Origin of the sequence: Bradyrhizobium sp. IAR9, from assembly GCF_013408065.1 — a bacterium.
In the GTDB taxonomy this organism is placed as follows: Bacteria; Pseudomonadota; Alphaproteobacteria; order Rhizobiales; family Xanthobacteraceae; genus Bradyrhizobium.
Genome location: NZ_JACBZW010000009.1, coordinates 113,194 through 169,832, shown reverse-complemented (window position 1 = coordinate 169,832; position 56,639 = coordinate 113,194). Strand labels below are relative to the sequence as shown.

General features: G+C 65.6%; 48 protein-coding genes and 1 pseudogene (2 of these 49 only partly in view). 28 read left to right on the top strand and 21 right to left on the bottom strand.

Features of this window, described 5'->3' with window-relative positions; translation table 11 throughout:
• The 17 genes from GGD67_RS23660 to ligA all read left to right on the top strand — a co-directional run.
• Window positions 1–318, top strand: partial view of a penicillin-binding protein 2 gene (locus GGD67_RS23660; protein ID WP_179736193.1) — the final stretch only. 1,425 nt of this gene lie to the left of the window's left edge; only the last 318 of its 1,743 coding nucleotides appear in the window; its start codon lies beyond the left edge, outside the window; the stop codon is at window positions 316–318.
• A gap of 79 nt (window positions 319–397) precedes the next feature.
• Window positions 398–1,855 (top strand): UDP-N-acetylmuramoyl-L-alanyl-D-glutamate--2,6-diaminopimelate ligase, encoded by a 1,458-nt coding sequence (locus GGD67_RS23655; protein WP_179736191.1) that lies wholly within the window; start codon window positions 398–400, stop codon window positions 1,853–1,855.
• The gene (gene murF / locus GGD67_RS23650) at window positions 1,852–3,231 is read left to right on the top strand and encodes a UDP-N-acetylmuramoyl-tripeptide--D-alanyl-D-alanine ligase (protein WP_179736189.1); all 1,380 of its coding nucleotides are present in this window, start codon (window positions 1,852–1,854) and stop codon (window positions 3,229–3,231) included. Before GGD67_RS23655 ends, murF begins: the two co-directional genes overlap by 4 nt.
• A 176-nt stretch (window positions 3,232–3,407) precedes the next feature.
• Entirely contained in the window at window positions 3,408–4,511 is a 1,104-nt protein-coding gene (gene mraY, locus GGD67_RS23645) for a phospho-N-acetylmuramoyl-pentapeptide-transferase (RefSeq protein WP_018318673.1), read from the top strand.
• A 7-nt stretch (window positions 4,512–4,518) separates the two neighbouring features.
• Window positions 4,519–5,919 carry a UDP-N-acetylmuramoyl-L-alanine--D-glutamate ligase gene (gene murD, locus GGD67_RS23640; protein WP_179736188.1) on the top strand — a complete coding sequence of 467 codons (1,401 nt, stop codon included), beginning with the start codon at window positions 4,519–4,521 and terminating at the stop codon, window positions 5,917–5,919.
• Between the two features lie 238 nt (window positions 5,920–6,157).
• Window positions 6,158–7,309: a putative lipid II flippase FtsW gene (ftsW, locus tag GGD67_RS23635; RefSeq protein WP_018318676.1), complete on the top strand. Its 1,152-nt coding sequence runs from the start codon at window positions 6,158–6,160 to the stop codon at window positions 7,307–7,309.
• A gap of 187 nt (window positions 7,310–7,496) precedes the next feature.
• A complete protein-coding gene (gene murG / locus GGD67_RS23630) occupies window positions 7,497–8,597 on the top strand; it encodes an undecaprenyldiphospho-muramoylpentapeptide beta-N-acetylglucosaminyltransferase (protein WP_092253460.1) in 1,101 nt (366 codons plus the stop codon).
• Between the two features lie 124 nt (window positions 8,598–8,721).
• Window positions 8,722–10,125, top strand: a complete 1,404-nt coding sequence (gene murC / locus GGD67_RS23625; RefSeq protein WP_179736186.1) for a UDP-N-acetylmuramate--L-alanine ligase — start codon at window positions 8,722–8,724, stop codon at window positions 10,123–10,125.
• A gap of 193 nt (window positions 10,126–10,318) precedes the next feature.
• Complete coding sequence (murB, locus tag GGD67_RS23620; protein ID WP_179736184.1) at window positions 10,319–11,239, top strand: UDP-N-acetylmuramate dehydrogenase; 921 nt, start codon at window positions 10,319–10,321, stop codon at window positions 11,237–11,239.
• 96 nt (window positions 11,240–11,335) lie between these two features.
• Window positions 11,336–12,322, top strand: coding sequence for a D-alanine--D-alanine ligase (locus GGD67_RS23615; protein WP_179736182.1), 987 nt, complete (start codon window positions 11,336–11,338; stop codon window positions 12,320–12,322).
• A 349-nt stretch (window positions 12,323–12,671) separates the two neighbouring features.
• Window positions 12,672–13,694, top strand: coding sequence for a cell division protein FtsQ/DivIB (locus GGD67_RS23610; RefSeq protein ID WP_018318681.1), 1,023 nt, complete (start codon window positions 12,672–12,674; stop codon window positions 13,692–13,694).
• Entirely contained in the window at window positions 13,691–15,013 is a 1,323-nt protein-coding gene (ftsA, locus tag GGD67_RS23605; protein WP_018318682.1) for a cell division protein FtsA, read from the top strand. Before GGD67_RS23610 ends, ftsA begins: the two co-directional genes overlap by 4 nt.
• An 87-nt stretch (window positions 15,014–15,100) precedes the next feature.
• Window positions 15,101–16,900, top strand: coding sequence for a cell division protein FtsZ (gene ftsZ, locus GGD67_RS23600; RefSeq protein ID WP_179736180.1), 1,800 nt, complete (start codon window positions 15,101–15,103; stop codon window positions 16,898–16,900).
• Between the two features lie 363 nt (window positions 16,901–17,263).
• On the top strand, window positions 17,264–18,226 hold the full coding sequence (gene lpxC, locus GGD67_RS23595; RefSeq protein ID WP_018318684.1) for a UDP-3-O-acyl-N-acetylglucosamine deacetylase: 963 nt from the start codon (window positions 17,264–17,266) through the stop codon (window positions 18,224–18,226).
• Between the two features lie 245 nt (window positions 18,227–18,471).
• Window positions 18,472–19,362 carry an outer membrane protein assembly factor BamD gene (locus tag GGD67_RS23590; protein WP_026202056.1) on the top strand — a complete coding sequence of 297 codons (891 nt, stop codon included), beginning with the start codon at window positions 18,472–18,474 and terminating at the stop codon, window positions 19,360–19,362.
• A 13-nt stretch (window positions 19,363–19,375) separates the two neighbouring features.
• Window positions 19,376–21,049, top strand: a complete 1,674-nt coding sequence (gene recN, locus GGD67_RS23585; protein ID WP_018318686.1) for a DNA repair protein RecN — start codon at window positions 19,376–19,378, stop codon at window positions 21,047–21,049.
• Window positions 21,050–21,246: 197 nt separating this feature from the next.
• Window positions 21,247–23,400, top strand: a complete 2,154-nt coding sequence (ligA, locus tag GGD67_RS23580) for an NAD-dependent DNA ligase LigA (protein ID WP_179736178.1) — start codon at window positions 21,247–21,249, stop codon at window positions 23,398–23,400.
• A 182-nt stretch (window positions 23,401–23,582) separates the two neighbouring features.
• Here ligA and GGD67_RS23575 read toward each other — a convergent pair.
• Together GGD67_RS23575 and GGD67_RS23570 are read right to left on the bottom strand one after the other, a co-directional pair.
• Window positions 23,583–24,856: pseudogene (locus tag GGD67_RS23575) on the bottom strand (multidrug effflux MFS transporter).
• 189 nt (window positions 24,857–25,045) lie between these two features.
• A complete protein-coding gene (locus tag GGD67_RS23570; protein ID WP_179736176.1) occupies window positions 25,046–26,875 on the bottom strand; it encodes an aminopeptidase P family protein in 1,830 nt (609 codons plus the stop codon).
• Between the two features lie 186 nt (window positions 26,876–27,061).
• Here GGD67_RS23570 and GGD67_RS23565 point away from each other — a divergent pair, with 186 nt between their 5' ends.
• Window positions 27,062–27,241, top strand: coding sequence for a hypothetical protein (locus GGD67_RS23565; protein ID WP_018322541.1), 180 nt, complete (start codon window positions 27,062–27,064; stop codon window positions 27,239–27,241).
• A 125-nt stretch (window positions 27,242–27,366) separates the two neighbouring features.
• On the opposite strand, the gene GGD67_RS23560 is transcribed toward GGD67_RS23565, so the two are convergent.
• Window positions 27,367–28,254 (bottom strand): 50S ribosomal protein L11 methyltransferase, encoded by an 888-nt coding sequence (locus GGD67_RS23560; protein ID WP_179736174.1) that lies wholly within the window; start codon window positions 28,252–28,254, stop codon window positions 27,367–27,369.
• A gap of 162 nt (window positions 28,255–28,416) precedes the next feature.
• On the opposite strand from GGD67_RS23560, the gene GGD67_RS23555 reads away from it, so the two are divergent.
• Entirely contained in the window at window positions 28,417–28,572 is a 156-nt protein-coding gene (locus GGD67_RS23555; RefSeq protein ID WP_018322539.1) for a Flp family type IVb pilin, read from the top strand.
• A gap of 272 nt (window positions 28,573–28,844) precedes the next feature.
• On the opposite strand, the gene GGD67_RS23550 is transcribed toward GGD67_RS23555, so the two are convergent.
• Window positions 28,845–30,455, bottom strand: a complete 1,611-nt coding sequence (locus tag GGD67_RS23550) for an NAD(P)/FAD-dependent oxidoreductase (protein WP_179736172.1) — start codon at window positions 30,453–30,455, stop codon at window positions 28,845–28,847.
• 228 nt (window positions 30,456–30,683) lie between these two features.
• On the opposite strand from GGD67_RS23550, the gene GGD67_RS23545 reads away from it, so the two are divergent.
• Window positions 30,684–32,963 carry a fused MFS/spermidine synthase gene (locus GGD67_RS23545; RefSeq protein WP_179736170.1) on the top strand — a complete coding sequence of 760 codons (2,280 nt, stop codon included), beginning with the start codon at window positions 30,684–30,686 and terminating at the stop codon, window positions 32,961–32,963.
• Window positions 32,964–33,048: 85 nt separating this feature from the next.
• Here the strand turns inward: GGD67_RS23545 and GGD67_RS23540 are convergent, their stop codons facing one another.
• Window positions 33,049–34,032, bottom strand: coding sequence for a glycerophosphodiester phosphodiesterase (locus tag GGD67_RS23540; protein ID WP_179736168.1), 984 nt, complete (start codon window positions 34,030–34,032; stop codon window positions 33,049–33,051).
• A gap of 68 nt (window positions 34,033–34,100) precedes the next feature.
• Window positions 34,101–34,895, bottom strand: coding sequence for a L,D-transpeptidase (locus GGD67_RS23535; protein ID WP_026202764.1), 795 nt, complete (start codon window positions 34,893–34,895; stop codon window positions 34,101–34,103).
• Between the two features lie 304 nt (window positions 34,896–35,199).
• Between GGD67_RS23535 and GGD67_RS23530 the strand changes: the two genes are divergently transcribed.
• Entirely contained in the window at window positions 35,200–35,526 is a 327-nt protein-coding gene (locus GGD67_RS23530; protein WP_179736166.1) for a hypothetical protein, read from the top strand.
• A gap of 7 nt (window positions 35,527–35,533) precedes the next feature.
• Here GGD67_RS23530 and GGD67_RS23525 read toward each other — a convergent pair whose 3' ends face one another.
• Together GGD67_RS23525 and GGD67_RS23520 are read right to left on the bottom strand one after the other, a co-directional pair.
• Entirely contained in the window at window positions 35,534–36,295 is a 762-nt protein-coding gene (locus GGD67_RS23525) for an ABC transporter permease (protein WP_018322533.1), read from the bottom strand.
• A complete protein-coding gene (locus tag GGD67_RS23520) occupies window positions 36,292–37,215 on the bottom strand; it encodes an ABC transporter ATP-binding protein (RefSeq protein ID WP_092253425.1) in 924 nt (307 codons plus the stop codon). The genes GGD67_RS23525 and GGD67_RS23520 overlap by 4 nt, the downstream gene beginning before the upstream one ends.
• 276 nt (window positions 37,216–37,491) lie before the next feature.
• Between GGD67_RS23520 and GGD67_RS23515 the strand changes: the two genes are divergently transcribed.
• On the top strand, window positions 37,492–38,211 hold the full coding sequence (locus tag GGD67_RS23515) for a hypothetical protein (RefSeq protein WP_018322531.1): 720 nt from the start codon (window positions 37,492–37,494) through the stop codon (window positions 38,209–38,211).
• A gap of 28 nt (window positions 38,212–38,239) precedes the next feature.
• Here GGD67_RS23515 and GGD67_RS23510 read toward each other — a convergent pair whose 3' ends face one another.
• Window positions 38,240–39,418 carry a cytochrome P450 gene (locus tag GGD67_RS23510; protein WP_179736164.1) on the bottom strand — a complete coding sequence of 393 codons (1,179 nt, stop codon included), beginning with the start codon at window positions 39,416–39,418 and terminating at the stop codon, window positions 38,240–38,242.
• Window positions 39,419–39,432: 14 nt separating this feature from the next.
• Window positions 39,433–40,641, bottom strand: a complete 1,209-nt coding sequence (locus GGD67_RS23505; protein ID WP_179736162.1) for an ABC transporter substrate-binding protein — start codon at window positions 40,639–40,641, stop codon at window positions 39,433–39,435.
• Between the two features lie 100 nt (window positions 40,642–40,741).
• Here GGD67_RS23505 and GGD67_RS23500 point away from each other — a divergent pair, with 100 nt between their 5' ends.
• Together GGD67_RS23500 and GGD67_RS23495 are read left to right on the top strand one after the other, a co-directional pair.
• A complete protein-coding gene (locus GGD67_RS23500; RefSeq protein ID WP_092253421.1) occupies window positions 40,742–41,236 on the top strand; it encodes a MarR family winged helix-turn-helix transcriptional regulator in 495 nt (164 codons plus the stop codon).
• Window positions 41,237–41,416: 180 nt separating this feature from the next.
• The gene (locus tag GGD67_RS23495) at window positions 41,417–42,358 is read left to right on the top strand and encodes a LysM peptidoglycan-binding domain-containing protein (RefSeq protein WP_179736160.1); all 942 of its coding nucleotides are present in this window, start codon (window positions 41,417–41,419) and stop codon (window positions 42,356–42,358) included.
• 211 nt (window positions 42,359–42,569) lie between these two features.
• Here GGD67_RS23495 and GGD67_RS23490 read toward each other — a convergent pair whose 3' ends face one another.
• A complete protein-coding gene (locus GGD67_RS23490) occupies window positions 42,570–43,643 on the bottom strand; it encodes a tartrate dehydrogenase (protein ID WP_179736158.1) in 1,074 nt (357 codons plus the stop codon).
• A 143-nt stretch (window positions 43,644–43,786) separates the two neighbouring features.
• Here GGD67_RS23490 and GGD67_RS23485 point away from each other — a divergent pair, with 143 nt between their 5' ends.
• Both GGD67_RS23485 and GGD67_RS23480 read left to right on the top strand, forming a co-directional pair.
• On the top strand, window positions 43,787–44,704 hold the full coding sequence (locus GGD67_RS23485) for a LysR substrate-binding domain-containing protein (RefSeq protein WP_179736156.1): 918 nt from the start codon (window positions 43,787–43,789) through the stop codon (window positions 44,702–44,704).
• Window positions 44,705–44,741: 37 nt separating this feature from the next.
• Window positions 44,742–45,566 (top strand): aspartate dehydrogenase, encoded by an 825-nt coding sequence (locus tag GGD67_RS23480; protein ID WP_179736154.1) that lies wholly within the window; start codon window positions 44,742–44,744, stop codon window positions 45,564–45,566.
• Window positions 45,567–45,769: 203 nt separating this feature from the next.
• Here GGD67_RS23480 and GGD67_RS23475 read toward each other — a convergent pair whose 3' ends face one another.
• The 9 genes from GGD67_RS23475 to GGD67_RS23435 all read right to left on the bottom strand — a co-directional run bounded on the left by GGD67_RS23475 (window position 45,770) and on the right by GGD67_RS23435 (window position 54,203).
• Entirely contained in the window at window positions 45,770–47,074 is a 1,305-nt protein-coding gene (locus GGD67_RS23475) for a sorbosone dehydrogenase family protein (RefSeq protein WP_179736152.1), read from the bottom strand.
• 143 nt (window positions 47,075–47,217) lie between these two features.
• Window positions 47,218–47,427: a hypothetical protein gene (locus tag GGD67_RS23470; RefSeq protein ID WP_092253409.1), complete on the bottom strand. Its 210-nt coding sequence runs from the start codon at window positions 47,425–47,427 to the stop codon at window positions 47,218–47,220.
• Window positions 47,428–47,721: 294 nt separating this feature from the next.
• Window positions 47,722–48,348 (bottom strand): isoprenylcysteine carboxylmethyltransferase family protein, encoded by a 627-nt coding sequence (locus GGD67_RS23465; protein ID WP_018319663.1) that lies wholly within the window; start codon window positions 48,346–48,348, stop codon window positions 47,722–47,724.
• A gap of 27 nt (window positions 48,349–48,375) precedes the next feature.
• Window positions 48,376–49,407, bottom strand: a complete 1,032-nt coding sequence (locus GGD67_RS23460; protein ID WP_179736150.1) for an NAD-dependent epimerase/dehydratase family protein — start codon at window positions 49,405–49,407, stop codon at window positions 48,376–48,378.
• A gap of 28 nt (window positions 49,408–49,435) precedes the next feature.
• Window positions 49,436–49,954 (bottom strand): DUF962 domain-containing protein, encoded by a 519-nt coding sequence (locus tag GGD67_RS23455; protein WP_179736148.1) that lies wholly within the window; start codon window positions 49,952–49,954, stop codon window positions 49,436–49,438.
• A gap of 172 nt (window positions 49,955–50,126) precedes the next feature.
• A complete protein-coding gene (locus GGD67_RS23450; protein ID WP_179736146.1) occupies window positions 50,127–50,795 on the bottom strand; it encodes an OmpA family protein in 669 nt (222 codons plus the stop codon).
• Entirely contained in the window at window positions 50,795–51,211 is a 417-nt protein-coding gene (locus GGD67_RS23445) for a hypothetical protein (protein WP_028145495.1), read from the bottom strand. Before GGD67_RS23445 ends, GGD67_RS23450 begins: the two co-directional genes overlap by 1 nt.
• 88 nt (window positions 51,212–51,299) lie before the next feature.
• Complete coding sequence (locus GGD67_RS23440) at window positions 51,300–51,587, bottom strand: type II toxin-antitoxin system HicB family antitoxin (protein WP_018319668.1); 288 nt, start codon at window positions 51,585–51,587, stop codon at window positions 51,300–51,302.
• Window positions 51,588–51,596: 9 nt separating this feature from the next.
• Window positions 51,597–54,203, bottom strand: a complete 2,607-nt coding sequence (locus GGD67_RS23435) for an ATP-dependent helicase (RefSeq protein ID WP_179736144.1) — start codon at window positions 54,201–54,203, stop codon at window positions 51,597–51,599.
• Between the two features lie 237 nt (window positions 54,204–54,440).
• Between GGD67_RS23435 and GGD67_RS23430 the strand changes: the two genes are divergently transcribed.
• Complete coding sequence (locus GGD67_RS23430) at window positions 54,441–54,614, top strand: DUF1328 domain-containing protein (RefSeq protein ID WP_018319670.1); 174 nt, start codon at window positions 54,441–54,443, stop codon at window positions 54,612–54,614.
• 16 nt (window positions 54,615–54,630) lie between these two features.
• Here GGD67_RS23430 and GGD67_RS23425 read toward each other — a convergent pair whose 3' ends face one another.
• Window positions 54,631–55,137: a thioesterase family protein gene (locus tag GGD67_RS23425; RefSeq protein ID WP_179736142.1), complete on the bottom strand. Its 507-nt coding sequence runs from the start codon at window positions 55,135–55,137 to the stop codon at window positions 54,631–54,633.
• A gap of 84 nt (window positions 55,138–55,221) precedes the next feature.
• Between GGD67_RS23425 and GGD67_RS23420 the strand changes: the two genes are divergently transcribed.
• A protein-coding gene (locus GGD67_RS23420) for an FAD-binding oxidoreductase (RefSeq protein ID WP_179736140.1) crosses the window boundary here: on the top strand, window positions 55,222–56,639 show its 5' portion. It continues 7 nt past the right edge of the window; the window shows 1,418 of its 1,425 coding nt (coding positions 1–1,418); its start codon is at window positions 55,222–55,224; the stop codon falls past the right edge of the window.

The window sequence follows — 56,639 nt, the reverse complement described above, 5'->3', positions numbered from 1 at the left end:
GACGTCAAGGGCTATTATGTCGGCGGCAAGACCGGCACGTCCGAGAAGGTCATCAACGGCCGCTATGCCAAGAAGCGCGTGCTCAACTCGTTCACCGCCATCATGCCCTGCGATGATCCGAAATATCAGATCCTGATCATGCTGGACGAGCCGCAGGCGATTCCCGAAACCAAGGGCTTCATCACCTCGGGCTGGAACGCGGTGCCGACCGGCGGCAAGGTGATCGAGCGGATCGCGCCGCTTCTGGGCGTCGAACCGCGGTTCGACCTGCCGCCGTCCGAGCGCCTTATTCTTGCAGCATCCAGGACAACCCAGTAATCAATCGGGTGGGCCGTAGCCGCTGCTGAGTCGGGGATTTCCCTCAAGATTCGGCTTTCGGTACGGCGACTGGAAGACCATGAAGCTGCGCGACCTCTTAGGCAATGATGCCGCGATCGAGCCCGCAATCGCGGCGCTCGAGGCGACGGGCCTTGCGCTCGACAGCCGCGTGGTCAAGGCCGGCGATCTCTTCTTCGCACTCGCGGGCAGCAAGACCGACGGAGCGCGCTTCATCGATGCCGCGGTGGCCGCAGGCGCCGTGGCTGTCGTCGGCGACCACGCGCCGGCTGCCTGCAAGGTGCCGTTCATCACTGTCGCCAATCCGCGCCGCGCGCTGGCGCTGGCAGCTGCAAAATTCTTCCCGTCGCAGCCCGCGACCATCGCCGCGGTGACCGGCACCAGCGGTAAGACCTCGGTCGCAGCGTTTACGCGCCAGATCTGGGAGCGGCTGGGGCACGCTTCCGCCAGCATCGGTACCATCGGCCTCGTCTCGCCCAAGCGCACCGTCTATGGCTCGCTGACCACGCCGGATCCGATTGCGCTGCACCGGCAACTCGACGAGATCGCGCGCGAGGGCGTGACGCACCTCGCCTTCGAAGCGTCCTCGCACGGGCTCGATCAGTACCGGCTCGACGGCGTGCGCGTCTCGGCCGGCGGCTTCACCAATCTGTCGCGCGACCACATGGATTATCATCCGACCGTCGCGCATTATCTTGCAGCGAAACTCCGCCTGTTCCGGGAACTCGTTTCTCCGGGCGGCGCGGCGGTGATCTCGGCCGATCACGATTGCTCGGCGGAAGCGATCGATGCTGCGAAGGCACGCGGCCTGCGCGTGATGGCAGTCGGCCGCAACGGCGACGGGGCAGGCGATGGTATCCATCTTGCCGACGCCAAGGTCGAAGGATTTTCGCAGAAGCTGACGGTCGAGCATCGCGGCAAGCGCCATGCCGTCCGGCTGCCGCTGGTCGGCGAATTCCAGATCGAGAACGCGCTGGTATCGGCCGGACTTGCGATCGGGACCGGCAGCGATGCCGCCAATGTGTTCGCAAGCCTCGAACATCTCGAAGGCGCCAAGGGCCGGCTCGAGCGCGTCGGCGAGCGCAATGGCGCGCCGATCTTCGTCGACTACGCGCACAAGCCCGATGCGCTCGCCAAGGCGCTGCAGGCGCTGCGGCCCTATGCGAAGCGCAGGCTGGTTGTCGTGTTCGGCGCCGGCGGCGATCGCGATGCCGGCAAGCGTCCGATCATGGGCGAGATCGCGGCCGACAATGCCGACGGCGTCATCATCACCGACGACAATCCGCGCAGCGAGAAGCCCGAAACCATTCGCGCCGAAATCCTCGCAACCGCAAAGGGCGCCCGCGAGATCGGCGACCGTGCCGCGGCAATCCGAACCGCGATCGAGGAATTACAGGAAGGCGATGCACTGCTCGTCGCCGGCAAGGGACACGAGACCGGGCAGATCGTCGGCGGCCAGGTGCTGCCCTTCAGTGATCACGAGGCGGTCGCCGCCGCATTAGCGTCGAGGGTTGCATGAGCGCGCCGATATGGACGGTTGCCGAAGTCGCGCGCGCGCTGGGCGCTGCCGGATCATTTCCGGATACGCCGATTGATTTCGTCACCCAGGACAGCCGGCTGGTGAAGCCGGGCAGCCTGTTCGTTGCGCTGAGCGGCACGCCGAGCGGCGGCTTCGTCTCGGCCTTCGCCAGCGCGCGCGACGGCTGGGAGTTCGCGGACAAGGCCGAGGCTTCCGGCGCGGTCGCGATGATCGTGCCGCACGAGATCGCGGGCATTCGCATCCCCCAGATCGTCGTCAAGGACACGCTGATCGACGGCCTCTGGGGCCTCGCGCGCGCCGCCCGCGCCCGCTTCCGCGGGCCTGTGATCGGGCTCACCGGCAGCGCGGGCAAGACCAGCACCAAGGAATTTCTGGCGGCCTATCCGAACGCCTATGCCAGCCCGTCCAGCTTCAACAATTTCTGGGGCGTGCCGCTGACGCTGTGCAATGCCAGGCTAGATGCCAGCCTCTGGGTCGTCGAGATGGGCATGAACCAGCAAGGCGAGATCGCGCGGCTCAGCGAACTGACGCGGCCCACCGTCGCACTCGTCGTCAACGTCCAGCCCGTGCATCTGGAAAAGCTCGGCTCGCTCGAAGCCATCCGCCGCGAGAAGGTGTCGATCGCGCTCGGCCTGCCCGAGGACGGGGTGCTGGTGCTGCCGGCCGGGCTGAAGGCATCCGAATGGAAGGGCAAGGTGGTGCGCTTCGGCGAGCATGCCGAGGTGCACGAGGTCACGCACGCGCCGCATGGCGAGAGCTGGCAGGTCGTGGCCATGATCGGCAAGAAGCAGATCGCCTTCAGCCTGACGCCGGGCGCGCCGCACCGCGTGCAGAATGCGCTGGCCGCGCTCGCCGCCATCCGCGCCGCGAGCCTCGATGCGGCGACGCTGGCGATCAAGCTCGATCGGGTCGGCATCATGACCGGCCGCGGCGTCGAGCAGGCGGTCGGCGGTATCACCGTGATCGACGACAGTTTCAACGGCAATCCGGCCAGCGTCGCCGCGGCGCTGCAAAGCCTCCAGGCGCGCAATGTGACCGGCGGCCGTCGCGTTGCCGTGCTCGGTGACATGCTGGAGCTGGGCGATGATGCACCAGGCTATCACACCGGCCTTGCCAAGCATCTCGACGGGATCGACGGGATCTACTGCGTCGGCCCTCTGATGCGCCATCTCTATGATGTGCTCCCGGCCGGCAAGGGCCTCGGCTGGCACGACGATCCCGCCACCTTGAAGCCGAGTGAGGTCGCGAACCTGCTGAAGGCAGGCGACGTCGTGGTTGTCAAGGGCAGCAAGAAGATGTTCTGGGTCAACAAGTTTGTGCCGGGCCTGGTGGCCGCCTTGCAGGCAAAGGCGTAAACTGCTTGGAAGGCGCTGTTGCCGAACCCCACCCTTTGCGGCGCGAAGCCGTCCGGTTTCCCGGAGGTCGCGCGACCATGATGAAGACCAGCGAATGCGCGTAAGGCACGTTGAGGCCAAGCTCAAGAAGATCAAGGCCAAGACCGCGTGCGCAAAGGCGCCATAGGACCGTCTGAATGTTTTACTGGCTGATCGAGCTCTCCAACACATTTCCGGGCTTCGGTGCCGTTCGCACCTTCCTGAACGTATTCCGCTACATCACCTTCCGCACTGGCGGCGCGGTCGTCACCGGCGCGCTGTTCGTGTTCCTGTTCGGGCCCTGGATTATCGATCACTTACGCATCCGCCAGGGCAAGGGCCAGCCGATCCGGACCGACGGTCCGCAATCGCATCTCGCCAAGAAGGGCACGCCTACGATGGGCGGGCTGATGATCCTGTCCGGCCTCACGGTCGGCACGGTGCTGTGGGCCAATCCGCTCAACCCCTATGTCTGGATCGTGCTGGCGGTGACGCTCGGCTTCGGCTTCGTCGGCTTCTATGACGACTACCTCAAGGTGACCAAGCAGACCACGACCGGGTTCGGCAGCAAGCTTCGCCTGCTGATCGAGGCGGCGATCGCGCTGGTGGCCTGCTACGCGCTGGTGCGGCTGAACCGCGATCCCGCATCGACCGCGCTGACGATCCCGTTCCTGAAGGACACCGTGCTGCACTTCGGCTGGTTCTTCGTCATCTTCGGTGCCTTCGTCATCGTCGGCTCCGGCAACGCGGTGAACCTCACCGACGGGCTCGACGGCCTCGCCATCGTTCCCGTGATGATCGCGACCGCGAGCTTTGCGATGATCGCCTATCTCGCCGGCAACGCGGTGTTCGCCGAATATCTGCAGATCAAATATGTCGCCGGCACCGGCGAGCTCGCGGTGCTCTGTGGTGCGTTATTGGGCGCCGGCCTCGGCTTCCTCTGGTTCAACGCGCCGCCGGCCTCGATCTTCATGGGCGACACCGGCTCGCTCGCGCTCGGCGGCATGCTCGGCGCCATCGCGGTCGCGGTGAAGCACGAGATCGTGCTGGCGGTGATCGGCGGCCTGTTCGTGCTGGAGGCGGTCTCCGTCATCGTGCAGGTGGTGTCGTTCAAGCTCACGGGCAAGCGCATCTTCCGGATGGCGCCGATCCATCACCATTTCGAGCAGCTTGGCTGGACCGAGCCGCAGATCGTGATCCGCTTCTGGATCATCTCGGTGATGCTGGCGCTGGCCGGTCTCTCCACGCTGAAGCTGCGGTGATCGATCGATGATCCCCGTCACGTCCTTCGCCGGCAAGACGGTCGCGGTGTTCGGCCTCGGCGGCTCGGGGCTTGCCTCCTGCCACGCCTTGAAGGCCGGCGGTGCCGAGGTAATCGCCGCCGACGACAATGCCGAGAATGTCGCCAAGGCCGCGCAGGCCGGCTTCATCACTGCCGATCTGCGCAACGTGTCCTGGGCGAATTTTACCGCGCTGGTGCTCGCGCCCGGCGTGCCCCTGACCCATCCAGTGCCGCACTGGAGCGTGCTGAAGGCGCGCGAGGCGGGCTGTGAGGTGATCGGCGACATCGAGCTCTTCTGCCGCGAGCGGCGCCGCCACGCGCCGGATGCGCCGTTCGTCGCCATCACCGGCACCAACGGCAAGTCGACCACGACGGCGCTGATCGCACATCTGACCAAGGTCGCCGGTTACGACACCCAGATGGGCGGCAATATCGGCATCGCGATCCTGTCGCTGGAGCCGCCACGCATGGGCCGCGTCCACGTCATCGAGATGTCGTCCTACCAGATCGACCTCACGCCCTCGCTCGATCCCTCGGTCGGCATCCTGCTCAATGTCAGCGAGGACCACATCGATCGCCACGGCACCATCGCGCACTACGCCGCGGTGAAGGAGCGTTTGGTTGCCGGCGTGCAAGCCGGCGGCACCGCGATCGTCGGCGTCGATGACGGCTTTTGCCGCGACATCGCCGACCGGCTCGACCGCGCCGGCAAGACCGTGGTGCGGATCTCCGTCAAGAATCCGCTGGCCTCAGGCATCCATGTCGAGCACGGCAATATCGTGCGCACCGCGGGCGGCGCCCGCAGCGAAATCGCCGCGCTCGGCGGCATCGGCTCGCTGCGCGGCCAGCACAACGCGCAGAACGCAGCCTGCGCCGCCGCTGCTGCGCTCGCGATGGGCGTCAGCCTCGATGTTCTGCAAAGCGGGCTGCGCAGCTTTCCAGGCCTTGCGCACCGCATGGAGCAGGTCGGCCGCCGCGGCAACGTGCTGTTCGTCAACGATTCCAAGGGCACCAATGCGGATGCCACGGCGCACGCACTGTCGTCCTTTGCCGACATTTTCTGGATCGCCGGCGGCAAGCCCAAGGCCGGCGGCATCACTGGCCTGACCGGCTATTTCCCGCGCATCCGCAAGGCCTATCTGATCGGCGAGGCCGCGCAGGAGTTTTCGGGAACGCTGGGCACGCAAGTGGCGCACGAGATCAGCCAGACCCTCGACGTCGCGGTCGAGAACGCCGCGCGCGACGCGGAAGCCTCAGGCCTCACCGACGCCGTCGTTCTGCTCTCGCCGGCCTGCGCCTCCTTCGACCAGTACCGCAATTTCGAGATCCGCGGCACAAAGTTCCGCGAGCTGGTGCAGGCGCTGCCGGGCGTGAAGCCGGTGGTGTGAGGCGCGCCGGCACGTCGTTCTCCGCTGTCGTCACCCGCGAAAGCGGGTGACCCAGTATTCCAGAGGCCCATCGAGAAGACGTCGACCGCCGCGGCGTACTGGATGCCCCGCCTTCGCGGGGCATGACGAGCATGTGTGGTGGTGCTGCGCACTATCTCCAATGTTATCGACTTCCTTAACCCTGCGGTAACCAACCTCGGCGACCAATGGACGGACCTCTGTCCGAAAGCGGCCGCCCATGCTCTCCCGTGAAGAACGCACCCCCTTTTCCGAGTGGTGGTGGACCGTCGACAAGCCGCTGATGGGCGCCATTTTGGCGCTGATGCTGACCGGGGTGATCCTGTCGCTGGCGGCAAGTCCGCCGGTTGCGACCCGCATCGGGCTCGATCCCTTCCACTTCTTCAGCCGTCACGTGCTGTTCCTGCTCCCGTCCTGCCTGGTGCTGCTCGGGGTGTCCTTCCTGTCGCCGCGCGCAATCCGCCGCTCGGCGCTGATCATCTTCGCGGCGAGCATCATCCTGATCGTGCTCACGCTTGCGATCGGCCCGGAGGTGAAGGGTTCGCGGCGCTGGATCACGCTGCTCGGCGTCAACATCCAGGCCTCCGAAATCGCAAAGCCGTCGTTCGTCGTGATCGCCGCCTGGCTGTTCGCGGAATCGACCAAGCGGCCGGAGATGCCGGCGACCTCGATGGCGCTGGTGCTGCTTATGATGCTGGTCGCGCTGCTGGTGATGGAGCCGGACTTCGGTCAGACCATGCTGATCCTGATGGTGTGGGGCTCGCTGTTCTTCATCGCGGGCATGCGCATGATCTGGGTGTTTGGCCTGGCGGGCCTCGGTGCGGCCGGCCTGTTCAGCGCCTATCTCTTTGTTCCTCACGTGGCCGGACGCATCAAGCGCTTCATGAACCCGGCCTCGGGCGACACCTTCCAGGTCGATACCGCCATGGAAGCCTTCTACAATGGCGGCTGGTTCGGGCTCGGGCCGGGCGAGGGCATCGCCAAGCGCAGCCTGCCGGACAGTCACACCGACTTCGTGTTCGCGGTCGCGGCCGAAGAGTTCGGCATCATCCTGTGCCTGGCGATGCTGACGCTGTTCGCCTTCGTCGTGATCCGCACGCTGTCGCGCGCTTATGCCAATGAGGACATGTTCTCGCGCTTTGCCGCCTCGGGTCTTGCGATCCTGTTCGGCGTGCAGGCCGCGATCAACATGTCGGTGAACCTGCAACTGATCCCCGCCAAGGGCATGACGCTGCCGTTCATCTCCTATGGCGGCTCCTCGATCGTGTCGCTCGCCTATGGTGTCGGCATGATGCTGGCCCTGACGCGGCTTCGCCCACGCACAGAGGTCGAGGCCAGCGGCCATGCCGACGCGATGCGGAGTTACGCGTAGCTGCGCTCGTGTCCCGGACAAGCGCAGCGCAGAGCCGGGACCCAGAATGCCGCACCCATATCGCAGGATTGGGCCCCGGTCAGCAGCGCACCACGCTGTGAAGGGCGGCGTGCTGCGCTGCGCCCGGGGCACGAGCATCGTGGGCCGGCTCGCAATGACTGAAAACTCCCTGTAAAACTCCCCGACCATGGACAATTCCCCCCTGATTCTTCTCGCCGCGGGCGGCACTGGCGGCCATCTGTTTCCGGCCGAGGCACTCGGCGTCGAACTGATCCGGCGCGGCTTTCGCGTCCGCCTCGTCACGGATGAGCGCGCGCTACGTTACAGCGGGCTGTTCAGCAAGGACATGATCGACGTTGTTTCGAGCGAGACCGCGCGGGGCCGCAATCCGTTGCAGCTCGCCTATGCCGGGCTCACGCTCGCTGCCGGCACGCTCTCTGCGTATAGTCTGATCAAGCGGTTGAAGCCCGTTGCCGTCGTCGGCTTCGGCGGCTATCCGACGCTGCCGCCGCTGGTCGCTGCCAAATTCGCCGGCGTACCCGGCATTATTCACGACGCCAACGCGGTGCTCGGCCGCGCCAACCGGTTCCTCTCGGGCCGCGTACGCGCGATCGCGACGTCGCTGCCCGGCGTGCTCGACCGCGATCCGGCGCTATCAGGCAAGACCACGACGGTCGGCACTCCGATGCGCCCGGCGGTGCTCGCCGCGGCTGCCGTGCCTTACGCTGCGCCCGAGGTGAACGGCCCGCTGCGGCTGCTCGTCGTCGGCGGCAGTCAGGGCGCGCGCATCATGGCCGACATCGTGCCTGGTGCGATCGAGCGGCTCGAGCCTGCGCTGTGGAGCCGGCTCATGCTGACCCAGCAGGTGCGGGACGAGGACATGGCACGCGTGCGCGCCGTCTATGACAAGCTCAAGATCAAGGTGGAGCTGGCGCCGTTCTTCACCGATTTGCCGGCACGGCTCGCTTCAAACCATCTCGTGGTATCGCGCTCCGGCGCCGGCACGGTGGCCGAGCTCGCAGCGATCGGCCGGCCCTCGATCCTGGTGCCGCTGCCGGGCTCGATCGACCAGGACCAGTTCGCCAATGCCGGCGTGCTGGTCAAGGTCGATGGCGCGATCCGCATCCCGCAGACCGAGTTCACCTCCGACCGGTTGGCGTCCGAAATCTCCGCCTTCGCCGCCGAGCCTGCGCGCCTTGCCGCCATGGCGCAGGCCGCCCGCGGCGCCGGTCGGCTCGACGCCGCCGAGCGACTGGCTGATCTGGTGGTCAAGGTCGCGGGAATCTGACGCGAAAAAGCCCTTGTCTTCGCCTTCTAAAGCGGGGCATCCAGTAGGAAAGGCGCGCGGCTGATTTGGCCGTGACCTTCGCCAGATGCCGCCTGCGCAAGGCGGCGAGGTCAGGGAACACAGCATGAGACTGCCGCGCGAGATCGGACCCATCCACTTCGTCGGGATCGGCGGGATCGGCATGAGCGGCATCGCCGAGGTGCTGGTCAATCTCGGCTATGCCGTGCAGGGCTCGGACGCTTCCGACAATTACAATCTCGACCGCCTCCGCAAGAAGGGCGCAAAAGTCTCGGTCGGCCACAAGGCCGAGAATGTCGACGGCGCCGAGGTCGTGGTCGTGTCCACCGCGATCAAGCGCGACAATCCGGAACTGATGGCGGCGCGCGAACGTCGCATTCCCGTGGTGCGCCGCGCCGAGATGCTGGCCGAGCTGATGCGGCTGAAGAGCTGCGTCGCCATCGCCGGCACCCACGGCAAAACCACCACGACCACGATGGTCGCAACGCTGCTCGATGCCGGCGGGCTCGATCCCACCGTGATCAACGGCGGCATCATCAACGCCTATGGCTCCAACGCGCGCCTTGGCGCGGGCGACTGGATGGTGGTGGAGGCCGACGAGAGCGACGGCACCTTCCTGAAGCTGCCGACCGATGTCGCCATCGTCACCAATGTCGACCCTGAGCATCTCGATCACTTCAAGACCTTCGAGGCCGTGCAGGACGCCTTCCGTCATTTCGTCGAGAACCTGCCGTTCTACGGCTTTGCGGTGATGTGCATCGATCATCCCATTGTGCAGAGCCTCGTCGGCAAGATCGAGGACCGCCGCATCATCACCTATGGCGAGAATCCGCAGGCCGATGCGCGGCTCGTCGATCTGACCCCGATGGGCGGCGGATCGAAGTTCAAGGTCGCGTTCCGCGATCGCAAGACCGGAGCCGTGCACGAGATTTCCGATTTGATGCTGCCGATGCCGGGACGTCACAACGCCTCCAACGCGACGGCGGCGATTGCTGTCGCGCGCGAGCTCGGCGTGTCCGACGAAGCAATCCGCAAGGCGATCGCCGGCTTCGGCGGTGTCAAGCGCCGCTTCACCAAGACCGGCGAATGGAACGGCGTCACCGTGATCGATGATTACGGCCACCATCCGGTCGAGATCGCGGCGGTGCTGAAGGCGGCGCGGGAATCCACCAACGGCAAGATCATCGCCGTGGTGCAGCCGCATCGCTACACCCGCCTGCAATCGCTGTTCGAGGAATTCTGCACCTGCTTCAACGATGCCGATGCGGTCGTTGTCGCCGACGTCTATGCCGCCGGCGAAGCGCCGATCGAAGGCATCGACCGCGATCATTTCGTCACGGGCCTGCGCGCCCACGGCCATCGCGAGGTGGTCCCGCTGCCGAATGCCGGCGAGCTGGCCAATATCGTCCACGGCATCGCCAAGAGCGGCGGTCTCGTCGTGTGTCTGGGAGCGGGCAACATCACGCAATGGGCATATGCCTTGCCGGATCAGTTGAAGGCGCTGGGGTGAGAATGCCGATGGGAGGCTTGCAGGCAGCCGCACGGCAAACTGCGCTCCCTCCCCCCTTGTGGGGGAGGGCGGGGGAGAGGGGTAGCCACAAACTCCGATCTCGCTTGGGGCTACCCCCCTCCCTGGCCCTCCCCCACAAGGGGGGAGGGAATGGAGAAAGCTTGCGTCCCTCACACGAGGTGAGTGTTCACGCATGACCTTCCCCGACATCACTCCCGCTCTCAAAGCCGCGATGCCGGAGCTGCGCGGGCGGCTGCTGGCCAACCAGTCGCTGGCCGAGCTGACCTGGTTTCGCGTCGGCGGCCCTGCCCAGGTGCTGTTCACGCCGGCGGATGAGGACGATCTCGCTTACTTCCTCGCGCATCTTTCTCCCGACGTTCCGGTCTATGTCGTCGGTGTCGGCTCCAATCTGATCGTGCGCGACGGCGGCATTGCGGGTGTCGTAATCCGGCTGGCGCCGCGCGCCTTCGGCGAGGCCAGCGCCAGCGGCGATATCGTCACTGCCGGTGCAGCCACGCTCGACAAGCGCGTGGCGGAAGTGGCTGCATCCGCCAATGTCGGCAGGCTCGAATTCTATTTCGGTATCCCCGGCACCATCGGCGGCGCGTTGCGCATGAATGCCGGCGCCAACGGCGGCGAGACCAAGGACGTATTGATCGAGGCGCGCGGCGTCGGGCGAGACGGCAGCAAGCACGTGTTCTCCAACGCCGACATGAAGTTCGTCTACCGCAACAGCGGCGTCGATCCCTCCATCATCTTCACCTCCGCGCGCTTTCGCGGCGAGATCAGGGATAGTGAGGCGATCCGCGCGCGCATGGCGGAGGTGCAGACCCATCGCGAGACCGCGCAGCCGATCCGCGAGAAGACCGGCGGCTCGACCTTCAAGAATCCGCCCGGCCATTCCGCCTGGAAGCTGGTGGATGCCGCCGGCTGCCGCGGCTTTCGCGTCGGCGGCGCGCAGGTCTCCGAGATGCACTGCAATTTCCTGATCAACACGGGCGATGCCACCGCGCACGACATCGAGACGCTGGGCGAGACCGTGCGCGAACGCGTGAAGGCAAATTCCGGAATTGAGCTACACTGGGAAATCAAGCGGATTGGGGTTTCCCCCTAACAGTCATTCCGGGGGCGCGCGGCGCAACCCGGAATCTCGAGATTCCGGGTCTGGTGCTTGCGCACCATCCCGGAATGACAAAGCACGAGGCAGCGAATGCGCATCACCATCCTCTTCGGCGGCTCCAACCGCGAGCGCCTGGTTTCGGTCGCCTCGGCCCAGGCCCTGCATCAGGCATTGCCCGAGGCCGATCTATGGTGGTGGGACGTCGAAGACAAGGTACACACCGTCCAGTCGAAGCAGCTGCTCGAACATGCCCGCCCCTTCGAGGACGAGTTCGCCCCCGGCACGCGCGGCATCCCGCTGGCGCAGGCGCTCGACCAGGCCAAGGCCGAGGATCGGGTGCTGGTGCTCGGTCTGCATGGCGGACGTGCCGAGAACGGCGAATTGCAGGTGATGTGCGAGGCGCGCGGCGTGCCCTTCACCGGCTCGGGCTCGGCCTCCTCGCATCTGGCCTTCGACAAGTTCGCGGCCAAGCGGTTTGCGGCGCTCGGCGGTGTGACCCCGCCGGAAAACGTTGCGCTCGACAACATCGACGAGGCTTTTGCCCAATACGGAAGGCTGATCGCAAAGCCCGCGCGCGACGGATCGAGCTATGGCCTGATCTTCGTCAACGCCAAGCAGGATCTCGTCGCCGTCCGCAATGCGGCCAAGCACGAAGAGTACGTCATCGAGCCCTACATCGCCGGCGTCGAGGCGACCTGCGGCGTGCTGGAGCGCGCCGATGGTTCGATCATCTCGCTGCCGCCGATCGAGATCATCCCGGGCGAGGGCAGTTTCGATTACGCCGCAAAATATCTCCTGAAGTCGACCCAGGAGATTTGCCCCGGCCGTTTCGCACCCGAGATCACCACGGCGCTGCAGGCGCAGGCGATGCTGGCGCACCGCGCGATGTCCTGCGCCGGCTATTCCCGGTCGGACTTCATCGTCTCGGACAAGGGCCTCGTCTATCTCGAGACCAACACGCTGCCCGGGCTGACCAAGTCCTCGCTCTACCCCAAGGCGCTGAAAGCCGAGGGCATCGAATTCGTCGACTTCCTGCGCGGCCTGGTGGAGCTCGCCGGGCAGCGCGTGCGGAAATAATTAGGACTGGTTAACGGCCGAATCGGCCAAACGGGCCAGTTTGGGGTCCAAAACCGGTAAAATGCCGGACATCGCGGCATAAATGCCTCACGTCGCGGGGCAAAATGCGCCGGACGTTAACGAACTTTACCTTTTGTTTACCAGGACGTCCGAAGGTTAACGCTGGCGGCGCATATGGCGCTTTGGCTGCCGGCGCGTGAGCTGTCGGGGGTGATGTCACCTCCAGCGAACGCTTTGAAGGGGAGAGGCTTCTTCTGCTGAAGACCAGCACCCGGCCCGGCACGTCGAAGACGTCATGTTCGCCAGGATCCGCGCGATGTCGCGGGCAAACTGTTGACGAGCTCGTGCAATGGATGGAGCAGGAAGCCTCACCCGGTCGTTTTTCAGATCGCTGAGGCCCCAAGCTGACCTGAAGGCGGCCGCTGTCGGAGCGGTCGTGCTTCTGCGCGAGTGGCTGCAGGACAAGCGCCAGCAAAGACTTCACGCCGCGCGTGCTGCTGCCAAGATCAAGGCCAAGGCCATCATCGAGCGTGAGCCGCCGCCGCGCGTGGTCGCATTGGTGGAGCGCTATCTGCCGCGCCGGGTCGGGATCAGCATGACCGTGCTGCTTTTGATCGGCAGCACCGGCTTCGGCATCGTCAAGGGCGGCCATCTCCAGGATTTCATCACCGCGGTCAGCGATGCCCGCAACGCGCTGGCCAATTCCGCCGGGTTCCGCATCACTTCCGTCGTGATCAATGGCCGCAAGCATCTGACCCAGGACGAGATCCTGGCCATCGGCGGCGTCAGCGGCCGTTCCTCGCTGCTGTTCCTCGATGCTGACGCGGTGCGCGACAAGCTCAAGGCCAATCCGTGGATCGCGGATGCGACCGTGCTGAAGCTCTATCCGGGCCAGCTGATGATCGAGCTCACCGAGCGCAAGGCATTCGCGCTGTGGCAGGAGGCCGGCCGGCTCTCGGTCATCGCCGATGACGGCGCCGTGCTCGAACCCTATGTCTCGCGCCGCTTCCTGTCGCTGCCGCTCGTGGTCGGCAAGGGCGCCGAGACCCAGGCCCGCGATTTCCTCGCGCTGCTGGCGCGCTATCCGCAGGTCAACTCGATCACCAAGGCCGCGATCTTCGTCGGTGAGCGGCGCTGGAACCTGAGGCTCAAGGACGGTCTCGACATCCGTCTGCCCGAGCAGGACGTCGGCAACGCGCTGGCGATGCTGTCCAAGCTCGACAAGGAGGACAGGCTGTTCTCGCGCGACATCGTCGCCGTCGACATGCGCCTGCCTGATCGCCTGGTGGTGCAGCTGTCCGAGGACGCCGCCAAGGCGCGCGAAGAGCTGTTCAAGGACAAGAAGAAAAAGAAGGCCGGGGATTCCGCATGACCGGTCTTGATCGCACCCAGACCCCGAAGACGCGCCCGATGCCGCACAAGCGCGGCGGCCTCGTCGCCTGCCTCGACATCGGCACCAGCAAGATCGCCTGCATGATCGCGCGGCTGAAGCCGTCGCCGCCGAGCGAGGCGCTGCGCGGCCGCACCCATGCGGTGGAACTGATCGGTTACAGCCAGATCCAGTCGCGCGGGATGAAGGCCGGCGCGGTGATCGACCTTACCGAATGCGAGCAGGCCGTGCGCCAGGCCGTCGCGCTCGCGGAGAAAATGGCCAAGGTGCGGGTCGAGTCCGTGCTGCTCTCGGTCTCCGGCGGTCGGCTTTCCGGCCAGCTGGTCGAAGCCGCCGCAGATATCCGTGGTGGCGCCGTGACGCAGGCCGATGTCAGCCGCGTCACCTCCACCGGCATGCGTCATGCCACCGGCGAAGGCCGCACCGTGCTGCACGCGCTCCCGGTCGGCTACACGCTCGACGGCGTCAAGGGCATCCGCGATCCCCGCGGCATGGTTGCGCATCAGTTCGGCGTCGATATGAACGTCGTCACCTGCGACGCCACCGTGGCGCGGAACCTGATGCTGGCGGTAGAGCGCTGCCACATCAATGTCGAAGCGATGGCGGCCAGCCCTTACGTCGCCGGATTGTCGGTGCTGACCGACGACGAGGCCGATCTCGGCGCCGCCGTTGTCGAGATGGGCGCCGGCACCACTACGATTGCCGTTTATTCAGGCGGCCGTTTCGTGCATGCGGCGGGTTTTGCGGTCGGCGGGCAACACATCACGATGGATCTTGCGCGCGGACTCTCCGCGACCATTGCCGATGCCGAGCGAATCAAGACGTTATACGGGACCGTCATCACCGGCGGATCGGACTCGCGTGAGCTGATGTCTGTGCCGACAGCCGGTGACGAGCAGGATCTGCCGCAGATCGTCTCCCGCGCCACCATCGCCAACATCGTCAAGCACCGTGCCGAGGAAGTCTTCGAAATGGTTCGGGACAAGCTGAAGGATTCGCCCTTCGCCTCAGAGCCCAACGGCCGGGTCGTGCTCTCGGGCGGCGCCTCGCAGCTGACCGGCCTCGTCGAACTCGGCACCCAGATTCTCGGCCGGCCCGTGCGGGTCGGACGTCCGCTCGGCTTCGGCCGGCTGCCCAACGAGGCGAAGAACGCCGCGTTCGCGGTGCCGGCCGGACTCCTCGTCTACCCGCAATATGTTCACCACGAACATGTCGAACCGCGGCATACGCGGCAGCAGGTCAAGACAGGGACCGGCGGTTATTTCGGAAAGGTCGGACGATGGCTACGCGAGGGCTTCTGATGATTCATTTCCGCAATTCCCGACTTTCACCAACTCCCGCGGCCGCCGGCCGGGGCGAACCCACGCGCGCGTGATCGAGAGGCAAACATGACCATCAGCATCAATGTTCCTGATATTCACGAACTGAAGCCCCGGATCACCGTGTTCGGCGTCGGTGGCGCCGGTGGCAACGCCGTCAACAACATGATCACGGCGGGCCTTCAGGGCGTCGATTTCGTGGTCGCCAACACCGATGCGCAGGCGCTGACGATGTCGAAGGCGCAGCGCATCGTGCAGATGGGCACGGCGGTCACGCAAGGCCTCGGCGCCGGCTCGCAGCCGAACGTCGGCGCGGCGGCGGCGGAAGAGGTGATTGACGAGCTGCGCGACCATCTCTCGGGCGCCAACATGGTGTTCGTCACCGCGGGCATGGGCGGCGGCACCGGTACCGGTGCAGCTCCCGTGATCGCCAAGACCGCGCGCGACATGGGCATCCTCACCGTCGGCGTCGTGACCAAGCCCTTCCACTTCGAGGGTGGCCGCCGCATGCGCACGGCCGAAGCCGGCATCAACGAGCTTCACAAGGTCGTGGATACGCTGCTGATCATCCCGAACCAGAACCTGTTCCGGGTCGCCAACGAGAAGACCACCTTCGCCGACGCCTTCGCGATGGCCGACCAGGTGCTGTACTCGGGCGTGGCCTGCATCACCGATCTGATGGTCAAGGAAGGCCTGATCAACCTCGACTTCGCCGACGTCCGCGCCGTCATGCGCGAGATGGGCAAGGCGATGATGGGCACCGGCGAAGCCTCCGGCGACAAGCGCGCGCTGACCGCCGCGGAAGCCGCGATCGCCAACCCGCTGATCGACGACAGCTCGATGAAGGGCGCCAAGGGCCTCCTCATCTCCATCACCGGCGGCAAGGACCTCACGCTGTTCGAGGTCGACGAAGCCGCGACCCGTATCCGCGAGGAAGTCGACCAGGACGCCAACATCATCGTCGGCGCGACCTTCGACGAAGCGCTCGACGGCCTGATCCGCGTCTCGGTCGTTGCCACCGGCATCGAGCAGGCCGCGATCGCCCGCAACAGCCAGGCGACCTCCGCTCCGGTTGCGAACGCGGCGCCGCAGGCGCAGCAGGCTCCCGCAGCCCCCGCCGTCGCCGCCGAGAGCCGTCTGGCCGACCTGACCGCGCGGCTCCGCGCCGACAATCAGCGTATGGCTGAGCGCGCCCAGAAGCTGGAAGGCCAGATTCCGGCCGCAGCCCCGGTCGCTGCCGCGCCGATGGCGCCCCGTCCGAATGTCGAGCGTGCCGCGCTCGCCGCCATCGCCGCCGCTGTTGCGGAGGTCCCGCAGGCGCCCGCGCCGATGCAGACCTATGGTGACGTCACCGTGCGCCCGATCGCGCAGAAGCCGACGCTGTTCCCGGAGCCCGACATGGCCCCGGTCGCGATGCAGGAGCCGATGACGCCGGAGAACTTCATTCCACCGCAGGCCGAGCGCGCGCCGGTTCGTGCGCCGCGGATGCCGCGCCTCGATGAGCTGCCGATGCCGGCCCAGGCCGAGATTCGCCAGGCCCGCGGCGAGGTCGAGGAGGAGACCCCGCAGAAGACCCGCCTGTCGCTGCTGCAGCGCCTCGCCAATGTCGGCCTCGGCCGTCGCGACGAGGAAAGCGAGCCGCCGGTCGCGGCCCGCACCGCCGGTCCCGCGATGCCGCCGCTGCCCGAGCGCCGCCAGCAGAAGACCGTGGCGCAGCAGATCGCATCGAGCGAGCCGGTATCTGAGTATGCCCGCCGCCCCGCGCCGCAGGGTCTGGACATGCACGGCCGTCCGGCGCCTGTTGCGCCGGCGCCACAGGGCGACGACCATCTTGATATCCCGGCCTTCCTGCGGCGGCAGGCGACCTGAGGATTGTTACAATAAGGCAGACGAAAAAAGGTCCCGGCAACAAGCTTGCCGGGACCTTTCCTTTTATCCCGTGCATGTCCGGATTGCGCAGACAAGCAACTGATTTTAAATCATTAATTACGTGTTTGGGTGTTCAGTCAAACTGCCGGAAGCGACCCAAAACCTCGGCGCAATTTGGTTAAGCCTTGGCGCGAATACGGCAGGTTTGGGGTAACAATCGGTAAAAAAGCGTGAGTTGGCGCTGTTTGAGGCAGTGACTATGGTTTGGCGTGACTTGGGGATACGGATTCGCAGGAGCCCGGCACTGGCCGGCCAAGTGAGTCCAGTATAAGTCGCAGTGGGTCGTAGTGGGGCGGGTTCCTGATGAAATTTAGCCGGCAAACAACGCTTCGTGCGCAAGCCTCCGTGGCAGGCGTAGGCGTTCACTCCGGTCTTCCCGTCACTCTCACCCTTGGGCCTGCGCCTGTCGACGCGGGTTTTATTTTTGTCCGCACCGGCCTCGAGGGAAGTGACCGCGAAGTTCAGGCGACCGCCGAGCAGGTGATCGCGACCGACTTCGCCACCGTCCTCGGCGATCGCAACGGTCCGCTGGTGTCCACCGCCGAGCACGTGCTTGCTGCACTGCGGGGTATGGGTGTCGACAACGCCACCATCGAGATCGACGGTCCCGAAGTGCCGATCATGGACGGCAGCGCGGCGGCCTTCATTGCGGCGATCGACCAGGCCGGCATCGTTACCCAGCCGGCGCAGCGCCGCTTCATCCAGGTTTTGAAGCCGATCTCAGTCAAGATCGGCGACTCCTTCGGCGAGATCAGGCCCTACGCCAATGGGTTCTGCGTCGAGGTCGAGATCGATTTCACCAATCCCGTCATCGGCCAGCAGAGCTACGCCTTCGAGCTCAACCCGGAGCGTTTCCGCCGCGAAGTCGGCCGGGCCCGGACCTTCGGTCTGATGAGCGACGTGGCGCGGCTCTGGAGCGCGGGCTATGCCCTCGGCGCCTCCTTCGACAACACCGTCGTGTTCGACGACGAGCGGCTGCTCAACACCGAGGGCCTGCGCTACGCCGATGAATGCGCCCGCCACAAGGTGCTGGACGTGATCGGCGACCTGTCGCTGGCCGGCCTGCCGCTGCTTGGCGCCTACCGCTCGGTGCGTGGCGGCCACAAGCTCAACCACGCTGTGCTGACCGCGCTGCTCGCCGACCGTACCGCCTGGCGGGTGGTCGAGGGCGAGGCAGCCCGCCGCACCACGCGCCCCGTGGGTGAGGTCGGTCGCGGTATCGTCGGCGGCCGGATCGCTGCGGCCTATGGGCCGGACGTGTCCTGAACAGAGCTGTTGCCGCCTGCCTCAGGCAGCGGCTTACCCCGGGAAACTCCTGGTAACCACGATCGGCTAGGATTGCGGCACGTTCGCCTTAATCCGGGCGAAATGCCTGCCTATCCGGTTGGTTAAAGATCGCTTTTCGGATACATCGGCGTGGTCGCATGGCAGGCACCACGGTTACATTTCGCGCCCATGACGGGGTTCATGGGCTGGCGGCACCGCATCACAGGGCGTCAGGGCTTAAACTCATGTCGGCACAGCGTACGACGCGCGGATATTTCTCGGTCTCGTCGCGAGCCCGCGGGCTGCTTCAGGCCGTCACCTTCATGATGCTCGCGGTGCCGCTGGCCGGTTGCGGCACCGGCTCGCTCTGGGACAAGTTCACCGCCAAGGACGACACCTTCGTCGAGGAGCCCGCCGACAAGATCTACAATGAGGGCCTGTACCTCATGAACGAGAAGAAGGACATGAAGGCGGCGAACAAGAAGTTCGAAGAGGTCGACCGCCAGCATCCTTATTCCGACTGGGCCCGTAAATCGCTGCTGATGTCGGCCTATGCGTCCTACCAGGGCGGCGACTTCGACGGCTGCATCGGCGCTGCCACCCGCTACGTCACGCTGCATCCCGGCAGCCCGGATGCGGCCTATGCACAATATTTGATCGCCGCCTCCCATTACGACCAGATCCCGGACACCAGCCGCGATCAGGCCCGCACCGAGAAGGCGATCGCCGCCCTTGAAGAGGTGGTGCGCAAATATCCGAACTCGGAATACGCGACATCCGCCAAGGCCAAGATCGAGGGTGCGCGCGACCAGCTTGCCGGCAAGGAAATGAATGTCGGCCGATATTACGCGCAGAAGCGCGACTACACCGCTGCGATCAACCGCTACAAGACCGTCGTCACGCAGTACCAGACCACCCGCCATGTCGAGGAAGCGCTGTTCCGGCTGACCGAGGCCTATATGGCGATCGGCATTGTCGGCGAGGCGCAGACCGCGGCGGCCGTGCTTGGGCACAATTTTCCTGACAGCCGCTGGTACAAGGACGCCTATAATCTTGTAAAATCCGGCGGTCTCGAACCGAGCGAGAATCAGGGGTCCTGGATCAGCCGGACTTTCAAGAAGATGGGTCTCGGCTAGGAAATTTGGTTCCATGCTGGCGCGTCTGTCGATCCGTGACATCGTCCTGATCGAACGGCTCGATATCGAATTCGCCACCGGCCTTGCGGTTTTGACCGGCGAGACTGGTGCGGGCAAATCCATCCTGCTCGATGCCTTTGCGCTGGCACTCGGCGGCCGCGGCGACGCGGGCCTCGTGCGCCACGGCGTGGAGCAGGGGCAGGTGACCGCCGTGTTCGATGTCCCCAAGAATCACCCCGCGACGAAAATCCTCGCCGAGAACGGCCTCGAGGACACCGGCGAGATGATTCTCCGCCGCGTGCAGCTCGCCGACGGCCGCACCCGGGCCTTCATCAACGACCAGTCGATCAGCGTGCAGACGCTGAAGGCGGTCGGCGCCGCCCTGGTGGAGATCCACGGCCAGCATGACGAGCGTGCGCTGGTCGATGCCGCGACCCACCGCCGCCTGCTCGACGCGTTCGCCGGCCTGGAGAAGGACGTCGCCGCGGTCGAAACGCTCTGGGACGCACGCCGCACCGCCAACACCGCGCTGGAGGAGCATCGCTCCGCCATGGAGCGCGCCGCGCGGGAGGCCGACTATCTGCGCCACGCCTCCGCCGAGCTGAAGCAGCTCGCGCCCAAGGACGGCGAGGAAACCTCGCTCGCCAACCGCCGCACCACCATGATGCAGGGTGAGAAGATCGCCTCCGATTTGCGCGAGGCGCAGGAGGCTGTCGGCGGCCACCATTCGCCGGTCTCGACGCTGTCGGCGGCGGTACGCCGGCTGGAACGCCGCGGCGTCAATTCGCCCGCACTGGTCGAGCCGGCCGTGAAGGCGATCGACATGGCGATCAACGCGCTGGAGGAAGCCGACCAGCATCTGCAGGCGGCACTCGCCGCGACCGATTTCGATCCGGCCGAGCTCGAACGCATCGAGGAGCGCCTGTTCGCGCTGAGGGCCGCCTCGCGCAAATACTCGACGCCGGTCGACGGGCTCGCCGCGCTGGCCGCCAAATACGCCGCCGACGTCGTGCTGATCGATGCCGGCGCCTCGCGGCTGAAAAAGCTGGAGCAGGCCGCGATCGAGGCAGATAGCCGCTATGCCGCCGCCGCCAAGAAGCTGTCGCTGGTGCGGCAGAAATCGGCTGAGAAGCTCAACAAGGCGGTCAACGCCGAGCTGGCGCCGCTCAAGCTCGAACGCGCCAGGTTCATGACGCAGGTCGCGACCGATGAGGCAGCTCCAGGCCCGCAAGGCTTCGACCGCGTCGAGTTCTGGGTGCAGACCAATCCGGGCACCAAGGCAGGACCGATGATGAAGGTCGCCTCCGGCGGCGAGCTGTCGCGCTTCCTGCTCGCGCTCAAGGTCGTGCTGTCCGACCGCGGTTCGGCGCCGACGCTGGTGTTCGACGAGATCGACACCGGCGTGGGCGGTGCGGTCGCCGACGCTATCGGCGGGCGCCTGGCGCGGCTTGCCGGCAAGGTGCAGGTGATGGCCGTGACCCACGCCCCACAGGTCGCCGCCCGCGCCGACCAGCACCTGCTGATCTCCAAGGATGCCCTCGACAAGGGCAAGCGCGTCGCCACCCGCGTCAATGCGCTGGCCGCCGACCACCGCCGCGAGGAGATCGCGCGCATGCTGGCGGGGGCAGAGATTACGGCCGAGGCGAGGGCGGCGGCGGAGAGGCTGCTGAAGGCGGCGACGGCTTGATTGTGTGTCCCGGACGCGGCGCAGCGCGTAGCGCTGCTCCGCAGAGCCGGGACCCAGATTTCTGCCACGTGGGCCCCGGCTCTGCAGCGCACCGCACCGGATGATGCTCCGCATCGCCGGGAGCGCTGCGCTGCGTTCGGGGCACGAGATTTCCACACGCCTTTACCGTGCTACCCGCTCCGTCGTATCCAAGCACCATGGTCAGAGCAGCAAAATCCAAAACAACACCGCTTCGCGACGTCGCCGACCTCACCAAGGCCCAGGCCAAGGTCGAGCACATGCGGCTGGCGCTGGAGATCGAGGGGCACAACGAGCGCTACTATCAGGAGGACGCGCCCACCGTCACCGACGCCGAGTACGACGCGCTGCGCCAACGCTTCAATGCGATCGAGAAGCGCTTTCCTGAATTCGTCACCGCGGACTCGCCCTCGCAGAAGGTCGGCGCGGCGCCGTCAGGCCGCTTCAAGAAGGTCCGGCATTCCGTTCCGATGCTGTCGCTCGACAACGCCTTTGCGGAGGAGGACGTGCGCGACTTCGTCGGCCGCATCGTGCGCTTCCTGAAGCTCGACGACGACAAGGTCAATTTCTCCGCCGAGCCGAAGATCGACGGCCTCTCGATGTCGCTGCGCTACGAGGGCGGCGAGCTCGTCACCGCGGCGACGCGCGGGGACGGTGCGGTCGGCGAGGATGTCACTGCCAACATCCGCACGCTCGAAGACGTACCGCAAAAGCTGAAGGGCCGGAACATCCCCGATATCTGCGAGGTCCGCGGCGAGGTCTACATGACCAAGAGGGCGTTCCTCGCGCTCAACGAGCGGCAGAAGGCGGCCGGCGACACCATCTTCGCCAATCCGCGCAATTCGGCTGCCGGCTCGCTCCGGCAGAAGGACCCGACCATCACCGCCTCGCGTCCCCTCGGCTTCTTCGCCTATGCGTGGGGGCAGATGAGCGCGATGCCGGAAGCGACGCAGAGCGGCATGATCGGCTGGTTCGAGCGCTGCGGCTTCAAGACCAATCCGCTGACCAAGCTGTGTCATTCCGTCGAGGAGCTGATCGCGTTCCACCAGAGCATCGAGGAAGAGCGCGCCGAGCTCGACTACGACATCGACGGCGTTGTCTACAAGGTCGACCGCATCGACTGGCAGGAGCGGCTCGGCTTCGTCTCGCGCACGCCGCGCTGGGGCATCGCGCACAAATTCCCGGCCGAGCGGGCCATGACCGTGCTGCGCGACATCGAGATTCAGGTCGGCCGCACGGGCTCGTTCACGCCGGTCGGCAAGCTCGAGCCGGTCGGCGTCGGCGGCGTGATCGTGCAAAACGTCACGCTGCACAACGAGGACTATATCAAGGGCATCGGCAACAAGGGCGAGGTGCTGCGCGAGGGGCGCGATATCAGGATTGGCGACACCGTCGTGGTCCAGCGCGCCGGCGACGTGATTCCGCAGATCGTGGATGTCGTCCTCGACAAGCGGCCGAAGAGCGCCAGGGAATTCTCTTTCCCGAAGAAGTGCCCGTGCCCGCTGCACACCGACGTCGTCCGCGGCGCAACCGCCGCCGGCGAAGAGGAATCCCGCGCCCGCTGCAGCGGCGAGTTCGCCTGCCCCTATCAGAAGGTCGAACACCTCAAGCTGTTCGTCTCGCGCCGTGCTTTCGACATCGACGGTTTAGGGGAGAAGCAGCTGCAGTATTTCTTCGACGAGGGATGGGTCAAGGAGCCCGCCGACATCTTCACGCTGGAGAAGCGCAACGCGAAGCTGAAACTCGAGGAGATCGAGGGCTACGGTGCCACCTCGGTGCGCAATCTGTTCGGCGCCATCGAGAGCCGGCGCACAATCGCGCTCGAACGCTTCATTTATGCGCTCGGCATGCGTCATGTCGGCGAGACCACGGCGCTGGCGCTGGCACGCGGCTATGGCTCGTGGGACGCCTTCCACGACGCCTGCCTCAAGATCGCTCACGGCGACGAGGAGGCGATGGCCGACATGGACGCGCTCGACCAGATCGGCGACACCGTGATCAAGAGCATTGCCGATTATTTCGGCGAGAGCCACAACCGCGGCATCGTCGAGCGGCTGACCAAGGAAGTCGAGATCGTCGACGCCGAGAAGCCAAAGAGCAACTCGGCCGTCGCCGGCAAGACGGTGGTGTTCACGGGCTCGCTGGAGAAGATGACGCGCGACGAGGCCAAGGCGACTGCAGAGCGCTTAGGGGCAAAGGTGTCGGGCTCGGTGTCGAAGAAGACCGATCTCGTCGTCGCCGGCCCCGGCGCGGGCTCGAAGCTCGCAGAGGCCAACAAGCACGGCGTCAAGGTGCTGACCGAGGACGAGTGGCTGACGCTGATCGGGGAGTGAGGTTTCTTCCTTCTCCCCTTGTGGGAGAAGGTGGCGCGAAGCGCCGGATGAGGGGTCGTATCCACAAACTCGACTGAGAGTGATCTGCGTGGAGAGAGACCCCTCACCGTCTCGCCGCTCCGCGGCGAGCCACCCTCTCCCACAACAAGGGGAGAGGGGAAGGGTAACGCGCATAGCCTCCCTCACATCATCCCACTCTCTTCCTCTTCCGCCTGCTTGATCAGCGTCTCGCTCACCGTCATCTCGCGGCGGGGACGACGAAGATCATCACGCAGGCACAGAGCAGCGAGATCGCGAGGACTGCGGCGGTGAGCGGCAGCGTCGTGGCGGAGTGGCCGCCGAGATAGGCGCCGAATTGCGACATCAGCGCGCCGATGCCCTGCTGGAGGAAGCCCATCGCACCCGACGCGGTGCCGGCGGCCTCGGGGCGGATGCTGATGGCGCCGGCGGCCGAATTCGCCATGACGAAGGCATTGCCGGCCATCACGATCATCTGCGTGCCGAACAGCCAGGCCGGCGCCTCGTTCCAGCCGACCAAACTCCACAGCAGGTTCGCAAGGCTGCCGGCGAGCTGAAGGGCGAGCCCGAACCAGATCAGCTTTTCCAGCGAATGCCGCGGCGCAAAGCGTACGCAGAGCAGATTGCCGACGAGAAATGCAAAGCCCGAGGTCGCGAACCAGGCGCCGTATTCGGCGCTGCTGCGGCCCATCTGCGTCACCACGATGTAGGGGCCGCCGCCCGCGAAGGTGAAGATGATCTGCGAGGCCAGCACCTGGCACATCACATAGCCGACGAAGGCGCGGTTGCGGATCAGGATGCCGACGTCGCCGCGGAAGCCGCTGCCGGCGGCGCGGCTGCGCCGCGTTTCGGGCAGCGCCACCGCGATGCCGGCGGCGACAATGATCGCGGCGATGGTGATGGCGTAGAAGATCGCGCGCCAGCCGAACGCGGTCTCGATCAGGCCGCCGGTGAGCGGCGAAACCATCTGCCCGATCATTAGCGCGGCAACCACGAGGCTGATCATCGAGGCGACGCGGTCGCGCTCGTAGATGTCGCGGATGATGGCACGGCTGATCACCATGCCGGAGGCGCCGCCGAGCGCCTGGAAAAAGCGCGCGGCGATCAATTGCGGCAAGGTCTCGGCGAAGATGCACGCGACGCTTGCCACGACCATCAGCGCCAGCCCTCCGAGCAGCACAGGGCGTCGTCCGAACCGGTCGGACAGCGGTCCCATGATGAGCTGCGACAGCGCGATGCCGACCATGTAGAGCGACACCGTCATCTGCGCGATCGAGATGTCGCTGCCGAAATTCGTCGCCAGCACCGGCAGTGCCGGAACCAGGATATAAAGCGAGATCGGCGCGATCCCGGTCATCACGACCAGCAACAGCAGCACCAGGCGCGACGTCGCGAGGTTGGCCGCCGCTCCCGGCGGCTTGCTGATCATGCCGTGCATTGGTGTCCGTCTTTCGAGTTCGAATCGACTGTAGCGCGCTCGCGCAAGACGGATATCGGCGTTTCGGAATGCGGCTATACGGATTCCGGGATGGTTATGCTGGAGGCGCGATATTCGCTTTAGCCTCCGTGTCGGGAAAACAGCGTTGCGCAAACGGCGTAGCGCCATGCGCGCTGCGGCAGGGTGACCCTACGCCTTCAGCTCTGCCGTCGCCTGATCGAGCCAGGTCTGTGTCGCCTCGTCCAGCGCGGGCCGTACCTCGGCCCGGACGCGCGCGTGGTAGGCGTTGAGCCAGCCGAGCTCGTCGCGGCTCAGCATCGCGACATCGATGAGGCGGCGGTCGATCGGCGCCAGCGTCAGCGTCTCAAACGCGTTCATAGGCTTCTCGGCGCCATTGATGTCGGCGGCCACCACCAGCTCCAGGTTCTCGATGCGGATGCCGAAACCGTCGGTCTTGTAGTAGCCGGGCTCGTTGGAGAGGATCATGCCGCGCTTCAGCGGCGTGGTGCCGAGCTTCGAGATCCGCGCCGGCCCTTCATGCACCGAGAGATAGCTACCGACGCCGTGACCGGTGCCGTGCTCGAAATCGACGCCGGCGGCCCAGAGATATTGCCGCGCCAGCGTGTCGAGCTGCGCGCCCGTGGTGCCGTCCGGAAAGACGGCGCGCGCGATCGCGATATGGCCGCGCAGCACGCGGGTGAAACGGTCGCGCATCTCGTCGGTCGGCTCGCCCACGGCCATGGTGCGGGTGACGTCGGTGGTGCCGTCTTCGTACTGCGCGCCGGAATCGATCAGCAGCAGATCGCCGGGCGCGATCCGCCGGTTGCTCTTGCGGGTGACGCGGTAGTGCACGATGGCGCCGTTCGGGCCGGTGCCGGAGATGGTGGGAAACGACACGTCCCTGAGCGCGCCGGTGTCGCGGCGGAACGTCTCCAGCGCCTCGACTGCGTCGATCTCGGTGAGCTTGCCGCTTGCGGCCTCGCGATCAATGAAAGCGAGGAAGCGTGCCAGCGCCACGGCGTCACGCACATGGGCCGTCTTTGTGCCCTTGATCTCGGTCGCGTTCTTGACTGCCTTGAGCAGCGCAATCGGATCGCTGCCGCGCACCGGCTTGCCGCCGGCGCCCGCGATCAGGCGGCTGAGCGCATCGGCCGCTGTGGCACCGTCGAGCGCGATCGCAGCGCCGCTTTTGGCCAGCGCCATCAGCGTCGGCGCCATCGCATCGGGCTCGCGCACGTCGGCGGACTGCTCGAGATGGTCGCGCGTGAGGTTGGAGAGTTTTCGATGGTCGATGAAGATGGTGGGGCGACCGTCCTTCGGCACCAGCGCATAGGACAGCGGTAGCGGCGTGTGCGCGACGTCGGCGCCGCGGATGTTGAAGGTCCAGGCCACCGCGTGGCTGTCCGATAGCACCAGCGCGTCGACGCCGAGCTTGACGATCTCGGCTCTGATCTGCGTCAGCTTCTCGGCTTCAGTGACGCCGGCATTCTGCAGACTGTGCACGGCGACGGGGGCGATCGGCGGCTGCGGGCGGTCCTGCCAGACCGCGTCGATTGGATTGCTGTCGACGGCGACCAGCTCGGCGCCGGCCTTGGCGCAGGCGACGGACAGGCGCTCGGCTGCCGCAAAAGTGTGCAGCCACGGATCAAATCCGAGGCGGTCACCGGCTTTCAGATGCGCGGACACCCAGCTTTCCGGCGGCGGATCGATCAGCGATTCCACGGCCCAGGCCTTCGCGTCGACCTGCTTGGCGGCCTGAAGCGTATAGCGGCCGTCGACGAACAATGCGGCCTCCTGGGTCAGCACCACCGCGAGTCCCGCCGAGCCCGTGAAGCCGGTCAGCCAGGCCAGCCGCTCTTCGGACGGCGGCACATATTCGTTCTGCTGCTGATCGGCGCGCGGGATCACGAAGCCGGTCAGCTTGCGGCGGGCGAGTTCTTCGCGAAGGGCGGCGAGCCGCGCCGTCAATGCGACGCCGGCCTCCGGCTCCTCGAATGTCTGGAAGTGTGCTTCGAACATGGTGGATCACTTTAGGATCATGGGGACGAGTCCGCAATCTGGACGCATTCGCATCGCATCTGGCATGGACTGTGCTTGAATGGTTCCATTCGAATTGAGTGGAGTAAAGGATGCGGCAGTTGCGCTTCGTCCGGATGACAGGGAAATTCGAGCAGGTGGTTCATCTCAACGGCGAGGGGACACACGATGCCAGCGTTCACGTTTGAGAAGATTACGCCGCCGGTGCGTCGCGCCCCGACTGCGGCGGCACCGAAGAAGCCGCGCGGCGTCATGCGCCAGATGATCGACCGTATCGCCGAGCGTCGCGCGAGGCGTAGCTTGCAGGACGAGCCTCCGATGCGGCGGGACGAGAAGCCCGCGGAGTAGCGCGGCGGAATTTCGTAGGGTGGGTTAGCCGAAGGCGTAACCCACCGCGTCTTTTCCCGCGGTGACAAAAGAGGTGGGTTACGCCGAGCGATTGCGCTTTTGCGCAATCGCAGGGCTAACCCACCCTACGACATCTTCCGCAGCAACAGGCTGCTCCACCCCTCGATCCGCAGATGCTTCAACGGCACGAGGCCGCGCGCGCGGTAGGCGGCGATCACGGCCGGGGCCTGGTGCGTCAACAGGCCGGAGAGGATGACGTGTGCGCCGGGCGCGAGATGTCGCGCCATCGGGCCCGCGAGTTGCCTGAGCGGGTTGGCGAGGATGTTGGCCAGCACCAGGTCGAATGGGCCGGCCTTTTCGAAATCCGGCGCGGCGAAGCCGGTGGCGCGTATTACGCGGACCTGGTTGCCGACCTCGTTCATTACCGCGTTCTCGGCCGCCACCCGCACCGACGGCGGGTCGATGTCGGAGGCGAGCACCGCGCGATGCAGCGCCTTCGCCGCCGCGATGCCGAGGACGCCGGTTCCGGTACCGAGGTCGAGCAGGTTCCTCGGACGGGAACTCTTAAGGACATGGTCAAGCAGCAGTAAACAGCCACGGGTGGTGCCGTGGTGGCCGGTGCCGAAGGCGAGCGCCGCCTCGATCTCGATGGCGAGCTTGTTCGGCGCCACGCGGTCGCGGTCATGGCTGCCGTGTACGACGAAGCGCCCGGCCGGGACCGGGACGAGATCTTCCAGGCTGGCCTTGACCCAGTCCCTGGCCTCGACCGTGTCGAAGAGAAGCGTCGCGGCGATCGCATTTCCTGCTGAAGTTGCAACGAGTTCGCGTAGCCAAGCCTGATCGGGTGCCTCGGCGAAATGGAGCGTGACGTCCCATGGTCCGTCGGGCCGCTCGAAGGCGGCAACCGCCGCATCGCCGTCGAAAAACACCTCGGTGAGCACGTCGACGACGCGCCTGGCGTCGGCCTCGCTGCCGATCGAAAAGCTGGCGCGATGGGTGGGAGAAGGCTGCATTCAGGGTTCCGTTGAGTTCAATTTTTGGAGCTTTCGTCGCCATTTTTCCGCATAAGTTGCGGTTCCCGGTTAACCGGGCTGTAGGTTGCGCCCCGTATCTTTGCGGATGTCGAAACCAACCAACACAGCTTGGAATTGAAACGGAGGCGAGTTTTGAAGCGCATGGTTCAAAAGTTCTGGTCGGACGAGTCCGGCGCAACCGCGATCGAGTACGGCCTGATTGCCGCAGGTATCGCTCTGGCGATCATCACCGTGGTGAACAGCCTGGGCGTCACCCTGAACGACAAGTTCACTTCGATTAGCAGCTCCTTGAAGTAATTTCCGCCTTCATTTCCCAGCGGGGGCTATTTTTCTTTGAGGTTTTTCCTGATCACCGCCCGCGAGGGGATACCCTGGCGGGCGAGGTCGTTTTCGGGCGAGCGTTCTCAGTGATCTTCACAAATTGTCCACCGCTTGCCGGGACGCCGTCCACCCGCTTGTCCCGCGATTGTCCACCGGCTTTCCCCAAGTTCAGTCCCGGCGTTCTGGCCCATGTATCCTCGGTCTGACCACAGATCATTCAACGGCCAGTCCACAGCTCATCCACAGACCTATCCACGGCTTCCGAACAGCGACCGGTGATCTCTCAAGATCGTCTGCGCGGCGTTATGGCCGGGAGCGCCGGTGACGCCGCCGCCGGGATGGGCGCCGGAGCCGCAATGGTAGAGGCCCTTCAACGGCCCGCGATAATCGGCATGGCCCAGCATCGGCCGCGCCGAGAACAGCTGGTTCAGCGTCAGCGCGCCATGGAAGATATCGCCGCCGAGGAGGCCGAACTGCCGTTCGAGATCGAGCGGGGACAGGATCTGGCGGCCCAGCACACTCGCCGCAAAACCCGGCGCGTATTTGTCCACCGTCGCGATCATGAGATCGGCGACCTCGTCGCGATGGTCGTCCCACGACTTCCCATCGGGAAGCTCCGGCGCGACGTGCTGGCAGAACAGGCTGGCGACGTGCTTTCCAGTTGGGGCCAGCGTGTCGTCGAGCGTCGAGGGGATCAGCATCTCGACGACCGGCTCCCGGCTCCAGCCCTGCGCCCGCGCATCGAGATAAGCGCGGTCCATGTAGCCGAGGCTCGGCGCCAGGATGATGCCGGAGCTGAGATGATCGCCCTCGCCCGGCAGCGCCGTGAAGGAGGGCAGGCGGTCCAGCGCAACGTTCATGCGGAAGGTGCCGGAGCCGTTCTTCCAGTGCCGGATGCGGGCGAGGAAGTCCGCAGGGAGCGCGTCGGCCGCGACCAGCCGCGTGTAAAGCAGCTTTGGATTGACATTGGCCGCGACATATTTGGCGCGGATGGTTGAACCGTTCTCCAGCACGATTCCGACGGCGCGGTCGCGCTCGACGATGATCTCACGGACGCCGGCATCGGTGTCGATCATGACGCCCCGATCACGCGCTGTGCGCGCCATCGCCTGCGTGATCGCGCCCATGCCGCCGATGGCGTGGCCCCAGACCCCCTTCTTGCCGTTCACCTCGCCGAAGGCGTGATGCAGCATCACATAGGCCGAGCCGGCGGCGTAGGGGCCGGCATAGTTGCCGACGATGGCGTCGAAGCCGAACAGGGCCTTGACCAGATCATGCTCGAAGCGCTCGTCCAGCATCTCGCCGGCCGAGCGGGTGAAGAGATCGAGCAGGCTGCGGCTCTGTTCCAGCGTGAGACCACGCAGGATGTTGGCGGTCTTCCAGGCGTTGACGCCTTCGCGAACGGCCGCTGTGCCGAAGCCGTCGACGAGGTTCGGCGGCGCGCGGAGCACGAACTGCCGCAGCACGTCGGCGATGTCTTCCAGCTCGCGCGAAAATCCGTCGAGCGCGTCTGCGTCATGCGCGCTCAGCCGCGCGACTGATGCCTTTGTCCGCCCTTCGCCGGTGAGGAGATAGCTGGCATCCGGCGCGGGCAGAAAGTTCTGGGCGCGCCGTTCGACGATCCGCAGGCCCTGTTCAGTGAGCTTGAGGTCGCGGATCACTTGCGGATTGAGCAGGCTCACAGTGTAGGCCGCGACCGAATTGCGGAATCCGGGGTGAAACTCCTCCGTGACTGCGGCGCCGCCGACCACCTTGCGGCGCTCGACCACGCGCACACGCAGGCCCGCCATCGCGAGATAGGCGGCGCAAGTGAGGCCGTTATGGCCAGCGCCAATGATGACGACGTCGGTTTCGGTCATGATTTCCCTGGCGTCATTCCGGGGCGATGCGCAGCATCGAACTATGGTGCGGGCTCCGCACCGGAGAATCTCGAGGTTCCGGGTTCGCGCTTCGCGCGCCCCGGAATGACATCTCTATATCAGGCATTCCTCGCTGCAACATCACGAGTGCCTTTATTGCCCGTTCAGGCGCCTTGTGCTCCATTGCGCGCGTCCGGCGCCCGCCGGGGAATGTAGGCTGGAGCTTCCATGGATTCGATCGTGCAACCTGCCGCCACGGAGCAGCCGTCCGCCTCGCGCAACCGGCTGCTGCTGACGGTCTACACCGTTGCGATCTTCGTCAGCGCGCTGCTGCTGTTCTCGGTGCAGCCGCTGTTCACGAAGATGGTGCTGCCGCGGCTCGGCGGCTCGCCGGCGGTGTGGTCGGTGGCGATGGTATTCTTCCAGTCGCTGCTGCTGGCGGGCTATGCCTATGCGCATCTGTTGATGCAGGCGAGGAGCCGCCTCGTGCCGGTGGCCGTGCATCTGCTGCTGCTGATCGCGGCCTTCGTGACGCTGCCGCTCGGCATTGCGTCCGCCTATGGCGAGCCGCCCGCTTCGGGCTATGCGTTCTGGCTGCTCGGCCTGTTCGTGGTCTCGATCGGCCTGCCGTTCTTTGCGCTTGCCGCCAACAATCCGCTGCTGCAGGCCTGGTTCGTCCGCACCGGCCATCCCGCCGGGCACGATCCCTACTTCCTCTACGCCTCCTCCAACATCGGCAGCTTCCTGGCGTTGCTGTCCTATCCTTTCCTGCTGGAGCCGATGTTCACGCTGCATGCGCAGAATCGCTTCTGGACCGGTGGCTATGGCCTGTTGATCCTCCTGATCGCCGCCTGCGGCGTGCTGTTGTTGCGCTCGCCGAAGCTCGCGATGGCCGATGCGCGGACCGAGGATGCCAATGCGCCGGCGCCTGATATCGTGACGCGGCTGCGCTGGATCTTCCTCGCCGCGGTGCCTTCGGGTCTGCTCATCGCGGTCACCGCGCACATCTCGACCGACGTCGCTGCGGCGCCGTTGCTGTGGGTGCTGCCGTTGTCGCTTTATCTGCTCACCTGGGTCGTGGTGTTCCAGTCGCGGCCGCTGCTGCCGCACAAATGGATGTTGATGCTGCAGCCGGTCGCGATCGCGGGCGTCATCGTCCTGCTCGCCTTCGGCGGCGAGCAGAATTTGCTGCTGACACTCGGCGGCCATCAACTCTGCTTCTTCGTCATCGCCATGGCCTGTCACGGCGAGCTGGCGCGGACGCGGCCGGCCGCCAGATATCTCACCGGTTTCTATGTCGCGCTGTCGTTCGGCGGCATGGTCGGCGGTCTCTTTGCTGGCCTCGTTGCTCCCTTCACCTTCTCGTGGATCGCCGAATACCCGATCCTGATCGCGCTTGCCGCGCTGTGCCGGCCGTCCGCGAACGAGCGTCTCGCAGGTGTCGTCAAATGGTATTGGCTGGTGCTCGCCGCGCTCGCGGTTGCGCTGGTTGCGCCGTCCTACACCACTGGCGGCCTCTCGACCTGGTTGGAGGATCACCGCGTCTGGGTCGCCGGCGCCGTCGGCGTGCTCGCCGCGCTGCTGGCGCTGGCGCTCAATGCCGGCCGCTGGAAGATCTTCGCCACCGTCGCGCTCGCGCTGGCGTTGATCCGGGTTTATCCCGCGGACGAAGGTCGCGTTACGACGGTGCGCAGCTTCTTCGGTGTGCACAAGATCGTGGTGACGCCCGGCGGCTATTTCCACGTGCTGATGCACGGCACCACCATCCACGGCGCCGAGCGCTTCCGCAACAATGACGGCACCGAGGTCACCGGCCGGCCCGAGCCGATCACCTACTATCACAAGGACGGCGGCATCGGTCAGGCCGTCAGCGCGATCCGCGAGCGCAAGGGCGCGCCGCTCAAGGTCGCAGCGATCGGCGTCGGATCGGGTACGCTCGCCTGCGCCGCCGAACCTGGCGAGGACTGGAAATTCTTCGAGATCGACCAGTCGATGGTGGATGCTGCGCGTGATCCCAAAAATTTCCGCTACATCTCGAGCTGCCTGCCGGACATGAAGCCGGTGATCGGCGATGCGCGCCTCACCTTCGCCAAGGAGCCCGACGGCGCCTACGACCTCATCATCGTCGATGCCTATTCGTCGGATGCGATCCCGATTCATCTCGCCACCGAAGAGGCGATGAAGATCTACAAGGACAAGCTCGCGCCGCACGGGGCCGTGGTGATGCACGTCTCCAACCGGCACCTCGATCTCGAGACCGTCGTGGTCGGCATCGCCGACGCCAATGATTTGAAGAGCTGGGTCTTCAACGAGGATTCCGGGCGCGATGGCGACTACATCTTCTCGACCGACGTCGTCATCTCCGCGCGCGATGAGGCCGACATCGGTCGGCTCGCGTCCTCGAAGGTCTGGGAGCAGACCGAAGCCGACGACAGGGTGCGGGTGTGGACCGACGACTATTCCAACATCCTGGGCGCCTTGTACCGGCGTTTGAAGAACGGAGAGTAGGGCGGCACGACAATCGTCTCCGTGCCCCCGGACGCAGCGCAGCAGCGTTGCACGCTGCACCGCGTCCGGGACACGAGACCGACGGTTACGGCACGACCGGCGTCCCCGCCGGCAGCACAATGCCCTTCTCGCCGGCAACCTCCCGCAGCAGGTCGGGCCTGTCGGAAATGATCCCGTCGACGCCGAGCTCCATCATCCGCGCCATGTCTTCGCGCTTGTTGACCGTCCACACCACGACGCGCAATCCGAGTCCGTGGGCCTCCGCGATGAGCGCCGCCGTCACGTCGCCGAAATTGGGCGACCAGATCGTGCCGCCCGCCGCCTTGATCGTCCGTGGCAGCGAGCTGCCGTGATCGGTCGGGCTGAAGCCCGCCGTCCAATTGGTGGCTTTGTCCAGCGCGACTGTCTGGCCCGTGCCGCGCTGGAGCGTCAGGTACACGGTCGGTATCTTCGGCGCCTGCTGCTGGACGAGCTGCAGGGTTCTCCAGTCGAAGGATTGGATCATGACCCTGTCGGAAAACGTTTCGGTCTCGATCAGTCCCAGCAGCTTCGTGACAAAGGCTTGCGGATCGAGCGTTTCGTCGGGGCGGTTCGGATCGATCTTGGTCTCGATGTTAAAGCGCACATGCGAGTTGCCAGACTTGCGCACCAGCGCGAACAGCTCGCTCAGGGTGGGAATGTGTGTCCCCGGCAGGGCGCGCTGGTCGGGGAATTGTTTCGCATAGGCACTGTCCGGTCGGATTTGGCCGACGTCATAGGTCCTGACCTCGTCCAGCCGCAGTTTTACCAAGGGCGTGCCGGGCGGAGCAATGTAAGTCCCGCCGACGCCGCGTGCGAGATCAGGATTGAGCCCGCGCTCATGCGAGACGACGACCTCGCCGTCCGCGGTCACGCCGACGTCGAGCTCCAGCGTGTCCACACCCATCGACAGCGCGTTGGCGAAGGCTGGCAGGGTGTTTTCCGGCAGCAGCGCCCGCCCGCCGCGATGCGCCTCGATATCAAAGGCCATGGCCGGGCCCGCGATCAGCATGGAGAACACGATCAGAATGGTCGCGGCACGTAAGGACATGGTGCCTCGAAAGGAAACTATTTGTACATGCAGGTCGGCGAGCGCGGCGGATGGCGGCCGCGGCCGCCTCAGTTCTGATAGTAATAGCCGCGCGGCTGGTAAACCTGCCGCGGCTGCGGCTGATAGTAATAGCCCTGCTGGCCGGAGCCTTGGTCGTAATAGGGACGCGGCTGCTGCTGGTAGACCTGCGCATCATAGAGCGGGCGTGTGCCGCGCGGTGCCGGATAGCGCGCGCCGGTGTCGCTGCCGTCGGCCGGATAGATGTAGTTGTCGTCCTGCGGCATGTAGCGGCGGGCGGGCTGCGCTGGCGGCGTCAGGTTCACGGGATCGCCGGTGGTCGCGTACTGCTCTTCGGCAGGCTGCTGCGGCGCGCGGGCGACTGCATTGTTGGTGCGGCCGCGCGGATTGCGCGCCAGCGCCACCTGCGCCGAGCCGGTCAGCGTCACCGAGGTGTTGAGCACGCCCTGCTGCTGCACCAGCGCATAGAGCGTCGAAGCATTCTGGCGCGACAGCCGAACGCAGCCGTGGGACGCCGGCGAACCGAGACGGCCGACCGAGTCGGTGCCATGGATGGCGTGGCCGACTTTGGTGAAGAAGATCGCGTGAGGCATCGGTGCGTCGTCGAATTCCTTGGAATAGTGATCCTCTTCCATGCGGAAGGCGCGGAATGCGCCGTTCGGCGTTTCGCGCGAGGGGATGCCGGTCGACACCGGCCAGTGATAGCGCGCGACGCCGTCGACGGCGACGGTCATCTGCTGATTGTCCTTGTCGACTGTGATCTCGACCTTGGCTTGCGCGCTGCCTGCGCTCAAAAGCATCAGTGAGGTGAAAGCGATAAAAAATGAACGCATCTGGAAACGCATTTGAATCCTGGCCTCCGGCCTGTTCACGCTAGGCGCCGCGGCTCTCCGTCCCCGGCGTGCAATATGCCTGCAATCCGGCTTTCGTTCCAGCGGCCTGCCTGCCCATCGTTAACGCGGCGCGAGGCGTAAGCAAGGCCGCTTTGTGCCGCGCCGCGCGCGGCGAAGCTGAAATTTTCGCGAGCGGTGCCCCGTTCACAACGCCGACAATTCGTCACAAAGGCGCAACCATTTGGCCGACCGGTGCGTTGACGATCACCTGCCTCGACAGGCGGCGCTCGCCGCCATTCACCGTTTGGGATCGAAGATGAACAAAGCCCGCATCGCCGCCGCGCCGTCGCCGGCCGGTTTAGCCTTCCGTCTGGTGTTCGCAGCCGCCGCCATCCTGCTCGCGCTGTTGGCGCTGCCGCAGGCCGGCCACGCCCAGGGCATCGTCCGCGGCGCCCAGGAAGGTTCGCACGAGGGCAACCGGATTGCCGGCCCCGTGGGCGGCGCGGTCGGAGGCGTCGTCGGTGCCGGCGTCGGCGGCGCCGTTGGTGCAGTCGAGGGCGTGCTCGGCATTCCCCATCGTCACTACCGTCACCGCTGCCACGGATACTATGACGGGTATCACCGCTTCCACTGTTATCGGTGATGACGCGTCAGTTCTTCAGCCGATACCCCGTCCGAAAAATCCACCAGATCACGACGAGACAAATCACCAGGAACGCCAGCGTCATGCCGACGCTCACGGACATGCTGACGTCCGCGATCTCGTAGAAGCTCCAGCGGAAGCCGGAGATCAGATAGACGACCGGGTTGAGCATCGCCACCGTGCGCCAGGTGGGCGGCAGCATGTCGATGGAATAGAAGCTGCCGCCGAGGAAGGTCAGCGGCGTCACCACCAGCATCGGGATCATCTGCAGCTTCTCGAAGCCGTCGGCCCAGATCCCGATGATGAAGCCGAACAGGCTGAACGTCACCGCCGTCAGCACCAGGAAGGCCAGCATCCAGACCGGATGGTGAATATGCAGCGGCACGAACAGTCCGGCCGTTGCCAGGATGATCAGGCCCAAAATGATCGACTTGGTCGCGGCGGCGCCGACATAGCCGAGCACGATCTCGAAATAGGAGATCGGTGCCGACAGGATCTCGTAGATCGTACCGGTGAATTTCGGAAAGTAGATGCCGAACGAGGCGTTGGCGATGCTCTGGGTCAGCACCGAGAGCATGATCAGGCCCGGCACGATGAAGGTGCCGTAGCTGACGCCCTCGACCTGGCTGATGCGCGAGCCGATCGCGGCGCCGAACACCACGAAATAGAGCGAGGTCGAGACGACGGGCGAGACGATGCTTTGCAGCAGCGTGCGCCAGGTGCGCGCCATTTCGAACAGATAGATGGCGCGGATGGCGCGATGGTTCATGACGTCCTCACGAGATCGACGAAGATGTCCTCGAGCGACGATTGCGTCGTGTCGAGATCGTTGAAGCGGATGCCGGCGGTGCGGAGATCGCCGAGCAGGCTGGTGATGCCGGTGCGCTCGCCCTTGGTGTCGTAATCGTAGACCAGCGTCGCGCCGGCATCGCAGAGCTCCAGCTCGTAATGGCCAAGGCTCTCCGGCAGCGCGTCGAGCCTGCCCTGCAGATGCAGCGTCAGCCGCTTCTTGCCGAGCTTCTGCATCAACGTCGCCTTGTCCTCGATCAGCACGATCTCGCCCTTGTTGATGACGCCGATGCGGTCGGCCATTTCCTCGGCTTCCTCGATGTAATGCGTGGTGAGGATGATGGTGACGCCGGACTGCTGGAGGGTGCGCACCACCTCCCACATGCCCTTGCGCAGCTCGACGTCGACGCCGGCGGTGGGCTCGTCCAGGAACAGGATCTGCGGCTCGTGCGACAGCGCTTTGGCGATCATGACGCGGCGCTTCATGCCGCCGGAGAGCGTGATGATCTTGTTGTCCTTCTTGTCCCAGAGCGAGAGGTCCTTCAGCACCTTCTCGATGTGATCAGGATTCTTCGGCTTGCCGAACAGGCCGCGGGAGAAGCTCACGGTCGCCCACACGCTTTCGAAGGCATCGGTGTGCAATTCCTGCGGCACGAGGCCGATCAGCGAGCGCGCCTTGCGGTAGGAAGTCTGGATGTTCTCGCCGCCGACGAGGACGCGGCCCTCGCTCGGATTGGCGATGCCGCAGATGATGGAAATCAACGTGGTCTTGCCGGCGCCGTTCGGGCCGAGCAACGCGAAGATCTCGCCCCGCTTGATGTCGAGATTGACGTTTTTGAGCGCCTTGAAGCCGGACCCATAGGTCTTCGACAGGTTGGCGACGGAGATGATGGAGGACATGAGGGCCGGTAGGACTGGGGAGGGGAGGCTGGAACCTGCCGGGAACGGCGGGTCAGCGGAGCCCTGAGATAGGAATGCCTTTGCCGGGCCGCAATTGCCCGGAGAAAAATGGTCTCAAAACAGGCGCTTCGGTGGCAGGTTTCGGGCAGGTGTTGCGCGATGGTCACGGGCTGTGGCTAAGATTGCCATTCACGCGGCTCTTTGTTGCGTCTGCGAGCAGGCCATGGCTACGATTCCGGCCAATCGCAAAGCGTATTGTCCCCAGGGAAAACACCGATGAGACCGAACGGCCGTCACACCGCCGGCGCCAGCCAGTTGTCCGCCCTCCGTGTCTGGGCGATCTGCCTGCTCCTGCTGTCAGCTGTTGCCATCAGCCCGACCACGGCCCGAGCGGCCCCGAGCCAGGCCCAGGTCGCGACCACGCATGTCTATCTGCTCCGCGGCGTGCTCAACATCTTTTCGCTCGGCCTCGACACCATCGGCGCCCGGCTTCAGGCGCAGGGCATCCCGGTGACGGTCGCCAACTTCGTGTCCTGGTCGTCGCTCGCCGATGAAGCCGCGACCGCCTACAAGGCCGGCCGGCTCAAGACCATCGTCCTGGTCGGCCATTCCTCCGGCGCGACCGCGCTGCCGGACATGATCGCAAAACTCAACCGGCTCGGCGTGCCCGTGAAGCTCGCGATCGGCCTCGATTCCGTGTTCAAGACCAAGCTCTCGACCGGCGCGGAGCGTTACATCAACATCTATATCGGCGACGGCCCCGGCGAGCCGGTCAAGCGTGCCGACGGTTTCCGCGGCAAGCTCGACAATGTCGACGTGCGCGGCACCGGTGTCGGCCACATCTCGATCGACAAGAACGAGGCGATCCAACGCCGTGTCATCGCCGAGATCGACGCCGCCATCATGCGTTCGCGCGCACCGGCTGTCCCGGTCGCCGAACGCGGCTCGCCCGGGCAGGCGCGCTCGGCGGCCGCGGCTGCTCCGGCACGGAACTGAGCCGTCGCCTCCTCCCGCGTGATGCCGCCTAAGCGGGCGTCACGCGGACCGGCATGCTCTCCAGCCCGCGCAGGGAATTGTTGAGCCTGCGTTTCGGCTCCGCCGTGAGCTCGATGGTCTTCACGCGCCTTGCGAGCTCGCTGAAGATCAATTCGCCTTCCAGACGCGCGATCATCTGACCGACGCAGGCGTGGATGCCCGCGCCGAAGCCGACATGCCCGGTCGCGGTCCGTTCGACCTCGAACCGGTCGGCTCTCTCCCATCGCGCCGGATCGCGGTTGGCCGAGGCCATGAACAGCAGCACCTTGCGGTGTGCCGGGATCACGCCGCCGCCGATCTCGACGTCGCGCGAGGTGGTACGAAAGAACGTCTGCACCGGCGAATCATAGCGCAGGCCTTCCTCGAAGGCATTGCGCGCCAGCTCCGGCCGTTGGTGGAGCTTGCGGTATTCATCCGGATGGGTGGCGAGCGCGAGCAGGGTGTTGCCGATGCCGTTGACGGTGGTGTCGATCCCCGCCGTGAGGAATGGCCGCACCAGGTGGGTCGCTTCGTGCTCGGTGATCTCGCCGTCGTCGGCCGCCTGGTAGATCATCATGCCGAGGCTGTCAGGCCGCAACGCATCTCGTGCGCAGCAGTCCATGATCCAGCTCTGGGCGGCGAGGCCTGCCTTGCGTGAAGCCGCTAGCATCTCGTTCTCGGGGCCAAAGCTGTCGAACACGAACGTGCTCCAGGCCAAGAGCTTCTCGCGGCCGTCCGCCCGGATGCCGATCGCATCGGGAAACACCTTCATCGGATAGGCTTCGGCAAGATCGGTGACGGCATCGAAGGTGCCTTTGTCGATCAGCTCCGTGACCTTCTTCTCCGCTTCCTGCTGAAACGTCTCGCGCAGCTTCCTCGCGACACCCGGAGACAGCGTGCGGCCGAGGACCCGCCGGCCCTTGTCGTGATCGGGCGGATCGATCTGGAGCGTCAGCGGCTTCGGCAGCGCAGGGTTCATCCCGTTGAGCCCGACGCCCTCGCCACTGATGAATGTCTTCCAGTCCTTCAAGGCCGGCTCGACCTCGCCATAGCCCGCCATCGCCCACACGCCGTAACGCTCCAGCGCGAACACGGGCCCGAGCGCGCGTAGCGCCTCATAGGCAGGATAGGGGTTCAACAGGAAGTCAGGCGCAAACGGGTCGATCGGACTGGAGGCGATGCCGCTCATGGTCAGCTCCGCTTCTAGGGCTTGCTGAGCGGGCACTGGCCATCGCTCTCCGAGCGGAACGCGTCCTCGCCCTTGATGGTGGCGACGACCTTCAGCAGATCCCAGCTCGATTTCGACTCCTCGGGCGACTTGACCTGCAACAGGTAGAGCGGGTGGATCTTGCGTCCGTCCTTGCGGATATAGCCCTTGCCGAACAGCACATCGTCGGTCGGCATCTCCTTCATCGCGGCGACGACGGCCTTGCCATCCTTGGCGCCGCCGGTCTTGTCGACCGCCTTGAGATAGTGAATGACCGAGGCATAGACGCCGGCCTGCATGTCGTTCGGATAGGCCTTCGACGGAATGCGCTCGGCGAAGCGTTTTGCGAAGGCCCGCGTGCCGTCGTTCAGATCCCAGTAGAACGGATTCATGATCTGCGCGCCTTGCGCAAACTTCAGGCCAAGCGCGGGAAGCCCGTTCATGCCCAGGATCAATCCGACCAGCTTGTGGTCCTTGGTCAGCCCGAACTCGGCGGCCTGCTTCATCGACGTGATGGTGTCGTCACCGGCATTGGCGAAGCCGACGACGTTCGCGCCCGAAGCCTGGGCCTGCAGCAGGAAAGAGGCGTAGTCCGCCGTTCCCAAGGGATGCCGTACGCTGCCGAGTACCTCGCCGCCGGCCGCTTTCACGGCTTCCGCGGCCTGCTTTTCCAGATCATGACCGAAGGCGTAGTCGGCGGTGATGAAGAACCATTTCTTGCCGCCCTGCTGCACGATCGCCTTGCCGAGACCGCGGCCGTAAGAATAGGTGTCGTAGGTCCAGTGCACCGTGTTCGGCGTGCACTTTTCACCGGTCAGAAGCACCGTCCCGGCGCCGGATCCGACGAACACCTTGTTCTTCTCGGCGCTCATGCCGGCGACCGCGAGCGCGATCGAGGAATTCGGAAGGTCGAAGATCGCATCGACGCTCTCGTTCTCGTACCAGCGCCGAGCGATGCCGATCCCGATGTCGGTCTTGTTCTGGTGATCGGCCGCGACGACCTCGACCACCTTGCCCGCGGCTTTTCCGCCATAGTCTTCGACGGCCATCTTGGCGGCGACGACCGAGCCGATGCCCTGGTAGCTCGCGAACGGGCCCGACTGGTCGTTCAGGATGCCGATCTTCACGACCTCCTGTGCGAAGGCCGGCGCCGCGGTCAGGGTTGCGGCCAAGATGCACAATTTATGCAGGAATTTGCTGTTCATTGGATCCCTCCCATGGGCGGTCTTGGTGCCGCTGAATAATAGTTATATTTTATAGCTATTTTTGAGAGTGTCAATTCGGCCGTCCCTAGGATTGAGAATCATGAGCTCGAAGCCTCTAAGACCCGGAGCCAAATCCACTCCGCAAAAGTCCGCTCCGCAGACGGAGAAATCGCTGGACCTGCGCGCGCTGCAGCGCACCCCCGGCTTCATGCTGCGCCTGGCGCAGTTGAAGTTCTTCGAAGGCTTCTACGAGGAGTTCGCCGCCTTGGGCCTGACGCCCGCGACCTATGCGATCTTCGCCGTCATTCGCGACAATCCCGGCGTGCCGCCAAGCAGCCTCGCCAGCCTGCTCCGGCTGCGGCTGCCGAACCTGATCAAGATCCTGAACGAGCTTGAATCGTCCGGCTTTATCAAGCGCAACCGCTCGAAGTCCGATCGCCGCGCCGTCGAGCTCATGCTGACGCCGAAGGGGACAAAGCTCATTGCGGAGGGCGCAAGGCTGACGGAGCCCTATAATCGGAAGATGCTGGCGCCGCTCAGCGAGGCCGAGCAGCGCACGCTGCTCGAATTGCTGAACCGGATGCTGCCATTTTAGCCGTTCGCGAGCGAGGACTGAGGCCAATCGTCGCAAAGTCCGGTCGCGCCGCCAGGCGTGCGGTGAGAGTTCGCGCCCGGAAGAGATGGAGGCCGGTTCCGTGCCCCAAATTCCACCCAATCGGCCGTCACTAAGCCCGCGGGGGAGGCGATCGCCTCCCGTCGTGGGACTGCTGGATTGATGATTGATTTGAGGCGATTAGTCGCGCTGGCAGCCGTTGCGCTGCTAGCCCTGAGCCCCGGCATGGCCGCCGCCTCACCTGCCAAGTCCAAGGCCAACGCGGCCGCCCCCGCAGCGCCGCCGCCTCCGCCGTTCGAGCCGTTGCCGCCGCCGATCGTCTACCTGTTCCGCGGCGCCATGGGCCCGATCTTCTCGACTGGCATGGACCGGCTCGGCGAGAAGCTGACACAGGCCGGCTTTTCCGCCGATGTCTATGAATTCACCCTCTGCCGGTTCATCGGCAACCGCGTCATCGCCAGCTACAAGGAGAAGGCGGCGCCGATCGTGCTGATCGGGCACTCCATGGGTGGTCTGTGCTCGATCGTCATCTCCGAGATGGCGGCCAAGGAGAGCATCCCGATCAGCCTCGTCATCGCCATCGATCCCGCGCATGCGACCGGCGACGTGCCGCTCAATGTCGAGCGCTTCATCAACATCTTCCTGTCCGACAGCGTGCTCGGCGGCGGCGACGTCGTCGCGGTCCCCGGCTTTCGCGGCCATTATGCGAGCTACGACCTGAAGGAAAACGCGCGCGTCTCGCACATCAACATCGAGAAGTCCGACGACATCCATCGCCAGATCGTCGAGATGGTGACGCACCTGCCGCGCATTCCGCCGCAGACCCAGGGCGATGCCGTGCCGCTGCGCTACCTCGTCCCCGCGGGCACCTTGGTCGAGTTATGGGACAGCGGCGTGCGAGTGCCGGTGCGCCGCGGCGACACCATGGAGAGCATCGCCGCCGCCAATCGCGTGCCGCTGTGGACGCTCGCGCAGAGCAACTCGCTTGCAGAGAACGCGCAGCTCACGCCGGGCCAGACCATTATCGTGCCCCGGCATCTGACACCGCCCGAGCCCACGGCCGCGATGGTGACGCCGCCGCCGGCTCCGACGAAGCGGAAGTAGGGCTCGTTATCTTGCCGCAGAGGACGGTGCGCTCCCTCTCCCGCTTGCGGGCGCTTGCGGGGGAGGGGGTCTCTCTACGATCGAGAACCCCCGAGAGGAGAGAGCCCCCACCCGCCGCGCTCTGGCGCGCAATTGCGCTGCCGAGCGCGTCGACCTCCCCCGCAAGCGGGAGAGGTGCAGCGAGTGCTGGGCGACACTCGATCCGATAAGGCTACACATTCGACCCGCTGATCGCGTCGATCACGGCGTCCGTCACTTCCTTCGTCGTCGCCTTGCCGCCGACGTCAGGCGTCAGCACGCCCGCCGCGCAGACGCGCTCGACCGCCGCCATCAGCCTTGAAGCGGCGTCCTTCTCGCCGAGATGCTCGAGCATCTGCGCGCCAGTCCAGAACGTCGCGACCGGATTGGCGATGCCCTTGCCGGTGATGTCGAAGGCCGAGCCGTGGATCGGCTCGAACATCGAGGGGAAGCGGCGCTGTGGATCGATGTTGCCGGTCGGCGCCACGCCGAGGCTGCCGGCCAGCGCGCCGGCGAGGTCGGACAGGATGTCGGCGTGCAGGTTGGTCGCCACGATGGTGTCGAGGCTTTTCGGATGCAGCGTCATACGCACCGTCATGGCATCGACCAGCATCTTGTCCCAGCTGACGTCCGGGAATTCGCCGGCGACCTCGGCCGCGATCTCGTCCCACATCACCATGCCGTGGCGCTGCGCGTTCGACTTGGTCACGACGGTCAGGAATTTGCGCGGGCGCGACTGTGCGAGCTGGAACGCGTAGCGCATGATCCTGGTGACGCCAACGCGGGTGAAGACGGCGACTTCGGTGCCGACCTCTTCCGGAAGGCCCTTGTGGGCGCGGCCGCCCATGCCGGCATATTCGCCTTCCGAATTCTCGCGCACGATCACCCAGTCGAGGTCGCCGACACCGACATTGCGCAGCGGCGAGGCGACGCCGGGCAGGATCTTTGTGGGGCGCACATTGGCGTATTGGTCAAAGCCCTGGCAGATCGGCAGGCGAAGGCCCCACAGCGTGATGTGATCGGGCACATCAGGGGCGCCGACCGCGCCGAAATAGATCGCGTCGAATTTCTTCAGTTCGGTGAGGCCGTCGGCTGGCATCATCACGCCGTGCTTCTTGTAATAGTCCGAGCCCCAGTCGAACGTCTTGACGTTGAAGGCGAGGTCGCCGCTGCGCTTTGCCAGTGCCTCCAGCACGCGGATTCCGGCCGAGATCACCTCGGGGCCGATGCCGTCGGCGGGAATTGCTGCGATCGAATGGGTGCGCATGAGAATGCTCCGTTAAGAGATGGGGCCGGCATATCAGGCCGGCTGCGTCGTCGGCGAATCTAGACGGGAGTGCAGGGCGGACTCAATTGGCGCTGGTTTATACAAAAAAATGATATAATCCTCGCGAGACGAGAGGACCCGGGATGGAATTGCATCAGCTCCGATGCTTCGTGGCGGCGGCCGAGCAGTTGCATTTCGGCCGCGCGGCGCAGCAGCTCCAGATGCTGCCTTCCGCGCTGGGCCGCCAGATCAGGCTGCTGGAGGAGGATCTGGGCACGCGGCTGTTCGCGCGGACGACGCGCGCGGTGTCGCTCACCGAGGACGGCACGACGTTGCTGCGCGATGCCCGCGCCATCCTCGCCAAGGTCGAGGCGGTCGAGAGCAACTTGCGCAACCGCTCGCGCGCCGGCGCTGCTCGGCGGCTGCGGATCGGTGCCATCGACAGCGCCGCCGCCGGGCTGCTGCCGCCGCTCTTGCGCGACTTCCGCGCCAAGCATCCTGATATCGCGGTACAGATCCTGGAGGACAAGACGGTCCGGCTGCTGCCGAAGATCCTGACGGGTGCGCTCGATCTCGCCTTCGTCCGCCCGCCCGGCCGCGCGGACAAGCGGCTCGAATTCCGCGATCTGCTCCATGAGACCGCGATCGTGGCCTTCCCGCAGCAGCATGCGCTGGCCCGGCGCAAGTCGATCACGCTGGCCGACATCGCCGACGAGGCGATGCTGGTGCCGGACCGCCGCTCGCGGCCGCACAGCCACGACCTCACGGTGAAGCTGTTCGATCAGGCCGGAATGACGCCGCGCATCGTCCAGGTCGCCGACGAGAAGCAGACCATCATCAACCTGGTGGCGACGAAGCTCGGGGTTGCGATCGTGCCGCGCTGGACGATACGGATGGCGGTGTCGGGCGTGCGCTTCGTGCCGCTGCGGCCAAGGCAGAGCGGGCCGGTCGGCCGGCTGCCGCTCGCCGCCGCGTGGCTGCGCGGCTCGCGCGATCCGGCCCGCGATGCCATGCTGGCGGTGCTCGAGGCGCGCCTGCGCAGCTATGCGCGGGAGGCATGAGGGGCTATGACGGAAGCCCGGATCAGAGGTGAGTGCGATGACTGAACAGAGAGCTCCGAGCGAGTTGCGGGTCGCCATTGCCGGGCTGGGCTCGATCGGCACCAAGATCGCGACCGCGCTCGATCAGGGCATCGAGGGGCTGGCGATGTCGGCCGTGGCCGTGCGCGATCCCGCCAAGCATCAGGCCTTCATCGGCGGTCTGCGTCATCCGCCGAAGATCCTGCCGATCGATCAGCTCGGCGAGGTCGCCGACATCGTGGTCGAGTGCGCACCGAGCAGCCAGTTGCGTGCGATCGTCGAGCCTGCCGTGAAGCGCGGCAAGGCCGCGGTCGTCGTCAGCGTCGGCGGATTGCTCGACAATTTCGATCTCGTCGATCTCGCGCGTGCCAATGGCGGCCGCATCATCGTGCCGACCGGCGCGCTGATCGGGCTCGATGCCGTCAACGCCGCCGCAATCGGCACCATCCATTCGGTGAAGATGGTGACGCGCAAGCCGATCGACGGACTGAAGGGCGCGCCCTTCATCGTTCAGAACAACATCGACATCGACAATCTGCGCGAGCCACTGAAACTGTTCGAGGGCAGTGCGCGCGAAGCGGCGAAGGGCTTTCCGGCGAACGTCAATGTCGCCGTTGCGTTGTCGCTGGCGGGCATCGGGCCTGATCGGACCGAGATCCAGGTTTGGGCTGATCCAACCGTGACGCGCAACGTTCACCGCATCGAGGTCGAGGCGGATTCGGCGCGGTTCTCGATGGGCATCGAGAACATTCCCTCCGAGAATCCCAAGACCGGTCTGATCACCGCGCTGTCGGTCATCGCGCTGCTGCGCAAACAGCGCGCGACGTTGTGCGTGGGGACGTGAGCGATCGAAGCGCTCCATCACCGTCATCCTGAGGTGCTTGCTCTGGGACGCGAATGCGGCGCAGAGCAAGCCTCGAAGGACGACGGCCCGGCTGCATCTCGGCCGTTCATCCTTCGAGGCTCCCGGCGCGATGCTGCGCATCGCGCCACTCGCGCCTCAGGATGACGGGACGCCTATGCGAGCGCCCGTGTCGCCTGGCTACCTTACGCCCCCCTCACGCGCCAGATCACGTTGCCGACGTCGTCGGCCATCAGCAGCGATTTCTTGTCGGGGCCGATCACGACGCCGACCGGGCGGCCGTAGGATTCCTTCTCGTCCGGGGACAGGAAGCCCGACAGGATGTCGCGACCGGGACCGGACGGCTTGCCGTTTTCGAACGGGACGAACACCAGCTTGTAGCCGGACAGCTTGCTGCGATTCCACGAGCCGTGCTGGCCGATCACCATGCCGTCGGGGAAGCCCGGCAGCGTGCCCGCGGGCATCCAGCACAGGCCGAGCGAGGCGGTGTGGCCGCCGAGCGCGTAGTCCGGTTGAAGCGCCTTGGCGACCATCGCAGGATCCTGGGGCACGCGGTCGTCCACCGTCTTGCCCCAATAGCAATAGGGCCAGCCGTAGAAGCCGCCGTCGCGCACCGACGTCAAATAATCCGGCGGCGTCTCGTCGCCGAGCCCGTCGCGCTCGTTGACCACGGTCCAGAGCACACCTGTAGTTGGCTCCCACGCCAGCCCGACCGGGTTACGCAGGCCGGCGCCGAAAATGCGGTGCGTGCCGGCAACGAGGTCGAGCTCGTAGACCGCAGCGCGGCCTTCCTCGACCTCCATGCCCATCTCGGCGATGTTGCTGAGCGAGCCGACGCCGGCATAGAGCTTCTTGCCGTCGGGGCTTGCCAAAAGACTGCGGGTCCAGTGTCCGCTTGGCTTGAACGTCGTGAGCCGCTTGCCCGGCGCGGTGATGCGGTCGGCATTGGCGACGTAAGGGAAAGCCATCACGCCGTCGGTATTGCCGACATAGAAGGTGTCGCCGACCAGCGCCATGCCGAACGGCTGGCTGAGATTTTCCATGAAGGCGCCGCGTTGCTCGGCGACGCCGTCGCCGTCCTGGTCCCGCAGCAGCGTGATGCGGTCGGCGGACACGCCGAGCGCTGCGGCGCGCCGCATCGTTGTCTGCATCGCGTAGTGAAACACGCTGCGCGGCGCGCCAGCGATCTGCGTCGCCTCCGCGATCAGCACGTCGCCATTGGGCAGCACCTCGATCCAGCGCGGATGGTCGAGCCCGGTCGCGAACGCGTTGACCTTGAGCCCGGGCGCGACCGTCGGCTTCTGGCCCTCGCTCCAGCCGCGCGCGGTCGGCATCTTCAAAGTCGGGATCGCGCCTTGCGGCTTCGCCTCGGGAATGGCGGGCTTCTCTCCCCAGGCCGGCGCAGGCACGGTGCCCGACAGCTTCCGCCATTGCAGCGCGATGCCGCCGAGGAGCGCAACGAACTGCGCAAAGACGCTGGAGAAGGTCATGAGAGGGCCCCTGTTTGCGCGCGCATCCAACTGGCTGACGGGGCAGACGTCAACCTGTGTGGGGCGCCGGCCGGGCCTATTCCCGCGGAATGGCAGCCGATCGATTTTGCATGGGACGAACGCCGACGGCCTTTGCCCGGAGATCAGCGAGAGATTTGACGCTCCAGCCGCCGTGCTGCGCGAAAATCGTTGAGGTGATGCATGTTCGGCACCAGCGCTGCCTCCTTGGACAGCAGGTGATAGATCCGCGCCACCGTGCGCTGCTTCTGCTTCGGCCGCCCACGCGGCAGTGCCCGCGCCTTGCGGACGGCGGCGATCGCGTGCTCGCGGAAATAATCGTAGGCGTCCGACATGGCTCGATGCTCGCGCAGGTGGCAGCTGTCGAGGGATAACGGGCTTGGAGAGGGGCGGTTCCTGGTTGAATGCTCCGAGTTGCGCCATTCCGTTCCCGTCATCCTGAGGTGCGAGCCATGGGGCGCAACGCGCCGCATGGGGAGCCTCGAAGGATGGAGGGCCCGGATGCATTGGCGGCCGTGCATCCTTCGAGGCTCGGCTTACGATGCATTCGCATCGCAAACCTCGCACCTCAGGATGACGGGACCAACAGCAGTCTTACGCGGAGAAAATAGTAGGAAGCTGCTACGCCCTCACCGCGGCGACAGGAACGGGATGATCATCGGCACGCGGCGGCAATAGGCGCCGTAGGCGTCTTCGCCGAGCTCCTTCGACAGAAACACCTCTTCCATCCGGCCCTTCTGCCACATGCCGAGCGAGATCAGGATCGCGCCGAGGATCGTCGTTACGAGGCCGATTGCGATGCCGGTGACGAGCATGCCGAAGATCAAGCCGGTGTAGATCGGGTGACGCACGATGCCGTAGGGGCCGGTGTCGATAACGCGGTGATCTTCTTTGTGGGTGATGGTGTTCGACCAGAATTTTCCGAGATGCAGTCGGCCCCACCAAGCGAAAGCGATGCCTGCGGCCGAGAGGACCGCAGCGATGTAGATGCCGGTGTTGCCGAGCACCCAAAGCGGCTTCCAGCCCAGCAGCTGTGCAACCCACGGCGTGTACAGGATGCCGCCGACCAGGATCGGCAGACGATAGCGCTGCGACTCCAGCGTCATGACCTGCTTCTTGGTCCGCCCCTGCCAGAACGAGGCGCCGACCCAGCTGGCGAGAAAGGCGAGCCAGACCAGGGCCAGGAGTTCGGTCGGCCAGGCCGTGGTCCAGCCACCCCAGGCGACCGAGAGAAGCTTGCTGAAATCGAAGGACATGAAGGTTCTTTGCGTTGGGCGGCGGCTTTAGCTCGCGCGCGAGGAGAGCGCGTGATGCTTGATGGCGCCGGAGGGCTGCTGGCCGTTGCGGGCGAGCAGATGGGTGATGGTTTCGCGCAGCACGGGCTCGATCGGACGCGGCGCGTAGCCGAGCTCGGTGCGCGCCTTGCCGATCGAGAGGTCGCTTGCGGCGAGCGCAATGCGCACGCCCTCGGCGGTCCCGTTGGGCGGCCGGCGCGTGACACGATCGGCGAGGTATTCGAGCATGATGCCCGAGAGCTCGGCGATCTTGCCGGGCACGACGACCGGGAACTGCCGGCGGCCGCTCATCGCCGACATCATCCGCAGGATGTTGCCGAGCGGGACGCAGTCGCCGCCGAGGATGTAGCGCTGGCCGATGCGGCCGCGCTCCATGGTCAGCACGAGGCCCGTGGCCACGTCGCGGACGTCGACGAGGTTGACCAGGAAGTTGAGATGCGGCTGCACCTTCTTCTGGAGGAAGTACCACAGCATCGCCGTCGGCGGCGTCAGATTGTGGTCGGCCGCGCCGATCGGCATGGTCGGCGTGCCGATCACGAGTGGAAAGCCGCTGGCCGCCGCCTTCGCGGCATGATGCTCGGCGAGCGACTTCGAGCGCGTATAGGCGCCCGGCATCGCGTCGGCCGGCTGTAGCGCCTCTTCGGCGGCAGCGCCCTTGAGATCGGAATAGGGGAACAGGATCGATTCCGTCGAGCAGTGCAGGAAGCGCGACACGCCGCGCTTCATTGCGGCCGCGAGCACGATTTCGGTGCCGCGACAGTTGACGTCGTGAAAGTCCTGCTTGTTGGCGACCCACATGCCGGGCAGGCCGGCGAGGTGATAGACCTGATCGACCCCGGCGATCGCAGTATCGACCGCGGCGCCGTCGAGCACCGAGCCGTGGACAAATTCAACATCCGCGTTCGCCGCGGCCGGCGCGCGGACATCGAGAACGCGCACCCGCTGCCCACGGGCGCGGAGCGCTTCGACGAGGTGATGTCCGATGAAGCCACTGCCACCGGTAACCAGTACGAGAGCCATGCAGAAGGTTGCTGTTTCGCGTCTAGAGCTATCGGGTTGAAAGGGAATTGGTCGGAAGAGGCGCCAGAATCGCGGCAAGGTCGCGACGGAAGCCCAATGCAATGAATAATTTTGCCATCACGAACATCGGTCCAAGCAAAAGATGCGAAGGAAAAGTGAACAACGAGGCTTCGCGGCCCTCAAAAACCTTGTGACCGATGGCCTGCGCGGCGAGGCCGAGCGCCACCAGCACGGCGAAAATCGCCCACATCGTCGCGGTGCTGACTTGCGCCGCAACGGTCGTCGCAACCGAAAACAGCACGATCGAGACCGCCAGAATGCCGATCCCGAGCGCCACGTCGAGCAGCAGCCAGTACATCAGGACCGGCAAGGCCAGGATCACGGCGAGGCTGACATCGAAACCGAACAGCGGCAGCCTGACCAGCGTCAGCGGCATCACGGCGCCTGTGAACAACAGGAGAATACCGACCACATGCATCGCGGTGTTCCGGGGGTCGCGATGGTACTCGACATAAACGGCAAGTTGGCGCTGAAAATAGCCACCCATTTCGGTCTCATGCAGCACGGGGTCGGGGAAGGGCGAACAGAGGCTATAGCACTGGACCGGGCGGTGCACAAACCGGGGCTTTTGTCGCGTGAAACCGTATTTGTGCGCCCCGGACAGGCTACAAAACGATCAGGACTTCAAAGGGTTCCGTCGGGTGCGAAGCTGCGCTCGCTCAGCGCTTCTTGGCGGGCTTTTTCGCCGCAGGCGCAGGTGCCGCAGCCGTATGCGGCGCGTCCTCGGGCAGCTTGGCATAGGTCAGGATTTGCAACTGGCCGTTGACGGCCGAGGTCGGCTTGGCCCGGTCGAGAAACTGCTCCTCACCGAGACCGATCGGATGCAGCCGCTTGGTCGAGATCTTGAACGTGTTCACCAGCACGTCGCGGATCGCGTCGGCGCGGCGCTGGCTCAGGATCGCGTTGGCCTCGCGCGTCTTCGAGTTGGATTCGACGTGGCCGACGATCAGGAACGTGTAGGGCAGCAGCGAGGAATGAACCAGCGCGTCCGCGATGCGGCCGACGGTCTGGTAGGACGCCGGCTGGATGATCGGCGTGTCGGCATCGAACTGGATCTGCGCATTGAAGGCGGGCAGCTTGGCGAGATCAGGTGCGATCAGCGGCCGGTTCACCGGACCGGGATCGTTCTTGATCCTGGTCTTGGCGCGCTCCATCACCTGCTGCTTCAGCGCGGGAAGGTCGACCTCGGCGGCTTCTTCGAAATGGTTGAGCTTGCCGACGATGTCGTCGCGGGTCGGTGCCGCCGTCTGGGCGACGGCCGTGCCCGCGAGCAAAGCGAGACCGAACGCGACCGCGGTTCCAGCGATGAAGAGCCTGCTCGCGCGCATCAGCGGTACCCCGCGTCGTCGACGGCCTTCAGGCAGTTGTTGCTGATGCCCTTGGGCGTCGAAACCAGGCAGGGGATCGACTTGCTGGTCTCCTTGGTCGAGCCGCCGCAGACCTTGACGATCTCGCGCTGGCAGGCGTTCGCCACCGTGACGCGCGCGGCGACGCGCTTCTGGATGGCATCGAACGCGCCGAGATAGTCGCTCGCGCACTGCTGGGACAGCACGTCGCGGTTGCGCGACAGGCACTCCTTCAGGCGGGTCGAATCCGGATTGACGCCGCGGCAATTGGCGACGATTTCGGCGCCGCAGCTTTTGGCCAGCAGCCCAATCGAATCGCCAAAGCTCATGGTCTCCGCCGCCGCAAGCGACGGCATCCCCAATGCCAGCAAGATCAGTGTGATGGAGCCCCGGACCATGGCTGCATCTGATACGGGGAAGTTCGGGCGGGTCAAGGGCTGTTCGGACGAGAACTGTCGAACGCGAGGGGAGTGCGGCGAACAGTCCTCACTCCGCGGCGTCTTCGCGGGGCGGCCATTCGATCAGGGCGACCGTGTGTTTCCCGAGGTCGTCGGCGAACTCAGGGTCGGCCTTGAGCTCGTCCAGTGTTCTGGGCGGAGGAAGCTGCCGGCCGTCCGCGATCAGCTCCTGCGCATAGAACGCGAGTGCCTCCGGTGCACTCTCCAGGGCCTCGTCGACGTCATCACCGCCGGAAATGCAGCCGGGCAGGTCGGGAAACCACAAGCTGACGGCGTCGGGATCGGTGTCTTCGATGATGGCAACATACTGAGCCATATCGCGCGCTTACGCCCGCTGCACGAAGCTGTCCACGACCTTCTTCTCGCCGGCCTTGTCGAAGGCGATGGTGAGCTTGTTGCCGTCGATCTTGGTGACGCGGCCGTAGCCGAATTTCTGGTGGAAGACGCGGTCTTCGAGCGAGAATTCCGAGGTGGTGCCGGTCGATTTGGCGACCAGCTCGCCCTCGATCGTCAGGGGACCGCGGCGGCGTGAGGAGAAGCTGCCGAAGTCGGGACCTGATGCGGAGGAGGAGGAGAACGTCGCAGCCTCTTCCTCGAAGCCGCCGCTTCTGCTGCCGCCGCCCCCGCCGCCATTGCGGCCGCCGCCTCGGTTGCGGTTTGCCTGCGCGCGCTGCCAGCCCGGCGTCGAATAGGTGGAGCCGAACGCCTCCATGTCGTCGAAACGCGAGGCGCCGTAGCCGCCGGTGCCGCCCCAGGCCGAGCCGCCCTTGGATTCGGTGATCTCGACATTGGCCGCCGGCAGCTCGTCGAGGAAGCGCGATGGGATCGTGGTCGACCAGGTGCCGTGGATCCGGCGGTTGGTGGCGAAATAGATCATGGCGCGTCGGCGGGCGCGGGTCAGGCCGACATGGCCAAGCCTGCGCTCTTCTTCGAGGCCGGCGCGGCCCTGTTCGTCCAGCGTGCGCTGGCTCGGAAACAGGCCTTCCTCCCAGCCCGGCAGGAACACGTTGTCGAATTCAAGCCCCTTGGCCGAGTGCAACGTCATCAGCGACACTGCGTCGTCCTCGGCGCCGCCGTCGCGGTCCATCACCAGCGAGATGTGCTCGAGGAACCCTTGCAGGTTCTCGAACTCCTCCATCGAGCGCACCAGCTCTTTCAGGTTCTCCAGCCGGCCCGCGGCGTCCGCCGAGCGGTCCTTCTGCCACATCTCGGTATAGCCGCTCTCATCGAGCACGATCTGGGCGAGGTCGGTGTGCGCCGTGACCTCGCGCTGGGCGCGCCAGCGGTCGAACTGGGCGACGACCTCGCGAAGCGAGCCGCGCGCCTTCGGCTTCAGCTCGTCGGTCTCGACCACGGCGCGTGCCGCTTCGAACAAGGGAATGCGGCGCTTGCGAGCGTGGTCGTGCAGCATCTGCACGGTGGCATCGCCGAGGCCGCGCTTGGGCACGTTGACGATGCGCTCGAAGGCGAGATCGTCTGCCGGCGAGTTGATGACGCGCAGGTAAGCCAGCGCGTCGCGGATTTCGGCGCGCTCGTAGAAGCGTGGGCCGCCGATGACGCGATAGGGCAGGCCGAGCGTGACGAAGCGGTCTTCGAATTCGCGCATCTGATAGGAGGCGCGCACCAGGATCGCGACCTCGTTGAGCTTTTCGCCGCGGCGCTGGATCTGCTCGATCTCCTCGCCGATGCCGCGGGCTTCCTCTTCCGAATCCCACGAGCCCGTGACCGTGACCTTCTCGCCGTCCTGGTCCTCGGTGCGCAGCGTCTTGCCGAGCCGGCCTTCGTTGTGCGCGATCAGATGCGATGCAGCGGCGAGGATGTGGCCGGTCGAGCGATAGTTGCGCTCCAGGCGAATGACCTTGGCGCCGGGAAAATCGTGGTCGAAGCGCAGGATGTTGTCGACCTCGGCGCCGCGCCAGCCATAGATCGACTGGTCGTCGTCGCCGACGCAGCAGATGTTTTTGACGTGAGCTCTTTCGCTGGCGGGAAGAGGGGCTGCAGTGTTTTGCTCGTCGTCACCGGGCCGACGCGAAGCGTCGAGACCCGGTGATCCATCTTGCGAAGAATCGATGGATTGCCGGGTCAAGCCCGGCAATGACGAGCCGGACGCCGGCGCCTGCGACAGCAGCCGCAGCCACAGATACTGCGCGACGTTGGTGTCCTGATATTCGTCGACCAGGATATATTTGAAGCGCTGCTGGTACTGCCTGAGGATATCCGGGTGCTCGCGGAAGATGCGGATGTTCTCCAGCAACAGATCGCCGAAATCGGCCGCGTTCAGAATCTTCAGCCGCTCCTGATAGCTCGCATAGAGCTTGCCGCCTTTGCCGTTGCCGAACATGGCGGCTTCGCCGGAGGGCACCTGCGAGGGCATCAGGCCGCGGTTCTTCCAGCCGTCGATCAGGCCGGCGAGCATGCGCGCCGGCCAGCGCTTGTCGTCGATGTTCTCGGCCTGCAGCAACTGTTTCAGCAGCCGCACCTGGTCGTCGACATCGAGCACGGTGAAATTCGACTTGAGCTGCGCCAGCTCGGCATGGACACGCAGGATGCGGCCGCCGATGGAGTGGAAGGTGCCGAGCCACGGCATGCCCTCGACGGCGTGCCCGAGCATCTGGCCGAGCCGGTGCTTCATCTCGCGCGCGGCCTTGTTGGTGAAGGTCACCGACAGAATCTCGGCGGGGCGGGCGCGGCCCTGGCTCAGGATGTGGGCGATACGCGTCGTCAGCACGCGCGTCTTGCCGGTGCCGGCGCCGGCCAGCACTAGGACCGGGCCGTCCAGCGTCTCCACCGCCTCGCGCTGCTCCGGATTGAGCCCGGACAGATATTTCGGGCCCACCGAGGCGCGCGCACGCGCGGCGATGCCGCCGGGTGCGGGCTGGTGGTCGGGGACGTTCTGGGACGTGATCTTGCTCGGCTCGGTCATGCGAATCATGGGCCCCACGATGGCACCGCGGGGTGGCGGAAGGGAGCCTTCTAACAGGGATTGGTGCCTATATGGGGCGGCGGAACGAGGTTTTCCACGTGCGGGGCACGTCAATTTGTTCCAGCGGTCCTCGCGAATTTCCACCCTGTCCGGGCCGGAACCATCGTTCCCGCCTCGAGATTGTCTGGACAGGTGGCGCGGCCAGCCGCGCTAGACGCAGACAGACATCAAGACGAGGGTTTGACCATGCTTGGCTGGGTTGTGACGTTTCTGGTTATCGCACTGATCGCCGGCATCCTGGGCTTCGGCGGCATCGCCGGCGCTTCGATTGAGATCGCCAAGATCATCTTCTTCATCGCGGTCGTTCTGTTCCTGGTCTCGGCCGTGGTCGGCCTGGCCCGCGGCCGCAACAGGGTATAGGCCGCCGGATCACGCGCTACCGCTTCGAGGGCATCGCCACGTTCCGGCCGATGCCCTCGGGGCGCGGCACAGCGCTGTGGGCCTTGGTAACCACAGCGATGCGCTCGCTTATATCCGGTGGAAATGGCGCGACGCGCCGCGCATTCATGTCCATGTGAAGCGACATGTTCTCGGACGTCGCCGACAGCCAGCCCTCGGTTGCGTGCCGCATCTCCTCGAACGTGTGCAGCCGCTTGTCGTCGGCCTCCAGCAGCCAGACCAGGATCTGCACGGGATCGCCGAGGTGGATTTCGCGCAAGTAACGCACATGGCATTCGGCAGTGAAAGTCGAACCGCCTCGCTCCTTCATGTAGGTCGGCCCGATGCCGAGCTCGGCCCAGAGCTGGTCGATCGCGCGGTCGAACATCACGTTGTAATAGGCCATGTTGAGATGGCCGTTATAGTCGATCCATTGCGGCTCGATCTGCATGATCGAGGCGCGGAACGGCTCGGCTCTGGGCGCTGAGGCGGCAGTCTCCGGCATGTTTCCTTCCAGCTATGCGTCCGGTCGCTTGACTTGACCGGTTTTATATCCTTTGCCACGGTTCTTCTGTCGGGAGGAATGTCCGTGGGTACCACCATCACCAATAATCCGCCGCGGCCGGAGCCGAAAGCCCTCGCGAGCGCGCTGGAGCAGCTTGCCGCACGCTTCGGCAACCGTCTCATCACCTCGCAGGCCGTGCGCGAGCAGCATGGCCATACCACCACCTGGATTCCCAACCAGCCGCCTGATGGCGTGGTGATGGCGCAGGAGACCGCCGACATCCAGGACGTGGTGCGGATCTGCGCCAAGAACCGCGTCCCGGTCATTCCTTTCGGCACCGGCACCTCGCTCGAGGGCCAGGTCAACGCGCCCGCCGGCGGTATCTCGATCGACCTGCGCGACATGAACAAGGTGCTGGCGGTGCATGCCGAGGACCTCGACTGCGTGATCCAGCCCGGCGTGACCCGCAAGGCGCTGAACGAGCATCTGCGCGACCAGGGCCTGTTCTTCCCGATCGATCCCGGCGCGGACGCCTCGCTCGGCGGCATGGCCTCGACCCGCGCTTCCGGCACCAATGCGGTGCGCTATGGCACCATCCGCGAGAGCGTACTGGCCCTGAAGGTGGTGCGCGGCGACGGCGAGATCATCACCACGGGCACGCGCGCCAAGAAATCATCCGCCGGCTACGACCTCACCCATCTGTTCGTCGGCGCCGAAGGCACGCTCGGCATCATCTCGGAATTGACCATCCGCCTGCGCGGCATCCCCGAGACGATCGCGGCCGGTGCGGTTTCGTTCGAGACCGTGCACGGGGCCTGTCAGGCCGTCATCCTTGCGATCCAGACCGGCATCCCCGTGGCGCGCATCGAGCTGCTCAATGCCGCGCAGGTGCAGGCTTGCAACGCCTATTCGAAGCTGACGCTGCCGGAGACGCCGCTGCTGCTGATGGAATTCCACGGCAGCGAGATCGAGGTTGCCGAGCAGTCCAAGGCGTTCGGCGAGATCGCCAGGGATTGCGGCGGCGGCGAATTCTCCTGGACCACCAAGCCGGAGGATCGCACCAAGCTGTGGCAGGCGCGGCACGATGCCTATTGGTCGGTGAAGGCGCTGCGGCCTGGCGACAGCATCGGCGTGGTCGCGACCGACGTCTGCGTGCCGATCTCGCGGCTCGCCGATTGCGTCAGCGAGACCGAGGAAGATCTCAGGCGGCTCAACCTGCTGTCGCCGATCGTCGGCCATGTCGGCGACGGCAATTTCCATTGCTCGCTGGTCTGCGACACCAACGATGCCGCCGAGATGGCGCGCGGCGAGGAGTTCATGCATCGCCTGGTCGAGCGCGCGCAGGCGATGGACGGCACCTGCACCGGCGAGCACGGCATCGGCCAGGGCAAGCAGAAATACCTCCAGGCCGAGCTCGGCCCCGAGGCGCTCGATGCGATGCGAGCGCTGAAGAAGGCGCTCGATCCGCTCAACATCTTCAATCCCGGCAAGATTGTGCCGGA

Excerpts from the sequence above, each read along its gene's own strand:
- GGD67_RS23500 (WP_092253421.1), top strand. The coding sequence starts at position 40,742 with ATGAGCTCGAAGCCTCTAAGACCCGGAGCCAAATCCACTCCGCAAAAG.
- recN (WP_018318686.1), top strand. The coding sequence starts at position 19,376 with ATGCTGGCGCGTCTGTCGATCCGTGACATCGTCCTGATCGAACGGCTC.
- murG (WP_092253460.1), top strand. The coding sequence starts at position 7,497 with ATGGACAATTCCCCCCTGATTCTTCTCGCCGCGGGCGGCACTGGCGGC.
- ftsZ (WP_179736180.1), top strand. The coding sequence starts at position 15,101 with ATGACCATCAGCATCAATGTTCCTGATATTCACGAACTGAAGCCCCGG.
- GGD67_RS23495 (WP_179736160.1), top strand. The coding sequence starts at position 41,417 with ATGATTGATTTGAGGCGATTAGTCGCGCTGGCAGCCGTTGCGCTGCTA.
- GGD67_RS23490 (WP_179736158.1), bottom strand. The coding sequence starts at position 43,643 with ATGCGCACCCATTCGATCGCAGCAATTCCCGCCGACGGCATCGGCCCC.
- ftsW (WP_018318676.1), top strand. The coding sequence starts at position 6,158 with ATGCTCTCCCGTGAAGAACGCACCCCCTTTTCCGAGTGGTGGTGGACC.
- GGD67_RS23560 (WP_179736174.1), bottom strand. The coding sequence starts at position 28,254 with ATGCAGCCTTCTCCCACCCATCGCGCCAGCTTTTCGATCGGCAGCGAG.
- GGD67_RS23610 (WP_018318681.1), top strand. The coding sequence starts at position 12,672 with ATGGATGGAGCAGGAAGCCTCACCCGGTCGTTTTTCAGATCGCTGAGG.
- lpxC (WP_018318684.1), top strand. The coding sequence starts at position 17,264 with ATGAAATTTAGCCGGCAAACAACGCTTCGTGCGCAAGCCTCCGTGGCA.
- GGD67_RS23615 (WP_179736182.1), top strand. The coding sequence starts at position 11,336 with ATGCGCATCACCATCCTCTTCGGCGGCTCCAACCGCGAGCGCCTGGTT.
- GGD67_RS23425 (WP_179736142.1), bottom strand. The coding sequence starts at position 55,137 with ATGCCGGAGACTGCCGCCTCAGCGCCCAGAGCCGAGCCGTTCCGCGCC.
- GGD67_RS23460 (WP_179736150.1), bottom strand. The coding sequence starts at position 49,407 with ATGGCTCTCGTACTGGTTACCGGTGGCAGTGGCTTCATCGGACATCAC.
- GGD67_RS23525 (WP_018322533.1), bottom strand. The coding sequence starts at position 36,295 with ATGAACCATCGCGCCATCCGCGCCATCTATCTGTTCGAAATGGCGCGC.
- GGD67_RS23550 (WP_179736172.1), bottom strand. The coding sequence starts at position 30,455 with ATGACCGAAACCGACGTCGTCATCATTGGCGCTGGCCATAACGGCCTC.
- GGD67_RS23520 (WP_092253425.1), bottom strand. The coding sequence starts at position 37,215 with ATGTCCTCCATCATCTCCGTCGCCAACCTGTCGAAGACCTATGGGTCC.
- GGD67_RS23570 (WP_179736176.1), bottom strand. The coding sequence starts at position 26,875 with ATGTTCGAAGCACACTTCCAGACATTCGAGGAGCCGGAGGCCGGCGTC.
- GGD67_RS23535 (WP_026202764.1), bottom strand. The coding sequence starts at position 34,895 with ATGCGTTTCCAGATGCGTTCATTTTTTATCGCTTTCACCTCACTGATG.
- murF (WP_179736189.1), top strand. The coding sequence starts at position 1,852 with ATGAGCGCGCCGATATGGACGGTTGCCGAAGTCGCGCGCGCGCTGGGC.
- GGD67_RS23445 (WP_028145495.1), bottom strand. The coding sequence starts at position 51,211 with ATGGTCCGGGGCTCCATCACACTGATCTTGCTGGCATTGGGGATGCCG.
- GGD67_RS23510 (WP_179736164.1), bottom strand. The coding sequence starts at position 39,418 with ATGAGCGGCATCGCCTCCAGTCCGATCGACCCGTTTGCGCCTGACTTC.
- murC (WP_179736186.1), top strand. The coding sequence starts at position 8,722 with ATGAGACTGCCGCGCGAGATCGGACCCATCCACTTCGTCGGGATCGGC.
- GGD67_RS23470 (WP_092253409.1), bottom strand. The coding sequence starts at position 47,427 with ATGTCGGACGCCTACGATTATTTCCGCGAGCACGCGATCGCCGCCGTC.
- GGD67_RS23430 (WP_018319670.1), top strand. The coding sequence starts at position 54,441 with ATGCTTGGCTGGGTTGTGACGTTTCTGGTTATCGCACTGATCGCCGGC.
- GGD67_RS23480 (WP_179736154.1), top strand. The coding sequence starts at position 44,742 with ATGACTGAACAGAGAGCTCCGAGCGAGTTGCGGGTCGCCATTGCCGGG.
- GGD67_RS23655 (WP_179736191.1), top strand. The coding sequence starts at position 398 with ATGAAGCTGCGCGACCTCTTAGGCAATGATGCCGCGATCGAGCCCGCA.
- GGD67_RS23515 (WP_018322531.1), top strand. The coding sequence starts at position 37,492 with ATGAGACCGAACGGCCGTCACACCGCCGGCGCCAGCCAGTTGTCCGCC.
- GGD67_RS23505 (WP_179736162.1), bottom strand. The coding sequence starts at position 40,641 with ATGAACAGCAAATTCCTGCATAAATTGTGCATCTTGGCCGCAACCCTG.
- GGD67_RS23435 (WP_179736144.1), bottom strand. The coding sequence starts at position 54,203 with ATGATTCGCATGACCGAGCCGAGCAAGATCACGTCCCAGAACGTCCCC.
- GGD67_RS23590 (WP_026202056.1), top strand. The coding sequence starts at position 18,472 with ATGTCGGCACAGCGTACGACGCGCGGATATTTCTCGGTCTCGTCGCGA.
- GGD67_RS23545 (WP_179736170.1), top strand. The coding sequence starts at position 30,684 with ATGGATTCGATCGTGCAACCTGCCGCCACGGAGCAGCCGTCCGCCTCG.
- GGD67_RS23455 (WP_179736148.1), bottom strand. The coding sequence starts at position 49,954 with ATGGGTGGCTATTTTCAGCGCCAACTTGCCGTTTATGTCGAGTACCAT.
- GGD67_RS23565 (WP_018322541.1), top strand. The coding sequence starts at position 27,062 with ATGCCAGCGTTCACGTTTGAGAAGATTACGCCGCCGGTGCGTCGCGCC.
- murD (WP_179736188.1), top strand. The coding sequence starts at position 4,519 with ATGATCCCCGTCACGTCCTTCGCCGGCAAGACGGTCGCGGTGTTCGGC.
- GGD67_RS23555 (WP_018322539.1), top strand. The coding sequence starts at position 28,417 with ATGGTTCAAAAGTTCTGGTCGGACGAGTCCGGCGCAACCGCGATCGAG.
- GGD67_RS23465 (WP_018319663.1), bottom strand. The coding sequence starts at position 48,348 with ATGTCCTTCGATTTCAGCAAGCTTCTCTCGGTCGCCTGGGGTGGCTGG.
- ligA (WP_179736178.1), top strand. The coding sequence starts at position 21,247 with ATGGTCAGAGCAGCAAAATCCAAAACAACACCGCTTCGCGACGTCGCC.
- GGD67_RS23540 (WP_179736168.1), bottom strand. The coding sequence starts at position 34,032 with ATGTCCTTACGTGCCGCGACCATTCTGATCGTGTTCTCCATGCTGATC.
- GGD67_RS23450 (WP_179736146.1), bottom strand. The coding sequence starts at position 50,795 with ATGCGCGCGAGCAGGCTCTTCATCGCTGGAACCGCGGTCGCGTTCGGT.
- GGD67_RS23485 (WP_179736156.1), top strand. The coding sequence starts at position 43,787 with ATGGAATTGCATCAGCTCCGATGCTTCGTGGCGGCGGCCGAGCAGTTG.
- ftsA (WP_018318682.1), top strand. The coding sequence starts at position 13,691 with ATGACCGGTCTTGATCGCACCCAGACCCCGAAGACGCGCCCGATGCCG.
- GGD67_RS23475 (WP_179736152.1), bottom strand. The coding sequence starts at position 47,074 with ATGACCTTCTCCAGCGTCTTTGCGCAGTTCGTTGCGCTCCTCGGCGGC.
- mraY (WP_018318673.1), top strand. The coding sequence starts at position 3,408 with ATGTTTTACTGGCTGATCGAGCTCTCCAACACATTTCCGGGCTTCGGT.
- GGD67_RS23440 (WP_018319668.1), bottom strand. The coding sequence starts at position 51,587 with ATGGCTCAGTATGTTGCCATCATCGAAGACACCGATCCCGACGCCGTC.
- murB (WP_179736184.1), top strand. The coding sequence starts at position 10,319 with ATGACCTTCCCCGACATCACTCCCGCTCTCAAAGCCGCGATGCCGGAG.
- GGD67_RS23530 (WP_179736166.1), top strand. The coding sequence starts at position 35,200 with ATGAACAAAGCCCGCATCGCCGCCGCGCCGTCGCCGGCCGGTTTAGCC.